53 protein-coding genes and 2 pseudogenes (1 of these 55 only partly in view) are annotated in these 57,671 nt (G+C 41.3%); 49 read left to right on the plus strand and 6 right to left on the minus strand.

The genetic code is table 11. From position 1 onward, the window contains the following. From H8S44_RS02820 to H8S44_RS02980, 33 genes are all read left to right on the plus strand, one after another. On the plus strand, nucleotides 1-1,608 hold the 3' portion of the coding sequence (locus tag H8S44_RS02820) for a hypothetical protein (protein ID WP_186873354.1). 1,974 nt of this gene lie to the left of the window's left edge; 1,608 of the gene's 3,582 nt are visible here — the last part of the coding sequence; its start codon lies beyond the left edge, outside the window; its stop codon occupies nucleotides 1,606-1,608. Between the two features lie 123 nt (nucleotides 1,609-1,731). Continuing rightward, entirely contained in the window at nucleotides 1,732-2,679 is a 948-nt protein-coding gene (locus H8S44_RS02825; protein WP_186873353.1) for an SH3 domain-containing protein, read from the plus strand. Nucleotides 2,680-2,934: 255 nt separating this feature from the next. Further along, nucleotides 2,935-4,809 (plus strand): polysaccharide biosynthesis protein, encoded by a 1,875-nt coding sequence (locus tag H8S44_RS02830; RefSeq protein WP_186873352.1) that lies wholly within the window; start codon nucleotides 2,935-2,937, stop codon nucleotides 4,807-4,809. Nucleotides 4,810-4,820: 11 nt separating this feature from the next. Next, nucleotides 4,821-5,927: a DegT/DnrJ/EryC1/StrS family aminotransferase gene (locus H8S44_RS02835; RefSeq protein WP_186873351.1), complete on the plus strand. Its 1,107-nt coding sequence runs from the start codon at nucleotides 4,821-4,823 to the stop codon at nucleotides 5,925-5,927. Between the two features lie 27 nt (nucleotides 5,928-5,954). Next, nucleotides 5,955-7,166, plus strand: a complete 1,212-nt coding sequence (locus H8S44_RS02840) for an ATP-grasp domain-containing protein (RefSeq protein WP_186873350.1) — start codon at nucleotides 5,955-5,957, stop codon at nucleotides 7,164-7,166. 30 nt (nucleotides 7,167-7,196) lie between these two features. Then, nucleotides 7,197-7,640 carry a GNAT family N-acetyltransferase gene (locus tag H8S44_RS02845; protein WP_186873349.1) on the plus strand — a complete coding sequence of 148 codons (444 nt, stop codon included), beginning with the start codon at nucleotides 7,197-7,199 and terminating at the stop codon, nucleotides 7,638-7,640. 13 nt (nucleotides 7,641-7,653) lie between these two features. After that, nucleotides 7,654-8,256, plus strand: coding sequence for a sugar transferase (locus tag H8S44_RS02850; RefSeq protein ID WP_186873348.1), 603 nt, complete (start codon nucleotides 7,654-7,656; stop codon nucleotides 8,254-8,256). Then, nucleotides 8,253-9,146 (plus strand): NAD-dependent epimerase/dehydratase family protein, encoded by an 894-nt coding sequence (locus H8S44_RS02855; RefSeq protein ID WP_186873347.1) that lies wholly within the window; start codon nucleotides 8,253-8,255, stop codon nucleotides 9,144-9,146. The genes H8S44_RS02850 and H8S44_RS02855 overlap by 4 nt, the downstream gene beginning before the upstream one ends. Then, on the plus strand, nucleotides 9,143-10,378 hold the full coding sequence (locus H8S44_RS02860) for a glycosyltransferase family 4 protein (protein ID WP_186873346.1): 1,236 nt from the start codon (nucleotides 9,143-9,145) through the stop codon (nucleotides 10,376-10,378). The genes H8S44_RS02855 and H8S44_RS02860 overlap by 4 nt, the downstream gene beginning before the upstream one ends. A 38-nt stretch (nucleotides 10,379-10,416) precedes the next feature. After that, the gene (locus H8S44_RS02865; RefSeq protein ID WP_186873345.1) at nucleotides 10,417-11,604 is read left to right on the plus strand and encodes a glycosyltransferase; all 1,188 of its coding nucleotides are present in this window, start codon (nucleotides 10,417-10,419) and stop codon (nucleotides 11,602-11,604) included. Nucleotides 11,605-11,642: 38 nt separating this feature from the next. Then, complete coding sequence (locus H8S44_RS02870; protein ID WP_186873344.1) at nucleotides 11,643-12,578, plus strand: HAD family hydrolase; 936 nt, start codon at nucleotides 11,643-11,645, stop codon at nucleotides 12,576-12,578. Next, nucleotides 12,548-14,101, plus strand: coding sequence for a lipopolysaccharide biosynthesis protein (locus tag H8S44_RS02875; protein ID WP_186873343.1), 1,554 nt, complete (start codon nucleotides 12,548-12,550; stop codon nucleotides 14,099-14,101). The genes H8S44_RS02870 and H8S44_RS02875 overlap by 31 nt, the downstream gene beginning before the upstream one ends. A 48-nt stretch (nucleotides 14,102-14,149) precedes the next feature. Beyond that, nucleotides 14,150-14,974 (plus strand): LicD family protein, encoded by an 825-nt coding sequence (locus H8S44_RS02880; RefSeq protein ID WP_186873342.1) that lies wholly within the window; start codon nucleotides 14,150-14,152, stop codon nucleotides 14,972-14,974. Nucleotides 14,975-14,987: 13 nt separating this feature from the next. Beyond that, nucleotides 14,988-15,872 carry a glycosyltransferase gene (locus H8S44_RS02885; RefSeq protein ID WP_186873341.1) on the plus strand — a complete coding sequence of 295 codons (885 nt, stop codon included), beginning with the start codon at nucleotides 14,988-14,990 and terminating at the stop codon, nucleotides 15,870-15,872. Between the two features lies 1 nt (nucleotide 15,873). Then, entirely contained in the window at nucleotides 15,874-16,932 is a 1,059-nt protein-coding gene (locus H8S44_RS02890; RefSeq protein ID WP_186873340.1) for an acyltransferase family protein, read from the plus strand. 160 nt (nucleotides 16,933-17,092) lie between these two features. After that, complete coding sequence (locus H8S44_RS02895; RefSeq protein WP_186873339.1) at nucleotides 17,093-18,136, plus strand: hypothetical protein; 1,044 nt, start codon at nucleotides 17,093-17,095, stop codon at nucleotides 18,134-18,136. A gap of 65 nt (nucleotides 18,137-18,201) precedes the next feature. After that, complete coding sequence (locus tag H8S44_RS02900) at nucleotides 18,202-19,251, plus strand: polysaccharide biosynthesis protein (RefSeq protein ID WP_186873338.1); 1,050 nt, start codon at nucleotides 18,202-18,204, stop codon at nucleotides 19,249-19,251. A gap of 6 nt (nucleotides 19,252-19,257) precedes the next feature. Continuing rightward, nucleotides 19,258-20,484, plus strand: coding sequence for a polysaccharide biosynthesis C-terminal domain-containing protein (locus tag H8S44_RS02905; RefSeq protein WP_186873337.1), 1,227 nt, complete (start codon nucleotides 19,258-19,260; stop codon nucleotides 20,482-20,484). Further along, complete coding sequence (gene wecB, locus H8S44_RS02910; RefSeq protein ID WP_186873336.1) at nucleotides 20,484-21,665, plus strand: non-hydrolyzing UDP-N-acetylglucosamine 2-epimerase; 1,182 nt, start codon at nucleotides 20,484-20,486, stop codon at nucleotides 21,663-21,665. The genes H8S44_RS02905 and wecB overlap by 1 nt, the downstream gene beginning before the upstream one ends. A 155-nt stretch (nucleotides 21,666-21,820) precedes the next feature. After that, nucleotides 21,821-23,383: an MATE family efflux transporter gene (locus H8S44_RS02915; protein ID WP_186873335.1), complete on the plus strand. Its 1,563-nt coding sequence runs from the start codon at nucleotides 21,821-21,823 to the stop codon at nucleotides 23,381-23,383. Beyond that, nucleotides 23,380-24,588: a hypothetical protein gene (locus H8S44_RS02920; protein WP_186873334.1), complete on the plus strand. Its 1,209-nt coding sequence runs from the start codon at nucleotides 23,380-23,382 to the stop codon at nucleotides 24,586-24,588. The genes H8S44_RS02915 and H8S44_RS02920 overlap by 4 nt, the downstream gene beginning before the upstream one ends. Before the next feature lie 8 nt (nucleotides 24,589-24,596). Then, nucleotides 24,597-25,598 (plus strand): glycosyltransferase family 2 protein, encoded by a 1,002-nt coding sequence (locus tag H8S44_RS02925; protein WP_279288109.1) that lies wholly within the window; start codon nucleotides 24,597-24,599, stop codon nucleotides 25,596-25,598. A gap of 35 nt (nucleotides 25,599-25,633) precedes the next feature. After that, nucleotides 25,634-26,452: an alpha-1,2-fucosyltransferase gene (locus H8S44_RS02930; RefSeq protein ID WP_186997526.1), complete on the plus strand. Its 819-nt coding sequence runs from the start codon at nucleotides 25,634-25,636 to the stop codon at nucleotides 26,450-26,452. After that, complete coding sequence (locus H8S44_RS02935) at nucleotides 26,445-27,515, plus strand: glycosyltransferase family 2 protein (RefSeq protein WP_186873331.1); 1,071 nt, start codon at nucleotides 26,445-26,447, stop codon at nucleotides 27,513-27,515. The genes H8S44_RS02930 and H8S44_RS02935 overlap by 8 nt, the downstream gene beginning before the upstream one ends. Next, complete coding sequence (locus H8S44_RS02940) at nucleotides 27,512-28,366, plus strand: alpha-1,2-fucosyltransferase (protein WP_186873330.1); 855 nt, start codon at nucleotides 27,512-27,514, stop codon at nucleotides 28,364-28,366. The genes H8S44_RS02935 and H8S44_RS02940 overlap by 4 nt, the downstream gene beginning before the upstream one ends. Further along, nucleotides 28,363-29,136: a DUF5672 family protein gene (locus tag H8S44_RS02945; RefSeq protein ID WP_186873329.1), complete on the plus strand. Its 774-nt coding sequence runs from the start codon at nucleotides 28,363-28,365 to the stop codon at nucleotides 29,134-29,136. Before H8S44_RS02940 ends, H8S44_RS02945 begins: the two co-directional genes overlap by 4 nt. A gap of 2 nt (nucleotides 29,137-29,138) precedes the next feature. Continuing rightward, nucleotides 29,139-29,780 (plus strand): DUF1919 domain-containing protein, encoded by a 642-nt coding sequence (locus tag H8S44_RS02950; RefSeq protein ID WP_186873328.1) that lies wholly within the window; start codon nucleotides 29,139-29,141, stop codon nucleotides 29,778-29,780. Between the two features lie 17 nt (nucleotides 29,781-29,797). After that, nucleotides 29,798-30,751, plus strand: coding sequence for a hypothetical protein (locus H8S44_RS02955; protein WP_186873327.1), 954 nt, complete (start codon nucleotides 29,798-29,800; stop codon nucleotides 30,749-30,751). Further along, nucleotides 30,751-31,563 (plus strand): glycosyltransferase family 2 protein, encoded by an 813-nt coding sequence (locus H8S44_RS02960; RefSeq protein WP_186873326.1) that lies wholly within the window; start codon nucleotides 30,751-30,753, stop codon nucleotides 31,561-31,563. The genes H8S44_RS02955 and H8S44_RS02960 overlap by 1 nt, the downstream gene beginning before the upstream one ends. Before the next feature lie 14 nt (nucleotides 31,564-31,577). Beyond that, nucleotides 31,578-32,762 carry a glycosyltransferase family 4 protein gene (locus H8S44_RS02965; protein WP_243167461.1) on the plus strand — a complete coding sequence of 395 codons (1,185 nt, stop codon included), beginning with the start codon at nucleotides 31,578-31,580 and terminating at the stop codon, nucleotides 32,760-32,762. 8 nt (nucleotides 32,763-32,770) lie between these two features. Further along, the gene (locus H8S44_RS02970) at nucleotides 32,771-33,967 is read left to right on the plus strand and encodes a hypothetical protein (protein ID WP_186873325.1); all 1,197 of its coding nucleotides are present in this window, start codon (nucleotides 32,771-32,773) and stop codon (nucleotides 33,965-33,967) included. Continuing rightward, nucleotides 33,964-35,067, plus strand: coding sequence for a glycosyltransferase family 4 protein (locus tag H8S44_RS02975; protein WP_186873324.1), 1,104 nt, complete (start codon nucleotides 33,964-33,966; stop codon nucleotides 35,065-35,067). The genes H8S44_RS02970 and H8S44_RS02975 overlap by 4 nt, the downstream gene beginning before the upstream one ends. Before the next feature lie 17 nt (nucleotides 35,068-35,084). Next, complete coding sequence (locus tag H8S44_RS02980; RefSeq protein WP_186873323.1) at nucleotides 35,085-36,383, plus strand: hypothetical protein; 1,299 nt, start codon at nucleotides 35,085-35,087, stop codon at nucleotides 36,381-36,383. A 133-nt stretch (nucleotides 36,384-36,516) separates the two neighbouring features. Here the strand turns inward: H8S44_RS02980 and H8S44_RS02985 are convergent. The 3 genes and pseudogenes from H8S44_RS02985 to H8S44_RS02995 all read right to left on the minus strand — a co-directional run. After that, nucleotides 36,517-36,699, minus strand: a pseudogene (locus tag H8S44_RS02985) (IS256 family transposase); the annotation flags it as partial. 133 nt (nucleotides 36,700-36,832) lie between these two features. After that, complete coding sequence (locus tag H8S44_RS02990) at nucleotides 36,833-38,029, minus strand: zinc-dependent alcohol dehydrogenase (RefSeq protein ID WP_186873322.1); 1,197 nt, start codon at nucleotides 38,027-38,029, stop codon at nucleotides 36,833-36,835. Between the two features lie 188 nt (nucleotides 38,030-38,217). Beyond that, nucleotides 38,218-39,009, minus strand: a complete 792-nt coding sequence (locus tag H8S44_RS02995; protein WP_186873321.1) for a GntR family transcriptional regulator — start codon at nucleotides 39,007-39,009, stop codon at nucleotides 38,218-38,220. Between the two features lie 284 nt (nucleotides 39,010-39,293). On the opposite strand from H8S44_RS02995, the gene H8S44_RS03000 reads away from it, so the two are divergent. From H8S44_RS03000 to H8S44_RS03080, 16 genes and pseudogenes are all read left to right on the plus strand, one after another. Continuing rightward, on the plus strand, nucleotides 39,294-39,440 hold the full coding sequence (locus H8S44_RS03000; protein WP_186873320.1) for a hypothetical protein: 147 nt from the start codon (nucleotides 39,294-39,296) through the stop codon (nucleotides 39,438-39,440). A 74-nt stretch (nucleotides 39,441-39,514) separates the two neighbouring features. Further along, entirely contained in the window at nucleotides 39,515-40,306 is a 792-nt protein-coding gene (locus H8S44_RS03005; RefSeq protein ID WP_186873319.1) for a sugar phosphate isomerase/epimerase family protein, read from the plus strand. An 18-nt stretch (nucleotides 40,307-40,324) separates the two neighbouring features. After that, a complete protein-coding gene (locus H8S44_RS03010) occupies nucleotides 40,325-41,824 on the plus strand; it encodes a sugar ABC transporter ATP-binding protein (protein ID WP_186873318.1) in 1,500 nt (499 codons plus the stop codon). A 16-nt stretch (nucleotides 41,825-41,840) separates the two neighbouring features. Beyond that, nucleotides 41,841-42,773, plus strand: coding sequence for an ABC transporter permease (locus H8S44_RS03015; RefSeq protein ID WP_186873317.1), 933 nt, complete (start codon nucleotides 41,841-41,843; stop codon nucleotides 42,771-42,773). A gap of 55 nt (nucleotides 42,774-42,828) precedes the next feature. Next, on the plus strand, nucleotides 42,829-43,983 hold the full coding sequence (locus H8S44_RS03020; protein WP_186873316.1) for a sugar ABC transporter substrate-binding protein: 1,155 nt from the start codon (nucleotides 42,829-42,831) through the stop codon (nucleotides 43,981-43,983). A gap of 18 nt (nucleotides 43,984-44,001) precedes the next feature. Beyond that, nucleotides 44,002-44,994 (plus strand): ABC transporter permease, encoded by a 993-nt coding sequence (locus H8S44_RS03025; RefSeq protein WP_186873315.1) that lies wholly within the window; start codon nucleotides 44,002-44,004, stop codon nucleotides 44,992-44,994. Between the two features lie 26 nt (nucleotides 44,995-45,020). Further along, nucleotides 45,021-46,148: a zinc-dependent alcohol dehydrogenase gene (locus H8S44_RS03030; RefSeq protein WP_186873314.1), complete on the plus strand. Its 1,128-nt coding sequence runs from the start codon at nucleotides 45,021-45,023 to the stop codon at nucleotides 46,146-46,148. A 58-nt stretch (nucleotides 46,149-46,206) separates the two neighbouring features. Further along, entirely contained in the window at nucleotides 46,207-47,346 is a 1,140-nt protein-coding gene (locus H8S44_RS03035) for a zinc-dependent alcohol dehydrogenase (RefSeq protein WP_186873313.1), read from the plus strand. A gap of 18 nt (nucleotides 47,347-47,364) precedes the next feature. Continuing rightward, nucleotides 47,365-48,276, plus strand: coding sequence for a sugar phosphate isomerase/epimerase family protein (locus H8S44_RS03040; protein ID WP_186873312.1), 912 nt, complete (start codon nucleotides 47,365-47,367; stop codon nucleotides 48,274-48,276). 16 nt (nucleotides 48,277-48,292) lie between these two features. Then, entirely contained in the window at nucleotides 48,293-49,414 is a 1,122-nt protein-coding gene (locus H8S44_RS03045; protein WP_186873311.1) for a PfkB family carbohydrate kinase, read from the plus strand. 9 nt (nucleotides 49,415-49,423) lie between these two features. Continuing rightward, nucleotides 49,424-50,575 carry a Gfo/Idh/MocA family protein gene (locus tag H8S44_RS03050; protein ID WP_186873310.1) on the plus strand — a complete coding sequence of 384 codons (1,152 nt, stop codon included), beginning with the start codon at nucleotides 49,424-49,426 and terminating at the stop codon, nucleotides 50,573-50,575. A gap of 41 nt (nucleotides 50,576-50,616) precedes the next feature. Beyond that, entirely contained in the window at nucleotides 50,617-51,327 is a 711-nt protein-coding gene (gene deoC / locus H8S44_RS03055; protein ID WP_186873309.1) for a deoxyribose-phosphate aldolase, read from the plus strand. Nucleotides 51,328-51,582: 255 nt separating this feature from the next. Then, nucleotides 51,583-52,374 carry a PTS transporter subunit EIIC gene (locus H8S44_RS03060; RefSeq protein ID WP_186873308.1) on the plus strand — a complete coding sequence of 264 codons (792 nt, stop codon included), beginning with the start codon at nucleotides 51,583-51,585 and terminating at the stop codon, nucleotides 52,372-52,374. Continuing rightward, nucleotides 52,371-53,585: pseudogene (locus H8S44_RS03065) on the plus strand (iron-containing alcohol dehydrogenase). Before H8S44_RS03060 ends, H8S44_RS03065 begins: the two are co-directional and overlap by 4 nt. Next, the gene (locus H8S44_RS03075; protein ID WP_186873305.1) at nucleotides 53,563-55,101 is read left to right on the plus strand and encodes a xylulokinase; all 1,539 of its coding nucleotides are present in this window, start codon (nucleotides 53,563-53,565) and stop codon (nucleotides 55,099-55,101) included. The pseudogene H8S44_RS03065 and the gene H8S44_RS03075 overlap by 23 nt, the downstream one beginning before the upstream one ends. Beyond that, complete coding sequence (locus tag H8S44_RS03080; protein WP_186873304.1) at nucleotides 55,095-55,892, plus strand: YdcF family protein; 798 nt, start codon at nucleotides 55,095-55,097, stop codon at nucleotides 55,890-55,892. Before H8S44_RS03075 ends, H8S44_RS03080 begins: the two co-directional genes overlap by 7 nt. Nucleotides 55,893-55,972: 80 nt before the next feature. Here H8S44_RS03080 and H8S44_RS16285 read toward each other — a convergent pair whose 3' ends face one another. Genes H8S44_RS16285 through H8S44_RS16800 form a run of 3 tightly spaced genes read right to left on the minus strand, consistent with a single transcriptional unit; the run spans nucleotide 55,973 to nucleotide 57,135 of the window. Next, on the minus strand, nucleotides 55,973-56,503 hold the full coding sequence (locus H8S44_RS16285; protein ID WP_243167462.1) for an NAD(P)-dependent oxidoreductase: 531 nt from the start codon (nucleotides 56,501-56,503) through the stop codon (nucleotides 55,973-55,975). A gap of 21 nt (nucleotides 56,504-56,524) precedes the next feature. Beyond that, nucleotides 56,525-56,926: a Rossmann-fold NAD(P)-binding domain-containing protein gene (locus H8S44_RS16290; protein ID WP_243167463.1), complete on the minus strand. Its 402-nt coding sequence runs from the start codon at nucleotides 56,924-56,926 to the stop codon at nucleotides 56,525-56,527. Nucleotides 56,927-56,937: 11 nt separating this feature from the next. Further along, nucleotides 56,938-57,135, minus strand: a complete 198-nt coding sequence (locus H8S44_RS16800; RefSeq protein WP_186873303.1) for a beta/alpha barrel domain-containing protein — start codon at nucleotides 57,133-57,135, stop codon at nucleotides 56,938-56,940. Nucleotides 57,136-57,671 lie beyond the last annotated feature (536 nt).

The following is a 57,671-nucleotide window of genomic DNA, read 5'->3' on the forward strand; positions in this document are numbered from 1 at the left end:
TTGAAAGCGGATACATCAAGGCTTCATATGTTGGTGGCAGCCTGCTATTTGAAGGATGGGAATATATCTAAAGCAAAGTGTGAAAACATAAGAGCTATATTGATGGAAAAAGAAGGGGATGTTTCTGTTTATTGTCAATATATTTCCATTTCAACAAGTGCTCATAATAACGAAACAGTAACTTTAGCTGGAGTGGATGCTGATACAGCAGTGTATTGTAAAAAAGTTGATGGTGGGCATCGGTGGCTATGTATATATAAAGATAGTATTTTACCAAGTTCTCCATATGTGTGGAATAATGATTATCATGTACATATTGACGATGCTGCTAGGTTAGGGTATCTGAGAAAACACAGAGGTAGTCAAATTATAATTGAAAATGAGCTATACGAAATTGTGGAAATAATGACATTAGATTGTTATCTGTTTAGAACATGTATGGCCAAGATGATACAAAATGGTGTTGCAAAGGAGATATCAATACCATTGAAGGACGGAGAGATGGATATTTCTACCCTTACAGAAATGCTTGGTCAAAAAACACCGAATGAAAGAAATGCGTATGATTGGCTTGAACAATATAATAACCTTCAATATGTTCCGCTTCCGTTGTATGCATATAAACAATTTACCCGGTTATCATATTTTCAGTTTGTAGATATGATTCTTGATTCCCCAAATTATTTTGTGCGGGAGAAGATTAGTACATTCAGGCAAACAAAAAAAGGCGTTGTTTCATTTGCTGCTCTAGTTACTTTGTATAAGATCGGGTTTCCGGCAGAAAGTATTCGTGAAGCAGGTGGAGTTATTATGGAGTCGACATTAGTTCAAGCCATTTCTGATTCTGCGGAAATTATCAAAGAATATGATAGAGAAACTGTTGCTTCTTTAGGAATGATAGATGGAAATCTTTTTTTGAATCAAGTGGATGATACTGGAAAAGAGTATTGGTTAAAAGAAGCGGGAAGCTTTAAAAAATATTGTGAGGCAATACCTGTTATTACAAATGATAGTGATCTATTAGAGGAAATTTTTGGCGGACATGATATTAAAGACGTATTCGGGATATGTGATTATGATGCAATATCTTTCGTACATCATAATGAAGGATATTCTCTTATAGCGGTTGAAGCGATATTAAATTCTTTATCAATGGATGAAGAGCTTAAGTTAAATGTTATTACCATTCCAGACTGGCTGGTTATTCAAGAAATAAGTGGTGAAAGGTTACTTGGGTATACAAAAAGTCTATTAGATAAGGGATGTTTAATATCTGTTACTAAGAATGTGATTGATTATTTGTCTTTAGAAATCTCGAAAGCTGATGAAGGGACTAAGAAAAAATTATATTTATTATGGGATAGATTGTTATCGGATGTTGAAAAATATCCAGAGAAGCAAAGGATAGTGTTTATACAGGCAATATCTGAGATTATAGTTTCTTATAAGGATGAGATAAAAAGTGTCGATGTGGGAATTCTTCGGATATTAATGAATAACATACTTTTGCTTCGAAAACAGAAAATAGAGATGATTTTTGACGGGGAACAATTGTCATTTGCGCTTGTAAATGCAGAATCAGAAGAACAAATTCTAGAAATAAAGTAGAAATAATATGGGGAAATGGCTGTAAATTAGATTCAATGTCATGGGGCAAAGAATTGAATGCAGGCACTTTCTTAATCTGTCAGGTTATAATATTGGCCAAGCAAAAGAAAAGAGGCGTTAATATTGAAAAATACTATTAAAGTAGATACATCGTCTGCTACAATAGAAAAGTCAATGACTAAAATGCTAGAGGCATCTAAGAGGTTATCTAACTCGTTAGCAGTAACTGTAAATGAAATAATGAAAAGTAATGCAAAATATTCGCAGGATAGGATGTTTGAATTAACAGAAGTAATGCGAAAAACAATGAATTCATATGTGAAAATAAATACAGCCTATTTAACTAATAGTATGTTTTCTGATTTGATAAAAAATACTATGGAATCACTAGTGGAGTCATTTAAAGAATATGAGAAAATTGATATTTCAAAATCAGCCAGAGCAATGGCGGAATCAATGAACAAAATTTCAAAAAATATTGCAACAGAGCAATTGAGACAGCTACAACAAATAGATTTTTCGACTGTGTTTGCGAATATAATATCTGAATCAACATCTTTTTTGGAAATTATTGGAGCGGCATATGATGTGGTTCGAGGTGAGGATGAAGAGAAAATTGGAAAAAGTGATTTATTTACAGAAGAAGAGATGCGAGAGGCGTTATCTGAACAGGTAACTAACCCGAAAGGGTTTCAAACAAGAGTTTCCGAATGGTCAGAAAAGAAAAAAGTGCAATTTTTTATTGCTTGGCAATTGATATGTTTTATATATGCAAATTTTTTACAACCATATTTCACAGAAAAAATAGGTATGCCAGTAACTACATATGTTGTTAGTAATGTAAAAGAACTTCCGGAAAAGGGAGCAAGGATAGTTGGACAAATTCAAGAAAATATTGAAGCAATAATTGTCGAAAATACAAATTATTATTATAAAATTACTTTTACAGATGAGAACGGCGAGACGAAAGAAGGATATGTGGCGAAGCGGAATTTAAAGATTGTTGAATATAAAAAGGAAGAGAACGTCAATGAAAAATCAGCGCCAGATAATGATACGGAGACGAAATAATTTTATACAATTAATATTTTAGATAATTTTTTATATAAAATAAGGTCAAATAAAATAAATTTTGAACTTGTAAGGATTCTTTACATGTTCAGCATATAGTAGTCGAAGAAATAAGGAAGAATGCGAATAGAGATGAATGAAATGGAATGAATTTACAACGAATAATGTAAGAGATTTACAGTATCTTTACACTCTATTTCATAAGTGTTATAATAAAATTGTATGTGTAATTCTATAACCTGTGAGGATGAAACCATGAGTTTGGAGAGATTTATTGAAAAAAATGCACCAAAGAATCGCATTGCGCTACTGGTGGTGCTTGATATACTAATTATTACAATTTCAGGCTTTTTAGCATTATATGTCCGTTTTGATTTTAGTTTCAGTAAAATGGATATGACGTATGTAGATTATGAACTATATTATCTGCCGACAAATCTGATCTTAACGTTATTGATTTTTGTGGCGTTTAAGTTGTATCGTAGTGTTTGGAGGTTTGCAAGTACTACAGAGCTTTTGAATGTCATTGGAGCTTGTTCGGGTAGTATTCTGGTGCAGATAATTTTGATGGCGATTCTGGGAATGCGGATGCCGGTCAGCTATTATATGATGAAATATGTGCTTCTGATCGCAGGGATTGGATGTTTACGATTCACATATCGAATTCTACGCATGTTCCAGGAAAGGCGGCTGGGATTACAGAGAGACAAGCGGAAGAATACTATGGTAGTCGGTGGTGGAGAAGCGGGCGCTATGATTATCAAGGAGTTTCAGAATAGCCGCTATCTGGATCAGAAAGTCTGCTGTGTGGTGGACGATAATACGTCAAAGGTAGGCAAATATATCCGTGGTGTGAAGATCATGGGAACAAGAGAGGATATTCCCTATCTGGCCCATGAGTTGGATATTGATGAAATCATAGTAGCACTTCCTTCGGTATCCCAAAAGGAAGTGAGTGCAATTCTGCAGATCTGCCAGAAGACAGATTGTCAGTTACGCGTCCTGCCGGGCTTGTATCAGATGATCAATGGGGAAGTCAGCGTTTCACGGCTGCGTAAAGTAGAAATTGAGGATTTGTTGGGACGTGAACCTATCAAGTTACAGGTAGAATCCGTCATGGGATATGTTCAGGGTAAGGTGGTACTGGTTACAGGCGGAGGTGGTTCTATTGGAAGTGAGCTTTGCCGTCAGATAGCTGCACATGATCCGAAGCAGTTGATTATCGTAGATATCTATGAAAATAACGCTTATGACATCCAGCAGGAATTGAAGCGAAAGTATCCGAACCTGGATTTGGTAGTACTGATTGCTTCTGTACGGAACACCCATCGTATTAATACGATATTTGAAACCTATCGTCCGGAAATCGTGTACCATGCGGCCGCGCATAAGCATGTACCCCTCATGGAGGACAGCCCCAATGAGGCTATCAAGAATAATGTATTTGGAACTTACAAGACAGCTCAGGCAGCGGACAAGTATGGTGTAAAGCGTTTCGTGCTGATTTCCACAGATAAGGCAGTAAATCCCACCAATGTCATGGGTGCGTCCAAGCGTATGTGTGAGATGGTAATTCAGATGATGAACAGCCGCTCTAAGACAGACTTTGTGGCGGTTCGCTTCGGAAATGTACTGGGCAGTAATGGAAGTGTCATTCCTCTGTTCAAGAAACAGATTGAACAGGGGGGGCCTGTCACTGTAACGCATCCGGATATTATTCGTTATTTTATGACCATACCGGAAGCGGTTTCTCTGGTGCTTCAGGCAGGAGCTCTGGCAAAAGGCGGAGAAATCTTTGTGTTGGATATGGGGGAGCCTGTAAAGATTCTGGATCTGGCAGTGAACTTGATTAAGCTGTCCGGGTACAAGCCTTATGATGAGATTCCTATCGAATTTACTGGACTGCGTCCGGGTGAGAAACTTTATGAAGAACTTTTGATGAGTGAAGAAGGACTGCAGGAGACGGAGAATAAGCTGATTCATATCGGAAAACCCATTGACTTTGATGAAGAGTGGTTTCGAAAGAAATTAGACGAGATATATGAGCTGGCTAATGAAGATTATATAGATATTCGGGATAAAATACAGGAAATTGTACCGACTTATGTAAGAAAAAAACAGAACAAATAGAGGAGAATGCTATGGATATTCCAGTTACGAGATCGTCAATGCCGAGTTTTGAAGAGTATGTAGAGGAAATTAAAGAATTATGGGAGTCCCATTGGTTAACTAATATGGGAATAAAACATAAAACTTTAGAAGAACAGTTGAAAAAATATTTAGGAGTGAATGGAATATCTTTGTTCTGCAATGGTCATATGGCTCTTGAAATGGCTATTCAAGCAATGAATTTATCTGGCGAAGTAATTACGACACCGTTTACATTTGCATCGACAACACATGCAATTGTAAGGAACGGTTTGACACCGGTTTTTTGTGATATTAACGAAAAAGATTATACAATAGATGTAGATAAAATAGAAACACTTATTACAGATAAAACATCCGCTATTATACCGGTACATGTTTATGGAAATATGTGTGACGTTGAAAGAATAGAAAAATTGGCGCGTAAATATGATTTAAAGGTTATTTATGATGCAGCACACGCATTTGGTGTCAAGTATAAGGGAAAAAGCGCGGCGGTCTATGGAGATGCAGCTATGTTTAGTTTTCACGCTACAAAAGTATACAATACGATTGAAGGTGGAGCAGTTTGTTTTGAGTCAGATGATTATGGATTAGATTTGTACAGAATAAAAAATTTTGGTATAAGGAATGAAGAAGTCGTAGATGCTGTAGGTGCGAATGCTAAGATGAACGAATTTCAGGCAGCAATGGGAATTTGTAATTTACGCCATCTTGATGAAGAAATTGCAAAACGGAAAATAGCACATGATATTTATATAGAGCAATTAAAAGGCATAAAGGGATTATATTTACCGCAACAGCAGGAAAATGTTGAGAGCAATTATGCGTATTTTCCAATTCGGATAAATGAAAATGAATTTGGTATGTCCAGGGATGCATTATATTTATATCTGAAAGAACATGGAGTGTTTTCCAGAAAATATTTCTATCCATTAACAAATTCGTTTGAATGTTATCGAGATAAATTTGATGTAGAAAAAACACCAGTGGCTTTATCGGTATCTAATGAAGTTTTAACATTGCCTTTATATGCGGAGTTATCTGAAGCAGATGTGAAAAAAATATGTAAGATAATAGCACAAAGAGCAAAAGCATGAGATAAAAACAGGATAAGGAGAACGGATATGAAAAAGTTAATGATTTTAGGTGGTTCCAGATATATAATTCCAGTTATCGAAACAGCTCATAAGTTGGGCATATATGTAATAACATGCGACTATTTACCAGATAACATAGCACATAAATATTCAGATGAATATCACAATGTTAGTATTATAGATAAGGAAGCAACGTTACATGTGGCAGAAGAAATAGGAATAGATGGAATAATCTCATTTGCATGTGATCCAGGTGTTGTTACGGCAGCTTATATTGCAGAAAAAATGGGGCTCCCATTTCAATGCTCATACAAAGCAGCTGACATATTACAAGATAAAGGGAAATTCAGAAAATTTTTAGCGGACAACAATTTTAATGTACCAAATGCAAAAAGATATACAGATAAAAAAGCTCCGTATAAAGAACTTGATTTTTTTAAATGGCCTGTGATTGTAAAGCCGGTTGATTCAGCTGGAAGTAAAGGAGTAACAAAAGTAGAGGAACTGTCTAAATTAGAGGAAGCAATAGATATTGCCATAGCAGAGTCACATAATGGAGCATTCATTATAGAAGATTTTTTAACTTTTTATGGATACCATTCTAGTGCTGATCCATTTACCGTTGATGGAGAATTAAAGTTTGTAACATATTCAGACCAATTATTTGATCCGGAAGCGGAAAATCCGTATACACCAGCTCAGATCATATGGCCATCGTCTATGAAAAAAGAGTATCAGAATATATTAACAAATGAAACTCAGCGTCTTATGAAATTGTTAGATGTAAAAACGGGAATTTATAATATAGAGACGTGTGTTGGGAGTGATGGAAAACCCTATTTGATGGAAGTGTCACCAAGAGGTGGTGGATGTAAAATTGCTGAGCTCCAGAAACTGGCGTTTGATGTAGATTTAATAGAGGCAGAGGTACGAAAAGCAGTAGGAATGCCAGTATGTGAAATTACTCAAAAAGAGTGTAACGGATATTGGTGTGAAACGGTTATTCATGCTAGGCCTGGAGAAAGTGGTATGTTAAAGGAAATAAAAATAGACCCAGAAATCAATAGAAAGTATGTAAAAGTAGTTGACATGTCTGTGAAAATTGGAGATGTCGTAAAACCATTTACGGGTGCAAATATGTCATTAGGTGATATGTTTTTGCGCTTTGATAGCAGAGAAGAACTGAATGATGTTATGTCTAAGGTAAAAGAGTGGTTGAGTATAGAACTAGAAAATTGAGATGTAACTAAAAGGGCAATTGGTTGTAAAATGGAGATATTAATAAAGAAAGTAACAATAGCAGCAGAAAAACAATATGTGATAGAACTATGCGATGAAGCATTCAAAGAGGGGATAACTAAAAGAGATAATTATAAAGTGATCTTAAATAAAATTTTAAATAATGCGGATTTTTTTTGCGCATATATAAATACAGAGATAGCGGGATATGCTGCTGTTTATACAAATGATATAGTAACTCGAAGTGCTTATGTTACGATGATAGGAGTTATAGAAAAATATCGGAGATATCATGTAGGTACAGAGCTGCTGATGGCATGTGTGGAGTGTGCAAAGGAACGGAAAATGAGAGTGCTTCGTTTAGAAGTCTTGAATGAGAATGTTAGTGCAATCTCTTTTTATAAATACATGGGATTTAGAATTGAAAAAAGTGCCTCAGAGAAAAGCAAATATATGTTAAAAGAATTGTTTTAAAGTAAAGGAATATATGTATAAGAGATATATAAAAAGAGGAATAGATATATTGTTAGCGCTTGCTGGATTGATTGTATTATCGCCAATATTTTTGGTTTTATGTATAGCGATTAAACTGGATACTCCAGGCCCGATTTTCTTCCGGCAAAAGAGAGTGGGAATTCATAAAACATATTTTCAGATACTGAAATTTCGTACCATGCGAATTGATACACCGAAAGATATGCCGACCCACATGTTAAAGGATCCAGAACAGTGGATTACTAAGACAGGAAAGTTCCTGAGAAAAACGAGCTTAGATGAATTGCCGCAGATTATTAATATCTTTCGCGGAGATATGGCGGTCATTGGTCCGAGACCAGCTCTCTGGAATCAGTATGACTTGATTGCCGAGAGGGATAAATACGGCGCCAATGATGTATTGCCAGGGTTGACCGGATGGGCTCAGATTAATGGAAGAGATGAACTGGAGATTCCAGTAAAGGCAAGATTGGATGGAGAATATGTGAAAAAAATGAGTTTTCTATTTGATCTTCGTTGCTTTGTGGAAACCATTTTTTCTGTGGCAAAGCATGACGGCGTGGTAGAAGGTGGAACAGGGAGCATGAAGAAATGAAACGTGTACTGATTACCGGAGCAAACAGTTATATCGGAACCAGCTTTGAAAAGTGGGTCAGAGAACATGACCGATCCATGGAAATAGAGACAGTGGATATGAAAGGTCAGAGTTGGAAAGAAAAATCCTTCCAGGGTTACGATTCGATCTTCCATGTGGCAGGTATTGCACATGCAGATGTAGGAAAAGTGACGGAAGAACAGAAAAAACTTTATTATCAGGTAAATAGTGAACTGACAATAGAATGTGCAAAAAAGGCGAAGGCGGAAGGCGTTCGCCAATTTGTGTTTATGAGCAGCATCATTGTATACGGGGAAAGTGCTGGGATTGGAAAAAAACGTGTTATTACCAGACAGACTCCATTCAGTCCGGCTAATTTTTATGGAGACAGTAAAGTGAAGGCAGAAGAAGGGCTGCAAAAGCTGTCAGATGAGAAGTTTAAGGTAGTTATTTTGAGGCCGCCTATGATTTACGGAAAAGGTTCTAAGGGAAACTATTCTGTGTTGGCGAAGATGGCAAGAAAACTTCCGGTGTTTCCTGAAGTTAAAAATGAGCGGAGCATGCTTCATATAGAAAATCTATGCGAGTTTGTGCGTTTGATGATACAAAATGAAGAGAGTGGGATCTTTTTTCCACAGAACCAGGACTATGTACAGACCAGCCATATGGTTCAATTGATAGGTTCAGCATACGGAAAGAACATTCATTTGACAAAGATATTCAATCCAGCACTTCGTATACTGGGAAAAACATCCGGTAAAGCCGGCAATATGATTAATAAGGCATTTGGGAATCTGGTATATGAGAAAGAGATGAGTGAATACAAGGAAAACTATCGTATCAATGGGCTGGAAGAGTCTGTGAAAAAGACAGAGAGTATAGAGGCATGAGTAATACAAAGAAAAAATTACTTGTAATTAGTCAATATTTTTATCCGGAACAGTTCCGAATCAATGATTTGTGTGCCGAGTGGGTAAAACGAGGATATGAGGTAACAGTAGTAACCGGAATTCCGAATTATCCGCAGGGAAAGTTCTATCCCGGGTATAGTTGGTTTAGAAAAACGCGAGAAGAACATCAGGGGATACATGTAATACGACTTCCATTGATTCCTCGTAGCCACGGAAGTTTGATGCTGGCATTGAATTACCTGTCGTTTGTCATTTCAGGTGGAATCTGGAGCCTTTTTACGAGAGTAAAAGCGGATAAAGTGTTCATTTTTGAAGTGTCACCGATGACGCAGGCACTTCCGGGAGTGTGGTATGCTAAGAAAAAGAAGATCCCGTGTCTTATCTATGTACAGGATCTTTGGCCTGAAAATGTAGAGGTAGTTACGGGGATTCATAGTAAAAAGATTTTAGGTGCGATCAGTAAAATGACAGATTATATTTATCGAAACTGTCAACATATATTTGCTACGTCTCCCAGTTTTGTTAAGAGAATAGAAGAAAGAAAAAGTGCTTGGTCAGACGGAAAAAGTAAGGTGGTTTACTGGCCACAGTATGCAGAAGAATTTTATCATCCGGTAAAGCCGAAACCTATGGCTGAAATTTTAAATGATGATAGTTTTAAGATCATTTTTACCGGGAACATCGGTTATGCTCAAGGACTTGATATCCTGCCGCAGACGGCTGAACTGCTGAGAAAAAGAAAAGTTAATTGTAGTTTTTATATTGTGGGTGACGGACGTTTTCGACCAGAATTGGAAAAGAAGATAGATGAATGTGGTGTGAGAGGAATGTTTCATCTTTTGGGGAGGAAAAATCCGGAAGAGATACCTCAGTATCTGGCAAACTGCGATGCGGCATTTCTTTCCTTTACAGATAATGAATTGTTTCAGATGACAATTCCGGCAAAATTGCAGTCATATATGGCTTGTGGGATGCCGATTATTGCGGCTGCAGGTGGGGAGACAGCGAGGGTGATTAGTGAGGCTAAATGTGGAGTAGTGAGTAAGCTTAGAAATGCAGAAGCATTGTCGAATCTAACGCAAGAGTTGCGGGGTAAGACTATGGAAGAACGAATGACGATGAAAAAGAATGCTAGAAAATATTATGAAAAATATTTTGGACGACCAGAATTGTTAAATATAATGGATAATTTTTTGAATAGTCAGATATGAAATTAAAGTGTATATGTGTTTGAAAATGGAAAAACGATATGAAAATAGTAGAGATTAATGTAGTATGTGGATACGGAAGTACGGGGCGTATTGTAGTAGATTTGTATCAAGATTTGGAAGAACGGGGACATGAATGTTTGATTGTCTATGGAAGAGGAAATGCAGCTCCAACTCTTAATACAGTAAAAATAGGGTCTAAATGGGAGGTGTATACCCATGTGTTTCTTACACGGTTATTAGATAAACATGGATTTGGCTCAAAAAGAGCTACAGAAAAGTTAATTAAGAAAATGAAAGAATATGATCCAGACTTAATTCATCTTCACAATCTTCATGGGTATTATATAAATATTGAGGTATTGTTTCGATATTTAAAAGAGGAAAATAAGCCTGTAATTTGGACATTACATGATTGCTGGGCCTTCACAGGGCATTGTGCGCATTTTGAAAATATAGGATGTGAAAAATGGAAAGTACAATGCGAAAGATGCAAAGAATTAAATACTTATCCGAAAAGTAAGTTTAGAGATCGTTCTTCAAAAAATTATAAAGAAAAGAAGAGTATATTTACTGGAGTAAATAATTTAACTATTGTAACTCCTTCGAGATGGCTAGCCAACCTAGTTAGCCAATCTTATTTAAAAGAATATCCTGTCGTAATTATTCCTAATGGAATAGATACAACGATATTTAGAAAATATTCGGCCTGCGAAAAAGAAAATGTAAAGAAACAGTTGTTGCAAAAATATAAAATTCCAGATAATAAACCTATAGCAATAGGTGTTGCATCGGTTTGGACAAAGGAAAAGGGGTTGGATGATTTTATAAGTATGGCAAATGAAAATCCAAACCTAAACTATATATTAGTAGGAGTTACTTCGAAAATTCAGAAACAATTGCCGTCTAATATAACGGGAATTCTTAGAACAGAAAATTTAGAGGAACTGGTTCAATTATACAATATCGCTGATGTATTTTTGAATCCAACATATGTAGATACATATCCGACTGTAAATATGGAGGCAAAAAGTTGTGGACTTCCTGTTATTACATATAAAACAGGGGGAAGCGTAGAAATGGCAGATGTAGTAGTTGAAAAGGGAGATTACAGCACAATGCTTCGTGAAGCGATGTGTATAAATCGTCAATGTATAATGCATAAAGAGATAGATAAGTATAGTTGTTATAAAAAATATATAGAACTTATAGAAGAAAAGATGCGGTGAATTTGAAAATAGTGGAGTGCTAATTTGAGGGAAAATTTATGTATAAAGTAATTGTTTTAAGAGGGGCAGGCGATCCTGAAATACAAAATCATGTTTCGAAAGAAATAGTTATAACAGTAAAAGATTTATATGAAAGGAAAATAACAAGAAATATAATAAGAGGAATACGAAGAATTCCTTTAATTTCGCAAGTTTCGTTTGGAAATTGGAAAAAAAGTATAGAAGAATATGATATAGTAATAGTTTTTGCCTCGGATGTTCCAAGCGAAACTTTTAAATATATAAAAAAAATATGTAGTAATAAAAGAGTGATTTATTATTTGTATGGCCGGTTGATGGATCAAAGTTCATTGGCTGAAGCAAATAAGATGTTAAAGAAGATAAAAAAATGTGGAGGGGAAATTTGGAGCTATAATTTAGATGATTGTAATAATTATAAGATAAATTATAATAAGAGCTTTTACTCAGATAAGATGTATAATATCTTAAGAAAAGGTATACAGCAAGAAGAAACTTATGATGTTGTATTTTGTGGACACAATAAAGGAAGAGGTGAAGAAATAACAAGAATAGCGAATTGGCTGCAAAAAAAAGGTTACAAAATTTTCTTTTGGGTTGTTGGTATGGATGAGAATGAGTTTAATAGATGTAAAAATAATGAAACTCTACCGTATAATCAATATTTAGAAATAGTAAAGAAAAGTAAAGCTGTATTAGATCTGGTAACAAAAGAAAATGAAGGGTTAACATTGAGACCTGTAGAAGCATTGATTGCATCAAAAAAATTAATTACTAATTACCAAAAAATAAAAGAATTGGATTTGTACTCAGCGAGCAATGTTTTTGTTTTAAATGAAAATAATCTAGAAATGATAGAAACATTCCTAAAAAAATTATACGAACCTTTATCAGAGAAGATTGTTGAATCTTATAATGAGAAAGAGTGGATAAAGAGATTTGTACAGAACAAATAAAAAGGAAAAATATGAGAAGTAAAAGATCGATAGTTAACATTCTGACAAATTGGTTGGGCCAATTATTAATAATGGCAGTAACATTAGTTTCAAGAAAAATTTTTTTAAAAGTTCTTGGAAGTGAATATTTAGGACTAAATAGTTTATATGCAAATATTTTAGGCTTTTTAATAATGGCGGATATAGGTTTTGGAAATGCTATAAACTATAGTTTGTATAAGCCAATTGCTGAAAATGATGTTTCAACAATTAAATCTTTGATGAATTTATACAAAAAAATATATTGCGCAGTCGGTACAGTTATTTTATTATTGGGAATTATAATAACGCCTGGAATAACTTCTTTGACAAGCGATATAGCAATAGAAGTAAATGTCAGACTTGCTTTTATTATATTTGTTTTTAATACAGGAGTTTCATATTTCTTTTCATATTATTCGGCTTTAATTATTGCAGATCAGAGAAAATATGTATTCAACATAGTTCATTATATAATTCAGTTCATAATGTATATTGGACAGATTGTAGTTTTAGTAAAAACTCATGATTATTATGCGTACCTGATTATTCAGTTATGCGCGACTGTTACAGAAAATTTTGTTATGCGACATATTGTAAGATATCAATATCCCTATTTGAAGAAAAAAGGAAAATTCCCGGTTTCAAAAGAAAATTTAAAGAGTATAAAAGAAAATATAAAAGGATTGGTATTAAATAAAGTAGGAGCTCCATTAATTAACTCGACAGACAATATATTACTTTCTCAAGTCGCCAACATTTCGTTTGTTGGAGTTTATGGAAATTATTCTACAATAATATCAGCGATAGGAAATGTGTTTGGACAGGCCATCGCATCCACGACTGCCAGTGTAGGTAATCAGCTAGTGACAGAAACGAAGGAAAATTGTAGAAATATATTTAAAAGTATTGTGTTAGCAGGAAGTTGGTTATATGGATGGGGGGCTATATGTTTAATATGTCTTTTGTCTAATTTTATAAGCTTATGGTATGGAGATTACATGTTGCCACTTGGCATTATATTAGTATTGTGTGTGAACGTGTATTTGGCAGGGCAAAGAGCTGTGTTAATTGCATATATAGATGCTGGGGGGTTATATAGTCACATAAAATATAAAACGGTAGTTGAAGGAATAGTAAATTTAATAGTTTCCATTGCTTTAGGAAAACTATGTGGAGTAATAGGAATTTTTTTGGGAACTATGATAAGTGCGGGTATATGCGGATGGGGAATTGAAATACATGTGGTGTTGAAAAAAATGTTAGATTTAGATGTAAAAGAATATATATTGGTACAGCTTAAGTATTGTATAGTACTTATTGTGAGTGGAATTTTAACCATATATGTGTGTAATCGAATTCAAGCAGAATCTGTACTTGTCCTTATAATAAAAATGTGTATATGTGCAGTTCTGCCTAATATTATCATGTTGATGTGTAATTATAATACAAAAGAATATAAGATATTAGAAGTGAAGGTAAAAGGAGCTATAAAAAGAACGTAAAATATAATGAGGCAAAAAATGTTATTAAAGGATAGAGGAAAGTAAAAGATGGACAGAGAAAAATTGATAAATGTTCAACTGGAAATTTTGGACGAAATAAAGAGAGTGTGTGAAAAAAATGGCATTCAGTTTTTTTTAGATTATGGGACGTTATTAGGAGCAGTACGGCATAAAGGAATGATTCCCTGGGATGATGACATCGATCTAGGTATGTTGCGGAAGGATTATGATAGATTTTGTGCGGTGGCTCCAAAAGAATTAGGAAAAAATTTTTATTTGCAAACATGGGAAAATGATATAGGGTATGCCTGCCCATTTGTGAAAGTGAGAAGGTTGCATACACATTTTATTGAAAGAGCCACGGAGAACACAGGGCAAGAAGATGGGATTTTTATAGATGTTTTTCCTTATGATACATATCCGGCTACAAAGCTAAAAAGAATTTGTCAAAAGTATGGTATAAAAGTAATAGATAAACTGTTATATGCAAAATGTGGCTATATTTTATGGGAAGATCGAGACACTACTAAAAAGAGATTATATAAGGTACTTGGAAAGATTTCGAATATAATTTCTAAAAAAACATTATGCAAATGTAGGGCGAAGTTGGAACTAATAGGAAATAAAGACAATACTGGATATTATATCGTTCAAAGTGGCGATGGTCAATATGAACGATATAAAGTTCCTAAGAAATGTTTGGAGAAAGGATGCATAGAACTTGAGTTTGAAAATAAAATGTATCCATGTCCAAGCGATTACGATACGTGGCTGACATGCTTTTATGGAGACTATAAAAAGTTACCTCCAGAATCAGAAAGAGTAAGTATGCATAATGTTAAGAATATAGTGATTGAAGGAAAAAGTATATAATAGGAGAAATCAGATGAAGAAAAGAGCTATAGTAACAGGAGGAAGCAAAGACCAGTTTCCCGCGATAGCTGTATTGATTATGCAAATTGCGAATAATTGTCCTGATATGGCAGATGAGATAGTTATATTTCATAACGGGGTCGAAGAAGAAGAACAAATAAGGATAAATAAAATTTTTCCTTGTAGATTTATAGAATATACGTTTCCAATTTCAGATGATGGAAAGTTTGGACGAGCGGTGTGGCATTATTTTACATTTATGCTGTTTTGCAAATACGAGTGTTTTAGGCTGTTGGATGAATATGAGACAATCTTGTGGACAGATTATGATGTATATATTTTAAAAAATATATCTGAATTAATGGAACAAAAAGAATATCCAGCAAAATTTATGACTAATACATTGACAATAAAAAAATTTAATGAGAATATATATTCGCATTTGGATGAACTCAAAGATGTAGATTTGTTATATGGGTTAAGCATAAGTTGTGGAATTTTTGTGTTGAAAGACTCATTTCCAAATTATAAGCATTTTTATGAAGAATGTATCCAGTTAACAATGGAATTGTCAGATAGCCTTTCTTGTGCTGAAGAAGCAGTTATAAGTATATTGCTTCAAAGAAATAAGATTAAAGTAGGGCATATACCTCCAGAAATATATTGTGTGCATCCTAAAAATTATCATGGGGGGGAAGAAATTAAAATTTTGCATGCAGCAGGAAATCCCAAATTTTGGAACGGATTGTATTATGAACCATGGCAGATCCTCATGAAGCAATGGATAAAAATGGGTGGAGAAAAGGTGAAAAACAATAGATTTATGGTGAAGAGGTTAATAAGAGATGTATTACCGTATGGCGTAGTTGATTACCTTATGAAAAGAAGAGAACGATAGAATGAATGAAGAACGTAATTATGGAATAGATTTGTCAAGATTAGTATTTATGTTTATGGTGTGTACTTTACATGTGCTTGGTCAAGGTGGGGTTCTTGATGCTTGTATAATAGGAACACAAAAGTACAAAGTATATTGGCTGATGGAAATAATGTGCTATTGTGCAGTTGATGGATTTGCTCTAATAAGTGGCTATGTTGCAACTAATAAAAAACATAAATATTCTAAAATCGTGAATATGTGGTTACAAGTGTTTTTTTATTCGTTTATTGTAACTATGTTGATTGGGCAAATATGTGGGGCTGATATTGGGGTTAGAATAATTTTAAAAAGTATTTTTCCAGTTATGCTAAATACATATTGGTATTTTACAGCGTATGTTGCGTTATTTTTTGCAATGCCAATATTTGATAAATATATATTTGAAATAAGTGAAAAAGAAGCTATGGCAATGCTGATAATAATGTTTTTTTTGTATTCGCTCCTTGGGACAATAGCAGATCCTTTTATCACAGGTAACGGATATTCAGCATTATGGATAATGATTCTTTATTGTATAGGAGCTATTACAAAAAAAATAAAATTATTTAGCAGAAAAAAATCAAGGGAGTTAGTTATATGGTTAGGGATATGCATCTTTATAACATGGATAGATAAAATCTATGTACGTAATGAAAGAATAACTTTAACGAATTATCTGTCACCAACAATATTAGGAAGTGCGTTAATTTTAGTTATTTTATTTTCAAGAATTAAAGTAAGTAAAAAAGTAAGTAAAAAAATAATTAGCAGATTATCTCCGTTGGCGTTTGGAATTTATTTATTTCAACTCAATATAATTATATGGAATGAAAAATTAAAAAATGCATTTAGCTACATTACATCATTAGATGTTGTTTTAGGGGTATTGCAGGTACTGGGAGGCGCAGTTTTAATTTTTCTTGTGGGTTTAGTTGTAGAGTATGTACGAAGTAATATTTATAAGAAGATAAAAGTAGCCCTCATTAGTGAAAAAATAGTAGACTTGGCCGAAAAAGTGTTTGTGAGACTGATGCGATAGCAGGTTAATAAATATTATATATTCCATGTGGGGACTTAGACAAATTCGTTAATGAAATATTTAAAAGATGTAGTGCAAATAGTTTTTATTTCTCTATGAAATAAGAAAAATAGAAAGGAAATGGAGCATTTTGTGACAAAAGTGCTCCCATAGATAAAATATGGAAAAATGGAGATTAGAGACCCCTATAATGTTAACTTTTTTTACTCGACATGAAACATTAAAAAGAGTATTTGAAATTATTAAAGAAGTTAAACCCAGAATGTTATTTTTAGTTGGAGATGGGCCAAGAAAGACAGTTCCTGGCGACAAAGAACAAATAGAACTATGTAAAAAAATACTAGAGGATATTCCATGGGAATGTGAAGTACACCGGTATTATGCAGAAGAAAACAGAGGTATTTTAATAAACGCCAATGAAGGAATGAAAAGAGCTTTTGAAAAGGTAGATAAATTAATTTTCCTTGAAGATGATATGCTCTGCAGCCAAAGCTTTTTTTGGTTCTGTCAGGAACTATTAAAAAAATATGAAAATGATTTGAGGGTGCAATTAATATGTGGACAAAATATTGAAGAAGTAACAGAAAGAGTAACCGCAGATTATTTTTTTGCACATAAAATATCCAGTGGATGTGTGGGAATATGGAAAAGAACATATGAGGGGTGGAATTATAGATATCCGGTTTTTGAGGATGTATATAATAAGCAATTATTAGAATCTGCTGTGCCCAAGGAACTAAGAAAAGCAAAATATTTAAAAGACGCAGAAAGAGATAGAGACGAATTTTTAAAGAATCCAATGGCAAAGTCTATTGAGACATGTGCGATGGTGAATAGTTACCAGTATAATACGCTTAATATTATTCCTAAATATAATATGTCAGTTAGCATAGGTATGAGCTGCAAAGCTGCACATACTGCTGATAAAATAGAAAAGATGCCTAAAGTTATTCAGAGATTATTTAGTTTAAAAGTATATGATTATCGGTTTCCTTTAAAGTATTCTGAATTTGTAATATGTGATAAAGAGTATGATAAAATGTGCTGGAGAATATTAGGAACCGGACATCCCTTATTAAGATTTAAAAGAAATATGGAAAAAGGGTTACGAATAATGAAATATGGAGGATTGAAAGAACTGGGGAAAAAATTAAATGGCTATATGAAAAAAAAACAAAGCGAGAATTCTGACATAAATGGATAGATAATACGTTTATTCAAGAAAGTTTCTGTTAAAATAATAGAGACATAAGGAAAGAGGAATAGATTATGGCAACGTCAAAATTTTTCAAAGATAAAACCCTTATGATCACCGGCGGAACCGGTTCCTTCGGCTCCACCGTATTAAAGCATTTTCTGGATTCTGATTTGAAGGAGATCCGTATTTTTTCTCGTGACGAGAAAAAACAGGATGATATGCGTCATGAACTGCAGGCAAAGCATCCGGACTTGGCGGGAAAAGTGAAGTTCTATATCGGAGATGTGAGAAATATGCGTTCTGTACAGGACGCGATGCCTGGTGTAGATTATATTTTCCATGCGGCAGCCCTGAAGCAGGTTCCGTCTTGTGAGTTCTTCCCTATGGAAGCGGTCAGAACAAACGTGGAAGGAACAGACAATGTGCTTCATGCAGCCATTGATGCAGGAGTTCAGAGAATTGTTTGCCTTTCCACAGACAAAGCGGCATATCCCATTAACGCCATGGGTATCTCAAAAGCCATGATGGAGAAAGTAATCGGTGCAAATGCCAGAGTGGCAGCGGGGCGGACAACCATTTGTTGTACCAGATATGGAAATGTAATGTGCAGCAGAGGTTCAGTAATTCCGTTGTTTATTGACCAGATCAAAGCAGGAAACCCGCTTACGATCACAGATCCCAATATGACTCGGTTCCTGATGAATCTGGATGAGGCTGTGGCATTAGTAATGTTTGCTTTTGAGCATGGTGAGCCGGGAGATTTGTTTGTGCAGAAGTCGGATGCCAGCACCATCGGAGATCTGGCAAAGGCGGTACAGAAGTTGTTTGGGGATACAGGAACTCATATCATTGGAACTCGTCATGGTGAAAAGCTGTTTGAAACGCTGATGACGAATGAGGAGTGCATGCGCAGTGTTGACATGGGCGATTATTATCGTGTACTTCCGGACGGGCGGGATCTGAATTATGATAAGTTCTTTGTAAAGGGACAGGTGCAGACCATGGCCAGTGAAGCATATACCAGCCATAATACCAGACGACTGGATGTGGACGGAACTGTGGACAAGATCATGACGACGGATTATGTGAAAGAAGCTTTGGCTGACTGGAACAGAAGGTAAAAAACGATGAATATTTTGATAACAGGAGCAGCTGGCTTCGTAGGAAAAAATCTGACAGAGTCTTTGAAGAATATTCAACAGGGAAAAGACAGAACGCGGCCGGAATTGAACATTGATGAAATCTATGAGTATGACGTACATACAGAGCCAGAACTTCTGGATGAATATTGTCAAAAAGCGGATTTTGTATTTAATCTGGCAGGAGTGAACAGGCCGAAGGAGAACACGGAGTTTATGGCTGGAAATTTTGGCTTCGCTTCGACACTATTGGACACTTTAAAAAAATACAAAAATACTTGTCCGGTGATGCTCTCCTCTTCGATTCAGGCGACGCTTTTAGGACGGTTTGAAGGCTCGGATTATGGAAAGTCAAAGCTTGCGGGAGAAGAACTGTTTTTTGAGTATGGAAAAGAAACGGGAGCGAAAGTGTTAGTCTACCGTTTTCCGAACCTGTTTGGAAAATGGTGTCGGCCAAATTATAATTCTGCGGTGGCTACCTTTTGTAATAATATTGCCAATGATTTACTGATTCAGGTGAACGATCCGAAAGTAGAGCTGGAACTTCTTTACATTGACGATCTGATAAAAGAGATGCTGGATGCTCTGGAAGGACAGGAACATCATTGTGAGTTTGATGGTGTAGATGCAGTAGAGAAGAAACAGGGAAGGTATTGTTTTGCACCGATTACGCATAAAGTGACATTAGGCGAAATTGTGGAACTATTGCATAAGTTTCAGAAACAGTCGCAGAGTCTGTTGATGCCGGAGATTCCGCAGAATTCTTTTGCAAAAAAACTGTATTCGACCTATCTTTCCTATCTACCGGAGTCAAAAACAAAGTTTGAGCTGAAGATGAATTGTGACGAAAGAGGTAGCTTTACAGAGCTTTTAAAGACAGAAAGCTGCGGGCAGTTTTCCGTGAATATCAGCAAACCGGGTATCACAAAGGGACAGCACTGGCATCATTCTAAGTGGGAATTTTTCATGGTTGTATCGGGACACGGGCTGATTCAGGAAAGAAAAATCGGGCTGGATGAGAAGGGACAATCTTATCCGGTATGGAATTTTGAAGTATCCGGAGATAAACTAGAGGCAGTACACATGTTGCCTGGATATACCCATAACATTATTAATTTGTCAGAAACAGAGAACTTGGTTACGGTGATGTGGGCGAATGAAGTTTTTGACCCGGGACATCCGGATACGTTTTTTGAACCTGTGGAGGAAAACTAATGAAAATCAGAACAGATTATTCAGATATACATTTTAAAGAGAACGGAAAGCTGAAACTTCTGATTATCGTGGGGACCAGACCGGAGATTATCCGGCTGGCGGCGGTAATCAACAAGTGTCGTAGGTACTTTGATGTGGTGCTGGCACACACAGGGCAGAATTATGATTATAATCTGAATGGTATCTTTTTTGAAAATCTGAAAATCGAGAATCCGGAAGTGTACATGGATGCGGTAGGAGATGATCTGGGAGCAACCGTGGGAAATATCATTAATTGTTCTTATAAACTGATGAATCAGATTAAACCGGATGCACTTCTCATTCTGGGTGATACGAACAGCTGTCTGTCTGCCATTGCAGCCAAACGTCTGCATATTCCGATTTTTCATATGGAAGCGGGAAATCGATGTAAAGATGAATGTCTGCCTGAGGAGACAAATCGCAGAATCGTAGATATTATATCTGATGTGAATCTGGCATATTCAGAGCATGCAAGAAAGTATCTGCATGAATGTGGGCTTCCGAAAGAGCGTGTCTATGTGACAGGTTCGCCCATGGCTGAGGTGCTTCATCAGAATTTGGGGGAGATTGAGAAGTCAGATATTTTGGAAAAGCTGGGTCTGGAGCCACACAAATATATTCTGCTGTCAGCGCACAGAGAAGAAAATATTGATACAGAGAAAAACTTTTTATCTTTATTTTCTGCGATTAATAAGTTGGCCGAAAAATATGATATGCCGATTTTATATTCCTGTCATCCCCGTTCCAGAAAACGGCTGGAGGCCAGTGGGTTTAAGCTCGACCATCGTGTGATTCAGCATGAGCCGCTGGGCTTTCATGATTATAATCATTTGCAGATGAATGCTTTTGCAGTGGTATCCGATAGTGGAACACTTCCGGAGGAGAGCAGCTTTTTCACATCTGTAGGACATCCGTTCCCAGCAGTCTGCATCCGCACCAGTACAGAACGTCCGGAAGCCTTGGACAAGGCATGCTTCATTCTGGCAGGAATTGATGAGAAGAGTCTTCTTCAGGCGGTGGATACGGCGGTAGAAATGAATCTGGAGAATGACCTGGGTATCCCGGTTCCGGATTATGTGGAGGAGAATGTGAGCACGAAGGTGGTAAAGATTATCCAGAGTTACACCGGAGTGGTGGATAAGATGGTGTGGAGAAAGTAGCGATTTCAAATGTAAGTAGGTAAAGAATTGAAAAAAGAAGCATAAAACTCAAGAGAATGGTTAAAGTTGCGACCATTCTCTTTTTATGGTATTATGAGTAAAAAATTAAAAGATAAATAAAGTAGAATGAGTATAGAGGTAGGAGTTAAAATAAAATGCAGCAAAAGGCTTCACGAACGGAAAATGTAGCTAAGAATATAGCATGGGGATACATTGCAAATGTCCTTACCATGGTATTTAGTTTTATATCACGTACAGTATTTATTTATACATTAGGTAGTGAATATCTGGGATTAAACGGATTATTTACAAATGTACTTGGAATATTGTCGTTTACAGAATTGGGAATTGGCAATGTTCTTAATTACAGTTTATACAAACCATTAGCAATGGATGATAAAGAAAAAGTAAAGAGTCTAATGGCAGTATACAAAAAAGCATATAGATGGGTTATGGTAGTAGTACTGGCTATAGGATTAGCCATCTGTCCTTTCCTGCCAAATATGATTAAAGATGCTCAGAGTGTAGAACATGTTTATTTGTATTATGGATTCTTCTTGTTTAATACTGTGACCTCTTATATGGTATCATATAAAAATGGACTGATGAGTGCTGCACAAAAAGAATATGCGGTTACGAATGTTATGGCAGTTCTTAATTTTTTCATGGTTGTAGTACAATGTTGTTCCCTGGTATTGTTTAAAAATTATTTATTATATCTTACGATACAGGCTATATTTCAGTTTTTACAGAGAATTATTGTTTCATTATATGTGGATAGACAATTTCCACTTTTGAAAGAAAAGAATGTTCAAAAATTGCCAGATGAGGAAAAAGCAGTTTTAAAAGAAAACGTCGAAGCTATGGTTTATCACAAAGTAGGGGATGTATGTGTAAGTCAGACGGATAATATTATAGTTTCTACATTTATTAGTTTATCAGCAGTTGGAAAAATATCTAACTATACATTGATTACTTCTTCATTAACAAGAATCATATCTATTATTTTTAACAATTCTGTAGCAAGTATTGGAAACTTTGTAGCAACAGAATCAAAAGAAAGAAGAAAAAGTATATTTAAAGTTTATAATTTTTTGGCATTTTGGATATATGGAATAATTTCAGTGGAATTATTTGTGTTGTTTCAGCCATTTGTAAAGATATGGGCTGGAAAGACGAATTTAATAGATACATTGACGATGGCATTAATGGTATTCAATTTTTATTTAACAGGACTGAAGGTGGCAGTGGCTAACTTTAAAACAGCTTGTGGTATTTTTCAGGCGGACAAATACATTGGGATTGTTCAGGCAGTTGTGAATTTAGTAGTAAGCATTATATTGGCAAAACTTATTGGTCTTCCCGGAGTTTATATAGGAACTTTAGCGCAGGGGTTAGTTGATGTGGTATGGAGACCATGGATTGTATATAAAAGAATTTTCAAAGAACCGGTGAGGGAATATTATATAGTGTGGTTTAAATATATTGGAATTCTTATTGTTTTGACAGCAATAAGTTATACATTTACGTGGAAGCTACTTGCAGAAATATCCTTGATACGGATTTTTATGGCGGCTATTTTGATATTTATAGTAATCAATTTGATTTTATATTTGCTCTTTAGAAAAACTGAAGAAATGAAATATTTGGAAGAAAAATTATACTTAATGTTTCAGAAGATATGGAGAGGAAAAGTGAGAAAGGAAAATTTCAAATGATAAAAAAAGAGATGAATAGATGGGAAAAAATATATTACTATATATGTGTGTTAGGAGTTTTTTTAATCGCGACACATGTAGGAGGATACACGGAAAAGTGGATCATTATAGGAGCAAGTATATATATATTATTAGGTATTATATTGAATCGTGGATTTAATATGGATATATGCTTTTTAGCATTAGCAGGTGCAATGATGATTCATGGTCTCATATTTGCTAAAGTTCACCAAAGTGAATATTGGCAGATTCGATTTCATTTTTGGGCCGCTGTGTGGCCGCCATTATTGATGTATTTGGTTTGCCAGCAGGCCACATGGAAAAAAAGTTATGAACAAATAGAGAGAATCCTGTTGATAATATGCGTGGGAACATTTATATATAGTATTTTAAACTATAGTATCTACATGAGAGAAGGATTTGTTGAAGGTGGACGGATTTGGAATGAGTTTTGGACACATACTTCACGTTATGCTACAGAATTCAGTTATTGGGGAGTTTTTATAGTAGGGATAGTAGGATACGGCACATATTGTATGGCTGAAAAAAAGTGGCTGCGTGGAATCGGGATTTATGTAGCGATTATTATTGAAAATATTATTAATATTATTGTAGATAATAGAATGGTATTGATGGTAACTGCAGTATCAGGAGCAGCGAGTATAGGGTTATATTTGTGGTTTAATAGAAAAGAAAAGAAAAAAATGCTATACTTCCTTTTAGGAGTATTAGGTGGCGCTGCATTGCTTGGTTTGGTTATAGCTTGCAATATAGGAGGAATAAGAAATACGTCTTATTATCATAGCTTTTTCATAAGAGATGGTGGAATTTTAAAGAATGTTCGCTTTCAAATGATGTGGGAAGCTTTTTTGCAAATCCCTTCACACTGGAAGGGCGGAGGAACAATGGTTGCAGCAGGGTTTACTACAATGCATAATTATTGGTTGCAAGTAGCAAACGATACAGGTATTTTCCCATTTGGGTTATGGACGGTATTTAATATTGCTGCATTTGTTTCGGCGATAAAATGTATAATAAATTCTGAAATTGCTATACGAGTAAAGTATATGGTTCTTCCATTACTTTGTTCTGTGTTTTCCTATCTTATGATGGAAATGGGCGGGCACGGATTAAGTGAATATATTATTTTTTATGTTATGATTGTGGCGTTAATCAGGCAGTTGGAGAAGAATGAAAGCGAATAGGTGATAAGTTGAAATACAGTTTTATAATTCCTGTATACAATGTAGAACGATACTTGAAACGATGTCTGGACTCCATAGTAACGCAGACATATAGTGATTATGAAGCGATTCTCATAGATGACGGCTCCACAGACTCCAGTGCACAGCTTGTGGACAAGTATGCTTCTGCGTATCCGGATAAAATGCGAGTTATCCATCAGAAAAATGCAGGTTTGGGCGGAGCCAGGAATACTGGGATAGAAGCGGCAAAAGGTGAATATCTGGTAATGGTAGACAGTGATGATTATATATCAGAAAGAATGCTGGAAACGGTGGACTGGTATCTGACGCAGTACCACAATGACATTCTGATTTTTGACTTTATAATGGAAGAGGAAGACGGAAGTCAGGCGGTACAGCATTTGCATGGAGAGATTCCCTACATGCAGATTACAAGACAGCAGTTTTTGCAGGAGACGCCTGCAGCATGGAATAAGATATATAAGGCATCTTTATTTAAAGACACAGATGTGCGTTATCCGGGAAGAATTTATTATGAGGATATCGCGACGAGTCCCTGTCTTGCTATTTACACATCAAATATAGGAGTGATCAGCGAACCTCTATACTATTATATACAGCGGGAGTCCAGCATTATTCATACAAAGAACACAAAGCGAATGACAGAGATCCGTACGGCAGTGAAAATTACCTTAGAGTATTTTAAAACGAAGGGAAAGTTTGAGGAGTATAAGTCAGAGCTGGAGTGGATGACAGTGCAGCATGTATTGTGCTCCGGTGTGCAGAGAATTCTTTTGGTTCAATATGATAGAGAAAAAGTAAATGACCTGTATCAATTTGTGGAAGGATATTTTCCGGAATACCTGAAGAATGCGTACATTAAGGAGTACCTGGCGGAACCGGGACACAAAAGAGAAACAAGAATTATCAAAAAGCAGAGATGGCTATTATTTGCGGAGAGCGTAGTGAAAAGACCGTTCAGAATAGCGAAAAGAATGGGTAAGAAATGATTATCATAAAAATTATGGGCGGATTGGGAAACCAGATGTTCCAGTATGCCATGTATGAGAAATTAAAGTATCTTGGAAAGGACGTAAAAGCGGATATATCGAGCTTTTACGCACAGGATGATCTGCGAAAATATGAGTTGGGAGTATTCAAAAATCTGCAGCCGGAAAAAGCGGAACAAGATGAAATAGAACATTATTTACATCAGGAATCCCTATGGAAAAAAGCTTTGAGAAAAGCTTTGCATTTGGAAAGAAAAGTATATCATCTGGACGGCATGTTTTATGATGAAACGATATATTCCATTCAGGAAGGATACGTGGAGGGCTTCTGGCAGTCAGAAAAGTATTTTTCTGATATCGAAAAAGTGATACGTCAGAGATTTGAATTTCCGAAGATACAGGATGCGGAAAATGAAAAATTTTTATCTATGATTCACCAGACACATTCTGTAAGTATTCATGTGAGACGTGGAGATTATCTGAGTGAGACGAATCAGAAAATATATGGAGGAATATGCACCTTAGACTATTATAAAAAAGCAATCCGATATTTTGAAGAAAAATATGAGAATGTCACTTTTTTTGTATTCTCCAATGATCTGGAGTGGGCGAAAGAAAACCTGGAGATGAAAAATGCCTGCTTTGTAGACTGTAATACGGAAAAAACGGCGATCTATGATATGTATCTGATGTCAGAATGCAGGCACAATATCATTGCCAACAGTAGCTTCAGCTGGTGGGGAGCATGGCTGAACGGACATAAAGAAAAAGAAGTAATAGCTCCATCAAAGTGGTTGAATACAGTAGATGTAAAAGACATATGGTGTGAAGGATGGATGAAACTGGATGGATAAGAAAGTAAGTATAGTAACACCGGTATATAATTGCAAAAGATATCTTCCATCCTGTATGAAAAGCTTGATATCTCAGACTTATTCAAACCTGGAAATCATTCTGATAGATGACGGTTCTTCTGATGGAAGTTCTGAATTGTGTGACAGATATGGAGAGGAATACGCGCAGATAAAAGTGTTTCATCAGAAAAACGGTGGACCGGGTATTGCGAGAAATACGGGATTAAATGCAGTTACAGGAGAATATCTTACCTATGTGGATGCGGATGACTATGTGGCTGAAAACTATGTGGAAACGTTAGTCAGGATTTTACAGAAGTATTCTGCAGATATAGCAGAAGTAGGATTGGCATGTCTGTATCCGCTGAAAAATGAGTTTGAAAATTCGGATGGCAAAATAATCTGCTTTGAAGGACATGAAACTTTGCTTCGGGATTATTTTTCTGCAAATCCGCAGATTCGGAACTGTACAGCAGGAAGAATGTATGACATGAAAAGGTTTCAGAATATCCGCTTCAGCGAAAAATCTATCGCGGAAGACAGCGAATATTCTTTGAGAATGCTCGCCCAATGCGAAAGACTGGTAAAGTATCATAAGTGCCTGTATGGATGCAGGGCTTATCAGCAGACACTGACCAGACAGTCGATAAATCACAGGGCCTTTGACATAGTGGAAGTATCCTGGAGAGATATTTTGTTTGCGACAGAAGTGGGAATAGAACCGGAGGATTGGGAACATGTATTTAAGAGCTTTTCCAGGGTATGCTATGGTTTGATGGAAAAGACAGCGATAGAGAAAAAGGAGACTGAATTAAAAAAAGAATTCAGCGGTATGTTGGATATCTATCAAAAAATGAAAGTGCTGGCAATTCAGTATAATGTGAAGATGGATACAAAGGTGGAAAAAGATCTTGAAGATATAGAACATTGGTCGGCAGAGTATCGTAAAAGAAATAAAAGAGCTATCATGATAAAGAAAATAAAAGGTTGTATTTCTTCAGTAAGTGGATGGATAAAGACACAAATGCTATACGAATATAACTTCCGGAAGGGAAAGATATGATTACTGTTTGGATAAGAGAAGGATTTGGAAATCAGCTTTTCACCTATGCCTGCGGATATGCTTTGGCAAAAGAGCGGGGAGAGCAGTTAACGCTTGATACGACGACATTGGACTGTGGATCATTCAGAAAGTTAGAATTATTAAAAACAGCAGTTCAATATGACAAAAGAATATCCTATGGCAGAAAGGAAGATTTGTTCAGCAGAGCCATATGGAATAAATTGAGACGCAGAAAGGCTATTGGGTACGGAACGATAATCTGTAAAGAACAGAATCCATGGATATATGATCCGACATGCTTTGTCAAAAATAAAAATATCTATTTGTATGGGTTTTGGCAGTCCTATCATTATTTTGAAAAATGGGAAGATGACTTGAGGAAAATGATTGTTCCGAATTATGATATGCCAAAAAAAATACAAGAACAGATACAAAAGGTGCAGCAGAAAGAAAGTGTGGCGGTGCATATTCGCCGAGGCGACTATGTGAACATCGGATGTACATTGCCATTGAATTATTATGAGCAGGTGTTGAAAAGAATTGACGAAGAGATGCCAAATGCGAAATATTATGTTTTTTCCGATGATCCGGAATTTGCCAGGGATAGTATTGGAAAATATGTGGATGATGCAATATTTTGGGAAGATCAAAGCGAAGAAAGTACGCTGAATGATTTCTTTTTAATGTCAGCGTGCCGACATCAGGTTATCGCAAACAGCACATTTAGCTGGTGGGCTGCATATTTAAATAAAAATTCAGAAAAAAGAATTTATGCACCTGTCTGGGGAAATTGGAAAGAGGAGTTTTATCCGGAAACGTGGTGCAAATGGAATGAGAGAGAGAACGGATGAAAAAAATATGTGTAATCATACCCATCTATAAAGAAAAGTTATCAGAAGAAGAAGCCTATGCAGTAGACAGATCTGTCGAAGTATTGAAAAACCGAAAATTGTATTTTGTCGCTCCGGCGGGAATGAACAGCACATGGTATGAGTCAAAATATCCACAGGTAAAATGGGAGACTTTTGCTACAAAATATTTTAAAAATATATTTATGTATAGCCGGTTACTTCTTTCAGAACATTTTTATAGCCGTTTTTCTGAGTATGAATATATGCTGGTTGTACAACCGGATGTGTGGATTCTGTCAGAAGATGATAAATTGGACTATTTTATGCAGTTTGCATATGATTACATAGGAGCACCATGGAAACAGGAAGAGAAACTATATCCGGTAATATTTAAGGGAATGAATCATTTAGAAAAAGTGGCAAAGAAATGGGGAATACCATTCAATCAGCCGCTTATGGCGCGGGTTGGGAATGGCGGAATGAGTTTGCGGAAGATATCAGCTATGTTAGATATTATCAAAAATCATCCTGTGGCCGTAAAAATATCGAAAATATCAAAACGAAATAATGAGGACGGTTTCCTGTGCTATTATCTGAATGCGAAAGATAAATATAGACTTCCTACATCGGAATTCGCAGAGCAGTTTGCAGCAGAGCAGACGGCAAGACAATTATTAGAGGAAGGGAAGATACCATTTTCTGTGCATGCTTATGAAAAACGGGTGGGAGATCACAATATAATGCGAGAGTATATGGAGCATAGAGAGTAAAAATGCAGCAGATACAAAAGAAAATAGCCGCCAGATTCCTGTATCTTTGGACCTATCTGGAGGGAAAAAGAAAAAAGTTCGATCAGAAAGAGATTTCGCTTCTGTCCAATAATTGTATCGCAGGTGTTATTTACCATAGCTATGGAATGAAATTTCGGTCTCCTACGGTGAATATCCAGATGAGTCCTTCAGACTTTCTGAAATTCGTGAATCATCTGAATAGGTATCGGAGATGTGAACTGGAAGAGGATCAGGAGCCGGATGTGGAGAAGTTCAGAAAGCTGGGTGGAGGAGAGATTCACTTTCCGGTAGGCAGACTGGATGATCTAGTACTCTATTTTCAGCATGCAAAGAGCTTTGAGGAAGCCAGAGAAAAGTGGATAAAGCGGTTTGCAAGGTTGAATAAAAAGAATATTCGTGTGATTTTGGTTGATACGGCATGTACAGAAGAAGAGATTGAGCAGTTTAGTGCGCTGCCCTATCCCAAGGTATTTCTTACCAAAGAACAGGAAAAATGTGCCCTCTGTACCGGAGATACCTTTTTACTGGAGCCGGGAGTGGCATGGTTTGAGTTTTCCAATCGGTCCAGATGGGGAAAGAAGAGCTGCCAGCTCTTTAATTGGAGCGAGTGGCTCCAGAAGTAAAGCAGGAGAATGGGAAAATGATAATTACGGGAATCCGATATTTTATAAAGGGAAGACGGCGAAGAAAAAGCTGTCAGCAGTGTACGGGCAGTGAGTACTTGCAGAGGGAGAAAACGTATGCGGGGAAGCAGGTAAAAAGCTGCGAAGAGATGAACCGGTATATCGGCGGGCAGCTTCTGTCCGGGCAGCCCTTTATGGCGGCCCGTTACGGCTATACGGAAATGTTTGTGATGCGTACCTTTGCCTTTCACATGCGTTGGAATTATGAGAAAGCCATGAAGCAGCTGTGTCTCTGGTCTGGATTTTTTCCGGAAAAGACGGAGCTGGGAAAGAGGTTTCTGGACGTGATGGTGGACGCGGCCAGGGAGGCGGATGCCCTGGGAGTGGAGCTGGAGCCCTTTGAGGATTATTTTATTTCCCGTAAGATGAAGGAGGAGCTTCAGATAGCTTCTCTGGACAGTCTGGAGCCCTGGAAGACACCGGAACAGCCCTGGTCTGCGGCGTTAAAAGGGAAGCGAGTACTGGTGATTCATCCCTTTGCGGATACCATTGCCAGTCAGTATCGGAAGCGGGAACGGATTTTCCCGGGGACGGAGATCCTTCCGGAATTTGAACTGTTGACCCAAAAGGCAGTGCAGACCATAGCGGGAGCCACAGATGAGCGGTTTAGCGACTGGTTTGAGGCATTGTATTATATGTATGAAGAAGCCATGAAGCAGGAATTTGATGTGGCGATTATCGGCTGCGGCGCTTATGGCTTCCCCCTTGCGGCCATGCTGAAAAAGGCGGGAAAGCAGGCGGTTCACCTGGGCGGTGCCACACAGATTCTGTTCGGTATCCGGGGAAAACGCTGGGACGAGCAGGAAGAGTACAGTTATGTGAGAAAATGGTACTCTGACGCCTGGGTATATCCGGGGCAGGAAGAGCGTCCCAAACAGCTGGAAAAAGTAGAAGATGGGTGTTACTGGTAATGAAGAAAAAGGTGCTGGGTATTTTTACCTGCTTTAATCGAAAAGAAAAAACGGTGAATTGTCTGAAAAGCCTGATCGCCGGAAATGAAGAAGTTGAGTTTACCTTTCTGGCGGTGGACGACGGAAGTACAGACGGAACGGAAGAGGCGCTGCGGGATATGCGGCAGGTAGCTGTGCTGACCGGAAATGGAAGTCTGTTTTATTCCGGCGGAATGCGGCTGGGGATTCGGAAAGCAAAAGAGCAGTATCAGGGCTATGATTACTGCCTTCTGTTCAATGATGATGTGGAGTTTTATCCGGGAGTCATAGAACGGATGGCGGCCCAGTGCGGCGATGGGATACTGGTAGGAGCCACCTGCGATACGGAAGGAAACCTGTCTTATGGAGGCGTGCGTAAGGCTTCCGGATTTCGACCGAAGTTTGACATTGTTATGTCGGGAGAAAAGCCGGTATCCTGCGATACCTTCAATGCGAATTGCGTATTGATTCCCTACGATATCTTTCTGAAGCTGCCCAATATAGACGAAGCCTATACCCATTCTCTGGGGGATTTTGACTATGGACTGACAGCCAGCCAGATGGGATATGCGATTTATCCCACGAATTTTTTCGTGGGCTGCTGTAATGACAATCCGGTGGGGAAAACCTGGAGGGATACGTCCCTTTCGCGGAAAGAGCGGTGGAAACGGAAAGAGAGTCCCAAAGGACTGCCCACAGGAGAGTGGTTTCATTTTGTAAGAAAGAATTTCGGCCTGATATCGGCATGTTACAGCAGTATGACGCCGATGTTAAGGATTCTGCTTGGTAAATAGGAACAGAGGAAAAGATGATGGAAAAACAGCGCATCCTGCTGATTCACAACTACTATAAAATCCCCGGCGGCGAGGACACGGTGGTACAGAATGAGAAACGGCTTCTGGAGGAACATGGCCATGAAGTGATTCTGTACAGCCGTTCCAACCGGGAGATGGAGGCGTTTTCGGCGTGGCAGAAGTGTCTGCTTCCGTTCACGTCTCTGTTTTCGTTGCGCAGCTTCCGGGAAGTGAAGCGGCTGATTCGGAAAGAGAAAATCGATATCGTTCATGTACACAATACCCTGAATCTGGTGAGCCCGTCCGTGTATTACGCGGCCTTTGCATGCAGGGTTCCGGTGGTGCAGACCATCCATAACTTCCGGATGCTGTGCCCGGCGGCCACGTTTCTGCGGAACGGGCAGGTGTGCGAGGACTGCGTGGAGCAGGGACTGGGCTGCGCGGTGCGGCACAGCTGCTATCGGGGCTCAAAGGCCCAGACTCTGGCCGGCGCGGCCATTCTGAAGGTTCATCGGATACTGGGAACCTATCGGAAGCTGTCCTATATCTGCCTCACGGATTTTAACAGGGAAAAGCTGTTACTGCTGAACCGAAAAGGAAAACAGATCGTAGATCCGGAAAAGGTCTATGTGAAGCCGAATTTTACGGCGGATACACAGCGGCAGGAAACGGTGCGGACAGGAAGCTATCTGTATGTGGGGCGGCTGGAACCTCTGAAAGGGGTACGGTCGCTGATAGAGGCCTGGCAGGCCTTTCCGGATAAAGAACTGCTTCTTTGCGGAATCGGACCGGAAGAGGACTGGATCCGGAAGTATCTGGAGGAGCATGAAATGGGTCAGGTGAAGCTGCTGGGGCAGATGCCTCATGAAAAGGTCATGGAGCTGCTGGGTCAGGTGAAAGCGCTGATTCTTCCTACCCTGTGTTACGAGGGACAGCCCATGGTCATCATGGAGAGCTACGCGGCCGGAACGCCCGTATTGGCCAGCGATATAGGCAATGCGGGAAATATGGTTCTTCCGGGCGAGACAGGATACCGTTTCCGAACCGGGGATCCGGAAAGCCTGCGGGAAGCGGTGCGAAAGCTGGAGGCGGAGCCGGAACGGGAGTGGAAGCCCCGGGAGGTGTATGAGCAGTATTATACGCCGGAGAAAAATTATGAGAGACTGAGGGAGATTTATTCTTCTGTGCAGGGAGAATAGAGGGAGATATGAAAAAAACGATAGGAAAGATGGCAGGAATTTATCTGGCCCTGATTTTACTTTTTACAGCGGCGCTCTGGCTGGTGTCGGCCATACCGAACAGCCGGATGCAGGGAGCAGTGGACAGTTTTCAGGACAGATGGGAACAGGAATATGTGGAAGGCGGATATCCGGAGCCTTTTTTCGGGAATTCCCAGGCTACCATTGATCTGTATACGGACGGGGCCATGTACGAGCGTCTCACCACAGAGGACGGGATGGGAGCGCTGCAGTCGGCCATGTACGCAAAGGATTATACGAGATACTGGCATGGCTATCTGATAGTGTTAAAGCCGCTGAGTCTGTTCCTGACTTATCCGCAGATTCGCTATCTGAATATGTTTATCATCAATATCCTGTGTTTCCTGTCGGGAATGATGCTGTACCGGAAAACGAAACGCACGGGAGCGGCGTGCGCCTTTATCCTGGGGCTGACGGCCACCTTTCTCATTGTGGCGCCCATCAGCTTCCAGTACATGGCCTCTTACACGGTGATGTTTCTGACGGTGCTTGCGCTGCTGGGTAATCTGGAGAAAAGAAAGCTGGGGATGCCGGAATTGTTCTTTGGCTGCGGTATGTGCATCAGCTTTTTTGATTTTCTGACCTTCCCAGTTATCACACTGGGGATTCCGCTGATCGTGTGGCTGCTGGCGGATGAGACAGGAAGGAGTTTCCGGAACCGGGTAAAAGCCCTGATCGGCTATTCAGTTTCCTGGGCTGCAGGTTATGTGCTCTGCTGGAGTACCAAATGGATTCTGGGAAGCCTGATTCTGGGAAGAAATATTCTGACAGATGCATTGAATCAGGTACTGTTCCGTTCCGTGGGCAGCGCGGAAGAGGTGACGACGCCTGCGGAGGCCCTGAGCAGAAATGTGGGAATGCTGAATTATATGAACTGGCCCGCGGTCTGCCTGGTGATTCCGGGAATCCTTCTGGCGGTGCTGGGCTGGCGGCAGTGGAAGGCAGACAGGGATACAGCGCTTCGGTATCTGTTGATTCTGGGCGTGTGCCTGTACCCGTATCTCTGGTATATTGCATTTTCCAATCACTCCCAGATTCATTACTTCTTTACATACAGAGCCCAGGCGGTGACAGTTTTCGGCGTGCTGGCCGTGCTGTTGGGACTGCTGGGAGACTGGTGTCAGAGCAGGAGAAAAAGTCTATGAAAAGAGTCGTAATCATCACAAACATTCCGGCGCCCTACAGGGTGGAGCTGTTTGATTATCTGCAGAAGCATACGGAAGCATATGAGATTCATATCGTCTATGCCAGCAGAAATGAGGATAACCGCAGCTGGCATATCGATGAAGCAAAGATGCGGAACAGCCATTTTCTGGATTCCTATACCATCAAGATTCCGCGGCGTTATGACACAAAGTATATTCATATCTCCAAAGGGGTGGCGAAGCTGCTGGATGAGCTGAAGCCGGATTTGGTGGTAGGCTCAGAGTATAATCCTACGATTCTGCAGGCGGTTCACTACTGTAGCAGAAAGAAGATTCCCTATGTGAGCTGGACCGACGGAACCCTTCATTCGGAGCGGAATATCGGCAGACTACAGAGGAAGTTCCGCCATTATGTGATCAGCCATGGGGCAGCTTATCTGGCTAGCAGTACCCGTTCCCGGGAGGCGCAGATCGCCTATGGCGCCCGGGCAGAGAAGTGTTTTGTGAGCCTTTTGACGGTGGACGTGGCTCAGTACCGGGTGGAGCCGGAGAACCGGCAGGCGAACCGGCTACTCTGCGTGGGCAGCCTGATTGAGCGAAAGGGCATTGATTTACTGCTGCGGGCTCTGAACGGGATGGAAGAACCCTGGGAGCTGGCATTGGCAGGCGGCGGTTCGGAAGAAGAGGCTCTTCGCAGTCTGGCGCAGGAGCTGGGAATCGGAGAGCGGGTGCATTTCCTGGGCTATCTCTCCAGAGAAGAGCTGAAGCGGGAATACGCGAAAAGCGGCATTTTTGTCCTTCCCACCCGGGAGGACTGCTATGCGCTGGTGATTCTGGAGGCCATGTGCGCGGGACTTCCCATCGTAAGCTCCATTTATGCGGACGGAGCCTATGATATGATTGAAAATGGGGAGAATGGAGTGCTGGTGGATCCCTATCAGGAGGAAGAGTTCCGAACCTGTCTCCGGGAGCTGCTTCAGCAGCCGGAAAAAGCAGAGAAGATGGGACAGAAGTCGCTGGATCTGCTGGATAAGTTCCGGTTTGAGCAGGTGAGTAAAGGGTTCTGGGATGTGTTTGATTATGTGCTGAGACGGCGTTAAAAGAACGGAGGCAGCCCATGCAAAAGAAAAAACTATACGGCACCGTAGTCGGCCAGGAGCATATTTCTTTTGCCCTGGATGGCTTTACCTGTGTGTTTATCAATTCCCACACGGATAGCAGAAGTATGGAAAAGCTGAATCAGAAGCAGGGCTGTATCGTGGGAAAAACCACGGGGAACAAATATGTGTATCTGTACTGTGGGCAGGAGTTTAAGATTCACCGGGAGGCGACCCTGAAGACCTGGCTGTATTTCGTGAGCAGTGATCCGGAACCGGGTGCGTTTCAGAGTCTGATTCTGACGGGAGGCGTCCTGAATAAACTGTACTGGAAGGCTGGGCTGAGAACGGAAGAAGAGGACGGAAGACGGTTTCTTGATTTCCGGAAGGATTCCATGAAATGGGAACTGAAGGGAAAGGCGCTGGAGGGTACGCTGGAAGTGGCCTCCGGGATCCGGGAAGGAGTTTCGGCAGAAAAAGGAGACTATATCGAGGTAACGGATACGACGCTGGAACTGATTCTGGGGCAGTCCCGGGAGTTTTCAGATTTTTCGGAGGTCTACGGCTGTCTGCTGCGGCTCTGTCAGTTTATGGCCTTTCGGCAGAATGTGGGTTTTGACAGAATCCTATTGGGCCGGAAAAGCGAGAATATTCCGGAGCTTTATGAAGAGATGGCGGAGTGCTTTGTCCGTCATGACTGGGAGCAGATAACGGAAAAGAAGATCTTCAGCTGTATCACCTTTCAGGCGCTGGGGGACTGCCTGCCGCCGCTTCTGGCGTCCATAGCCGAGAACCGGCCGAAGAAGCCCAAGTTCAATATCGGATTCATACCGGAGCATGATAAGGATGTCTATTTTATTACCAGCATGAATGTGCGGGAGGTCTGCTCGGCCCTGGAGTCCGAGATGGAGCTTTCCAAAGTCAAAGTGGAGCGCGACGCGGAATTTAAAAAGTTGGTAACGGAAATGAAAGGGCTGGTGAAGGCTCACCGTGATGGCGAACATCCGCTGAAGGAGGCCAATGACTACCAGTTTATCTTCGGCACCCTGGATCACATGAGCGGAGCCCTGGCGGATAAAATAGAAATCTGTTTCCAAAAGTACCAGCCCCTGCTGGGCGAATACATCAGCTGCAGGCATATCGATGAACTGGTGAGCTACCGGAACACCATCACCCACGGCAGCTACATGCAGCTGGATGGCCAGCTGGCGGAGACCACGTTTATTCTGATGAAGCTGGTGTACTGCTGCGTGCTGAAGAGGGTGGGGATGGAAGACGCGAAGGTCCGGGAGCTGATGGAGAGACGGGTGGTGTCGTGAAAGGATTATTTAAAGTAGAATTTTAAAATTTAAAGAAATAAATTCAAGGAAGTAAAAAAGAAACTAAAATGATTTCAGTTCCTTTTTTACTTCCTTGAATTAGATTTCAGTTCTTTTAAGAAACTAAAATAGCATTGGTAGTTTCCAAATCACCTTTTTGGTTCTTTTCATAGCCCAGGGAGGCATCCATTTCTGCAACCAGTACCTCTTGTAAGATGTCTTTGAAACTTTCTTTCAACAAAGAATAAACATCTTGTACATTGGTAAGATCGTTTTGTGTAATAATTTGTCGAATTTGTTCCTTGGCAATCGCCATATAAAAACTCCTTTTTGATAAGATTATTCATATCTTGATTCTTACCAAAAAGGAGCCATTTATTTCCAAAGACACAACCTTTCTTACACTACCCGATTGAATAGAGACTTTCTATTGATACAACAGGAAAGCTTTATTTGAAGATAAACATTGCTTTTCTCATTGTATTGTCATGTAATGCCAGATCAAAGGCCTTTTCCAGATTTTCAGTAGTCATCTCAAACTTGTAATCAATGAAATCGCCCATGGGTACGATGCCGTTCTGAATCAGATCCAGAGCTACATCGAAGCCGTGATTACTGTTTGGCGCATTGTGGGCGTTCACCATACCTGCTCCAACAATACACTTGTTTACAGACAGGCCGCGGAAATGGAAATAAGACCAGTCAATCGGAACTAATTTGCAGCAGGCGCCAATCTGACCGATTCGTCCGCCGAACTTGGTGATATACGGAAGAAGCTGGATACATTCGGGCTCACCGGTAACTTCCAGAACGCTGTCAGCGCCTTGATGCTCGGTTGCATCCCAGATAGCGTCAGCCACGTTATCCACTTTGTTCGGGTTAATGATAACATCTGCACCGTGAGCTTTTGCAAAATCAAGCTTTGCATCATCCAGATCTACTGCGATGATCTGCTTCGCACCCATACCTTTTGCGATGCACATGGAAGCAAAACCAAGGGCACCTACGCCCAGTACCACCACGCGGTCACGGAACTGAACAGTCTGGGTTACGTGAGGGTATACGCACATAACCGGCTCAGCCAGGGTAGCTGTTTCATAGGAAACGCCGTCAGGAATTTTTGCAATTGCGGAGAAGTCGGCAACGACATACTCTGCAAAACCGCCGAAGATCGGGCTTCCGGTCACGCGATCTCCTACTTTGAAAGGATTATTGTTTGCTACCAGGTTGTTTTCCGTTACACGTTTCCTGCCGTCTTCGGTGGTGTATTCTCCGTAAGGATGCTGTCCTAAGAAACCGCCGATCTCTACGATTTCTCCTGCCATTTCATGGCCCATGCGGGACGGGAACGGCTCCCAGTCATATTTCAGATGTTTTTTCGGGTAAACTTCAGCAAGCGGATCCGGATTTTCCGGAGTGTTATGATACAACATCCGCATGTGATGGGGAAGCATACCCCAGCACTGATGATCGTGAGGCGGATGATAGCCACGGACTGTGTTGGAGTCTGTCTGCTTGCAGATAGATCCCGCGTGAATTTTGATAAGTGCCTGTCCGGGGCCTGGTTTGGGAATCGGAACCTCGCGGATTTCCCAATGGCCTTCGCCTACATTATTGAGCCAAGCCTGTTTCATTGTACCTTCCATAAGTAATACCTCCTTGTATGTTTTGAAATATATGGTTACAATGTTGTAAATGTATGATACAATTAAAACATAAAAATACTGAAGTGTCAATATCGTTTTGAAAGTTTCTGAAAAAAATACATAGGAAAGAAAGAGACAGCCGCACGCACTGATTTTCAGTGATACGGCTGTCGTTTTTTATGGATTTGTCAGATGATTTGTCTGTAGGTATTCTGATAAGTTGTGTTTTTCTGATACAAAGTGATTTCATATCGATTGCGATTTCCGGGAGCAATGATAATGGAGTATTCAAAGATATCATTATTTGAGTTCTTGGAAACACGTTTGATACGAAATGCGGGAGTGTTTGGAGGACATTCCAGCAGTTTTGCCTTTTTCTCGGATAAAATGATTGCCTCATAGGTTTCGGTTGCTTCACTGGGGAAGGTTCCTGTGTATTGGGAAATCAGCGCGTATAGCGAATCCCCCAGATCTTCTCTGGACAAATGAGGAAGATAGATGGTGGGAATGTATACTTCTTCCAGAAGCAGAGGCTTGCTATTGCCTTTTCGGAGACGGCGGATCTTATATACGTCCATATCCTCGGAAATATTCAGCTTGCCGGCAACGTATGGCTCCGGCTTGATGGTTTCAAAGCTTAGTACGTCGGAGCTTGGCGTGATTCCAAGATTCAGCATCTCGGAAGAAAAGTTGTAAAGCGTATTCAGGTTACGGCTGAGCTTTGGCTCGCAGACAATGGTTCCCACGCCTCGTTTTCGGACGATGCGTCCTTCCTGCTCCAGCTCATTAAAGGCTTTGCGCAGAGTGGAACGGCTAAGCTCCAGATCCTTACAGAGAACGAGTTCGGCAGGAAGCTGATCACCGACTTTAATGGTACCATTGTTGATTTTTTGATGGAAGATATTTGCGATCTGTTTGTAAAGCGGGGTGATGGAGTTTAAATCCAAATGTTCTTTCAAGATATAGTTTTGTTGCTGCATGCGAACCTCCGTTGGAAAATATTCATACAAGAAATGTTATTTTAAAAATTGAGAGATAACTTGCTCAGGCTATAAATTGGGCATGGTGTAAAACAATAACTGTCATTGAATTCTCGTATGCTGCAAAGAAATTACACATGTTAGCTAAATAACAAGCAGATTAAATGTCCATAAACAGTCTAAAGCCACTGACATTTTAGTATAAGATAAAATTATTGTCAATATCAAATAAGCATTATGCACATAGAAATGTGGAAAAAATTACCGGGGGGGGGGTAAAAAATATGGATAAAATGATGACTCAATTGTTTCATACAAAACAAATAAAAGAAGCAAAAAGAAGAATGGCACTGCAGGAAAATAAAAGGATTTCTATGTGCAAAATAGACAAAAAAACAGAATCAAAAAAAATATTATTGACAAAACAATGATACTAATGTACCATACAATTAACACGTAGAGAACAAATGGAGCAAAACAGACAGATGAAAGGTAAGGAGGAGCGATGGAGAAGACAGTAGGAATACAGCAGTATATGTTCAGAGATTACCTGAACGATGAATGTCAGATATCCGAAACGCTGCAAAAGATAGCGGCGGCCGGATATGACGGAGTGGAAGTCTGTAGCTTTTTGATGCAGGATGCGGCGTTCTGGAAGCAGAAAATGCAGGATGAAGGCTTAAAAGTATTGGCTGTCCATGAGGAATTCGAGAACATATATCGTGATACGGCGCAGAGTATTGTCCGGGCGAAACTGCTTGAGACAGACTATATCGTGTCTGCGGGAGTGATGCAGACGGTATTTGAGGATAGTACTCAGGTAAGGGAACTGGCCCGCCGGTTAAATGAATGTGGCCGGCAGATCAGTGAAAGCGGTCTTACGTTTCTGTTTCACAATCATAATTGTGAGTTTGTTCGTACAGAAAAAGGAACGCTTCCGATGGATATTCTGCTGGAGGAGACAAATCCCGATTATGTGAAGTTTGAAGTGGATACCTACTGGATTTCCATTTCCGGATTTACAGCGATGGAATGGCTGGACAAAATCGGAACCAGAATCGGATTTATGCATATTAACGATTGCCGGGTATGCAGTGACAAAGCCGGAACTCCAATACGCACTGTAACCGGAGCAGAGCTGGGGACAGGAAATCTGAATTTGCCGGCACTGCTGGAGAAGGCGCAGTCCTATGGATGTACCTGTGAAATTTTGGAGACGCATGATGGCTGGGTACATGGCTCTCCTTTTGAATCGATGGAAATCAGCAGGAAGTATCTGAGAAAACATTTCAAATAAAAAGTAGGATGAGATGGTATGCAAAAAGAAAGTGTAATCAAGGTAGAACATATTACGAAAACGTTTGGTCTGACAAAAGCGCTGACGGATGTCTCTCTTGAGATTGGATATGGAGAGATTCGGGGACTGATTGGAGAAAATGGTTCGGGAAAATCCACGCTGGCATCCATGATCGTGGGAACCGGACATCCCGATTCGGGGGAAATGTGGTACAGGGGCGAGAAGCATAATCCGAAAAATATGCTGGAGTCTAAAGAGAAAAAAATCAATATTCTGATTCAGGAAAACGGCACCATCAATGGCCTGACCGTAGCCGAAAACATGTTTTTGGGAAAAGAAAGTACCTTTTCCAAGTCAGGAAATGTGAATAAAAGGCGCTTGATTGAAGAGGGAAGCAAAGCGTTGGCGCGCATTGGCGCAGGACACATCAATGCGGCGGACAGGATTGAAAAGCTTAGTTTTGAGGACAGAAAGCTGGTGGAAGTGGCAGTTGCCATGTATAACGAGCCGGAGGTTTTGTTTGTAGATGAAACGACCACTGCTCTGTCGCAAAAAGGGCGCGAGCTTATTTATAAGCTGATGGATGAGATGAGAGAGGCCGGAAAAACCATTGTGTTCATTTCCCATGATATGGCTGAATTAGAGAGGATGTGCGACAGCATCAGCGTCCTTCGGGACGGACATTTTGTCGGGACCCTGCAGAAAGAAGAAATTACACAGGATACATTGAAGCGCATGATGATTGGACGTGAATTGACGGGTGACTATTATCGCGGCGATTATGAGATGAGCTATCAGGAAGAGGTAGTTCTGGAGGTGGATAACGTAACCTGGGGCGAAACAGTACAGGATATCAGTTTTCAGCTTCATAAAGGCGAAATACTTGGACTGGGAGGCTTGACCGAGTGTGGGATGCACGAGCTGTGTAAAATCATATTTGGCGCAATCAAACCGGATTCGGGAAGCGTACATCTGACGGATGGGACGAAAATCACCAGCCCTAGCTCAGCGATCAAAAGCAAGATCGCATATATGCCAAAAGACAGAGATCTGGAGTCGCTGTTCCTGGCGACAAGCATCAAAGACAATATTGTAATGGCTTCTATGGATAAAATCAAAAAAGGCTTTTTCATTCCACCCAGAGCAGAAAAGGAACTGGCCGATGAACATGCGGGAAAGCTGGAAGTAAAAATGCAGAATACCTCCCAGTACGTCAGGGAACTGAGCGGCGGAAACAAGCAGAAGGTGGTCGTTGCAAAATGGATGGCAAATGGATCCGAGATTCTTCTTATGGATTGTCCTACAAGAGGTATTGATATTGGAGTAAAAGCAGCAATCTATCGGCTGATGGAACAGTTAAAGAAGGAAGGAAAATCCATCATTATGGTTTCGGAGGAAATGCCGGAGCTGCTTGGAATGTCAGACCGTATCATTGTTATGAAGGATGGAAAGCAGACAGGTGAGTTTGAACGCAGTGAAGTATTAAGTGAACATGATCTGATTCATGCAATGCTGTAACGGAGGTGGGAGAAACATGAACGAAGAAAAAGTTATAAATAAAGTAAAAGAATCCATACCACTTCTGATGCTGTTGGGGCTGATTATCTTATTCGCTCTGACAACAGAAGGAAGATTCTTTACAGCGTATAATTTAAAGGTTCTGCTGATTCAGTCCTCCCTTTACATCATAGGAGGAGTTGGAGCCACTTTTGTCATGGCGCATGGAAATATGGATTTCTCCCTGGGAGGAATCGTGGCGATTGCTGCAGGTATTGGCTGTGTGGCAGGAAACGAGGTGACCTGGCTGACTCTGCCGATGTGTATTCTTGCAGGAATCGTATGTAGCATTCTGGTGGGACTGATACATATCTATGCGAAGGTTCCTTGTTTTGTGGTTGGCTTTAGCTTTATGTTTGCAGGCAAAGGTTTTACAGCGGCCTTGACTTCAAAGGTTGCCAGATTTACACCGACGGCTTTGAGTAAATTAGATACCTTCGCTTTTTATCTGGTGATGTCCCTGATAGTGGTTGTGCTCGGAACTTTTCTGCTGAATTATACAAAAATTGGAAAGTTTAACAAAGCCATTGGATCCAATATGAATGCGGCACGTCTAAGCGGTATTGCTGTAAACAAATATAAATTGCTGGCGTTTTTAATTACAGGTATCACAGTGGGAATTACCTCTTTCGTGAATCTAATTCGTTCCGGCGGCTGTACCGCGCAGACCGGACAAAGCTACGAAACACAGGTCCTCCTGGCATTGGCTTTGGGCGGAATTTCCATGGCCGGCGGTTCCAGTGTGAAGATGCGTTCCATTGTTATCGGAGCTATTCTGTATATGATGCTGGATAACGGACTGCTGCTGATGGGAGTAAGCGCGAACTGGATTGATTTGATTCGGGGAGTCATTTTCATTTTAACCGTTTACATATCCTTCGATAAGAAATCTGTGGGATTTATAGCTTAAAAGAATAAGAGCGGCAAGGGCTGTTTTTATAAAAATATAAAAAAGGAGAAGAAAAATGAGAACAAAAAGAGTAATTGCGATGTTGTTGGCAGCGACCATGCTGACTGGCCTTCTGGCAGGGTGCGGCTCAAAGACTGAGACAAGTCAAGCAGAAACAACAGAAGCGGCAGCGGAAACCTCGGAAGATAAGCTGAAAATCGGCGTTATCTTCTACAGCAAGGATGATGCACTGGGACAGAGTGTAGTCAGTGTCGTTGATTATGCAGCAGAAGTATTGGGCAATGTGGAGGTGGAATGGAATATCTGCGGCACAGAGCCGACAGACCAGATTGCAGCAGCAGAGAATCTGATTGCGGCAGGCTGTGACGGCATCATGTCGATTCCGATGTCTGATACGGTTTCCTATAAAACTGCGCAGGCATGTGAAAGCGCAGGCATAAAAGTGGCTTATTGCTTCCGCAACATCAATGACGAAGCAATGAGAGAAGAAGTAGAGGCTATGGAATGCTACGTGGGACAGTGTCAGGAGGATGAGGCTGGTACCGCTAAGGCAATGGTAGAGTATATGGTTGAACAGGGTTACGGCAAGTTTGGTATAGGTTATGTAAATCCCGCACACGCACTGATTCAGCGTAATGTTGGTGTTGATGAAGGTCTTGCGGAAACCGGCGCAGAAAAACTGGCTGAGTACACCATTCCGGATGCACTGGATCCCCAGCAGCATGTAAGTGCGATTAATAACTTTGCATCTGCTTACCCGAATATGGATGCTGTTATTCTTACATCTACTAGCCAGGGCGGCGGCGAAGCTGTATACAATGCAGTTCTTTCTTCTGGCAAAGATATGAAGATTGCAGCATTTGATACCTTCGATGGTATGATGGATGGATTTGAAAAAGACGTTATTAAATGTATCGTAGGTGGAATGTATCCGGACGCACTCTTTACCTTTATGGCGCTTTACAATGCGGTAGATGGCAATCCACTGTCTGACGAGCCGATTCACCTTTCCCAAGGCTATCTGCTGATCAGAAATGCAGAAGAGTGTGAAGTGTATGACACATACGTAGCAGATCCGGATTACCGTATTTACAATGAAGAAGCGATTAAGAGCATGGCAGTACGTTACAACGAAGAACTGACTTTGGAAAGCTTCCAGGCATTACAGGCAGATTTCTCCATGGACTATGTACTTTCCACCATCGAGTAATCAGGAAGACGAGAGGACATGAATATGCAGAGCAGCAAAAGTAAATTAGTAAGAAATGGAATTATCGTGCTATTAATACCTTCAGTAATCTTTCTGGTACTGCTGCTTGCGTATCCGCAAAATATTTCGTTGGCAAATATACCGCTGATTCTTTCACAGGCCATCGCTCCGGCGATCCTGGCCTGGGGGGTCAGCTTCTGCCTGATAAGCGGCAACTGGGACTTTTCTATAGGAGCGGCTCAGTTGATGGCGGCGATTATTGGCGGACGCATAGCGCTTCAGCTGGATATCGGCTTTGCGGGGGTGGCGGTTTTTGCGATTTTAGCAGGCTTCTGTTGTGGTCTGATCACGGCCTTGGTATTTTATGTTTTGCGTATACCGACGATTATCGTTACGGTGGGCATGATGCTGATATATGAAAGCCTGAGCGGTGTGTTTTTTGATGGTTTTGGCGTAAGTATGCCGCCAGGGTATCTTGTTGTTTCAAAATTCCCTAACAACTTTATTGTTTTAGCAATTGTGTTTGCCGTATCTTACTATCTGCACAATTTCAGAAAGATTGGCTATCATGTGCGGGCAGTTGGAAACAACGCAGTTGTAGCGAGCTTAAGCGGAATCGATGTATATAAGATAAAGGCAACGGCGCTTGTTCTGGCAAGTACCTATGCAGGCATTTATGCCATGTATTCGCTGGGGCTTTCCGGTACACAGAAGGCGGCCAGCAACATGCAGACATCCTCTCTTGTGTTCGATTCCATGATGTGCGTATTTCTTGGTATGGCGCTGCAGCGTCTGTGCAATCTGGTGATTGGAATTTATATTGGAAGTGTTACCATGCAGCTCATCAGACTGACGCTTCTGGTATTTGGTTTCCCGAGTCAGTATAACCAGATTATCATCGCAGTATTTGTACTGGTATTTATGGCAATTTCCTATAATGGAGAGGGTGTACGAAGGCTGTTTGAGTGGTTTTCGGCGCTAAAGCAGAATGAAAAAGTGACAGCAGAATAAATTTTATAGACGAAAAGGAAATGCATATGGCTGATACATATAAAAGATTAATCCTGGAAGGAATCGGCGGACCCTGGAGAATGGATGAAGCAGAGATCCCGACGCCAGGTGTGGGACAGATTCTTGTAAAAATGAAAGTATCCTCTATTTGCAATCAGACCGATTTGAATACGATTCGGGGATATCATCCGCCCCATGATTATCAGATTCAGATGATGGTACCTCACGACATGCGTAAATACAGAGGAGCAGTACCGGATGAGCTTTCGGATGTATATCCGTCCAGAGACTATCCCTTTAATCCTTATCCGACCACGATGGGACATGAAGGAATGGGAGAAATCGTTGCAATTGGCCCTATGCCGGAGCCGGTACAGAAATTTGCGCATCCCCATGGACGTTTGATGGATTTGACGCCGACCTTTAAGGTTGGAGACCGGGTTGGATTGACAGGAACCATCGGTGGCTTTGGAGAGTATGTGCTTACGGTTCCGGAAGAATGTGTGCTGATTCCGGATACATTGACAGATGAACAGGCAAGTCTGACAGAGCCGGTCATGGTAGTAAGCGGTGTGATCAAGCAGTGCGTGAGACAGGATGATGATGTGTTAATCCTGGGGCAGGGAGCCCTTGGCCTGATCGCAACACAGCTGGCTAAATTATATGGCGCCAGAAGAATTATTACGACAGAACCAGTGGCGTTTAAACGCGAGTTATCTAAAAAATTTGGAGCAGACATTGTTCTGGATCCGAATGAAACGAATATTGTTCATGCAATCGAAGAAATTACAAACGGAAGAGGCATGCCTGTCATCATTGAGTGTGCAGGTGTACCGGATACCATTCGAATGATTCCCTATCTCGCAGAGTACCAGTGCCGCGTGGGTCAGATTGGGGCATGCTGCGAGCCTGTATTGACAGACTGGAGTTATATTCATTTTAAAGGAATGAGAATCACCTGTCAGATGCAGGGAAATCTGGTGGGAACTACACCGGGACACTCTGGGAAACGGGCAGTGAAGCTCATGGAGAGAATGGATCTGGACAGCCTGATTACGCACCGTTTGGATTTTACAGTAGAAGCAACGGAGCAGATTTTTAAAGAGATTGAAGAAAAAGCAGATGTAATTAAAGCGATTTACACGTTTAAATAAGAACAAATTCCGAAAAGCTTTTTCGGAACAAAAAAGGATTGAGGAAGGAGGCGTCTGAATGGCAGGAACCTTTAAACAGCTGGTGCTTACCGGGAAAGGCGGACCCTGGGAGCTTGTGGAACGTGAGATTCCGACCCCGGGACCGGGCGAAATTCTGGTAGAGATGAAAGCATCAACGATTTGCAATCAGACCGATTTGAATACAATACTGGCAAAGCATCCGCCTCACGACCATCAGATTACGCTGATGTATCCCCACGACTTTCGGATCTGGGATAAAAGGGATCCGGATCCGCTGGCGAAGTATTATCCAAAGCGAAAATATGCGAGAGAACCCTATCCTACTACGATGGGACATGAAGGGATGGGAATTGTCAGGGCCATAGGGCTTATGCCGGAGGAAAGCCCCTACCGGACTTTGATGGACGAAGGACTTCAGCGGAGAGAAGCCATACGGGTCGGCGATCGGGTCGCAATGGCGGCGACGATTGGAGGCTACGGCGAATATGTGATTACGAGGCCGGAGGAATGTCTCAAGGTGCCGGACTCTCTGTCGGATGAAGAGGCCTCCCTCTTCGAACCCTGCGCAGTGGTACACAGTGTTATCAAGCAGATTGTGAAGCCTCTGGACGATGTGCTGATTCTCGGACAGGGTTCACTGGGACTTCTGGCAACTCAGATGGCCAGAATCTATGGAGCAAAACGGATTATTACCACAGAGCCAAGCGCATATAAAAGGGAGCTTTCTAGAAAATTTGGCGCAGACATCGTTCTCAATCCGGATGAAGTCAATATTGTACATGCGATCGAAGAGATCACAGACGGAATGGGAATGCCCGTGATTATCGAGTGCGCCGGGGAACCGGAAACGATTCAGCCGATTCCCTATCTGGCAAGGACCGGCTGCCGGGTGGGCCAGATAGGAGCGTGCTGTGATCCGGTACTGATTGACTGGTCTTACATCCATTTTAAGGCAATGAAAATTACCTGTCCGATGCAGGACAGTATTTTAGGCAAATCCTTAAATGTTGGTTATCAGGCGACGATGGATTTGATGGCATCCGGGAAAATGGATTTGAAGAGCTTGATTACGCACAGGTTATCCCTGACAATAGAAGATACGGATGAGATTTTCCGCAAAATCGAAGCAAGGGAAGATGTAGTCAAAGCAGTATATGTTTTAAACCAGGAGAAATAACGAAAAAGGGGGTATAGTATGAAATTAGGATTCTTAAGTGCAATTATGCCGGAGCTGTCTTTTGAAGAAGTGATCGACTTTGCATCGGAAAATGGATTTGAGTGTGTAGAGTTGGCATGCTGGCCAAAAGGCAAGTCAGAAAGACGCTACGCTGGCGTTACCCACATCGATATGGCGGAGCTGGATGATGAAAAGGCTGCGTACATCAAAAAGTATCTGCATGATAAAAACGTTGAGATAAGCGGTATCGGTTATTATCCCAATCCCCTTGCTGCTGACAAAGAAGCAAGAAAAGTGGCGATTGAGCATATCAAAGAATGTATTCTGGGCGCAAAGAAGCTTGGGGTAGGTGTGGTAAATACTTTTATCGGAAAGAACAGACTGGAAACTGCAGAGAAGAACTGGGAGGAGTTTTTGGAAATATGGCCTGAAATTATAAAATTTGCGGAAGAACAGGGGATTAAAATCGGAATCGAAAACTGCCCGATGTATTTTAAGACCGAATGGCCGCAGGGTGACAACCTGGCCGGAAATCCTCAGTTCTGGAGACAGATGTTCCAGGCAATCGAAAGTAATAATTTCGGATTAAATTACGATCCGTCTCATCTGGTATGGCAGCAGATGGATTATATAAAACCGATTTATGATTTCAAGGATAAGCTGTTCCATTTCCATATCAAGGACGCAAAGTTCTATCCGGATAAATACAACGAGGTTGGTATTTTTGCGCCGCCGCTGGATTACCATACGCCGAAGCTTCCGGGACTCGGCGATATTGAATGGGGCAAGGTGATCAGCGCGCTGAATGATGTCGGTTATACAGGACCGGCAGTCATCGAAATCGAAGACAGGGCATACGAAGGCTCCATGGAAGCCAGAAAAGCGTCGATTCTTCTGTCCAGGGATTTTATGAAGCAGTATATCCGCTGAAAAGGTGGTAAGTAAGATGAGAAAACAGAAGTTGTTTGATGTGGTTCTGCAGAAAATGGAGACAGGTGATCCCAAAAGTGTCCGGGCTGTCATAGGTTTTGACGGGTTTGTCGATGAAGTTGTATATCCGGTGGATAAACGGTATGATGCAGACCGGTTTGACAGAATCAAATATCTGGCGGATTACGGTAAAAAGATTTGTGACAGCGCAGGACTTAGTATGAACGTTGAAATGTTGCCAGTACAGGAAAAGCTGGGCGGAAACGGGCCGATTTTTGCCAACTCACTGGCAAAACATGGGTTTGATGTGACGTATATAGGAGCGCTTGGCAAAGAAAGTGTTCATCCTGTGTTTTATGAGTTCGGTCAAAATGCGCATCTGATTTCTATCAGCGATCCCGGCCATACAGACGCGATTGAATTTTTGGATGGAAAGATTATCAGCTGTAAACTGGAACCGCTCAAAGAGGTGAACTGGAAAAATTTTCAGGAAAAAGTAGGAGCAGAGGTTTTTGCAGAGCTGTTGGATCGTGCAGATTTTATTGGATTTGAAAACTGGACGCTTGTGGTGAATACTACAGAGGTCTGGAAGGGCATCATTCAGTATGTACTGCCGATCTTAAAACATACAGAGCGGAAAAAGCTGTTTATTGATTTGGCAGATCCGGAAAAACGCACGAAAGAAGATATTTTGGAAGCCATCAGGTGTCTGGAGGAATTTGAGAAAAGCTTTGAAGTGATTCTGGGACTGAATGAGAAAGAGTCGTACGAAATAGCGGCCTTATATGGCTATGAAAAGGAGTCCTTTGAAAGTGTTCTGGATGTGGCAAGGCTGCTGAAAGAGAAAATTCAGATTTCTACAATTGTAGTCCATCCTGTAAAAACAGCATGTGCGGCCGGAGCGGATGGAGCATATCAGGTAGAAGGACCTTACTGCCAGGAACCCAGACTGACAACCGGAGCCGGCGACAATTTTAACGCTGGTTTTGTGCTGGGGCAGATGCTGGGCTGTACGCTGGAAGAATCCCTGTTGGTTGGGGTGGCAAATTCCGGATTTTACGTAAGAAACGCCAGAAGTGCCAATTATGAAGAACTGCAGAAATTTATAATGGATTGGAACAAAAATGTTCTGGATTAGGAGAAGTCTATGGAAAAAATTATGGTAGGAGTTATTGGAACAGGTTTTATCGGTCCGGTACATATTGAGGCCATCAGACGCCAGGGCACCGCGGAAGTGCTGGCATTGTCTGAGGTGAATTATGAAACGGCAAAGGCGAAAGCAGAAGCGCTTGGCATTCCGAAGGCTTATGGAGATTATAAGGAATTGCTGGCAGATCCGGAGGTTCAGGTGATTCACATTTGTACACCGAATCATCTGCATTTTGCAATTGCAAAAGAAGCCATCCAGGCAGGCAAGCATGTAGTCTGCGAAAAACCGCTGGCTATGAACGTAGAAGAAGGAAAAGAGCTGGTTCAGCTTGCGCAGGAGAATGATTTGATCTGTGCAATGCATTTGAACTGCCGGGCTTATCCCATGGTACAACAGATAAAAAATATGGTAGAGAACGGAGATTTGGGAACAATTTTTGCAGTAAATGGTTCCTACCAGCAGGACTGGCTGTTTAAAGAGACGGATTACAGTTGGAGACTGGAGAAACAGTTCAGCGGAGAATCCCGTGCAATTGCAGACATCGGTACACACTGGTTTGATACAGTGGAAACGATCACCGGTCTGAAGACAGAAAAAGTATGTGCGGATTTTGCAACTTTCTATAAAACCAGAAAAAAACCGTTAAAGCCGGTAGAAACCTATTCCGGAAAGGTTCTGGAAGCAAAGGATTATGCAGACGTGCCGATCGATACAGAGGATTATGCAACGGTATTAATTAAATTTGATAACGGCGCACATGGCTCCTTTACCGTAAATCAGGTGGCAGCCGGAAGAAAAAACCGTATGTATTTTGAGATTTACGGAAGCAAGTGCGCAGTTGCATTTGACAGTGAGGAACCGAACCAGATCTGGATCGGAAATCGTGATGGAAGCAATCAGATTATGATGAAGGATCCGTCTTTGATGTATGCAGAGGCCAGAGAGTTTAGTAGCTATCCGGGCGGACATACAGAAGGCTTTGCAGACACCTCAAAGCATACTGTTCGTAAGATTTACGAAGCGGTGCGTAATGGAAAAGCGGCCGAGGTGGATTATCCGAAATTTGAGGATGGATACAGAGAGCTTCAGCTTTGCGCAGCAATCGTGAAATCTGCCCAGGAAGAGAAGTGGGTAACCGTAGAGAAATAAATATTTTTACAGAAAATCTTTGGAGGGAAAGAGACCGTATTATGAAAACATTAACCAAAAAAGCAGAAGACATGAGTCTGAAAGAGCTGGCGAAATACATTGATTATTCTGTGTTGAAGCCGGAGTTTACAGAAGAAGAGATTATTGAATTGACAAAAGATGGCGTGAAGCTTGGCTGTGCTACCATCTGCATCAATCCGGGCTATATGGAGCTGTGCGAGCCGTATGTCAAAGGAACGGACACCATGCTTTGTCCAGTAACCGATTTCCCCTTCGGCACAAGCTCTACAGAATCCAGAGTACAGCAGGTAGAAGCAGTTGCGAAATACGATACGGTAAAAGAAGTGGATATCGTTATGAATTTTGGTATGCTGCGTTCAGGAAAAACCGATGAGATTATCAAGGATTTAAAAGCATGTGCAGCGGCTGCGCATAAGTACAACCGGGAAATCAAGGTGATTCTGGAAACAGATGCACTTACGGTAGAGCAGGTAAAGGAAGGTTGCCGCTGCTGTATGGAAGCTGGAGCAGATTTTGTAAAAACCAGTACAGGCTTCCTGACTGGATATGAATCTCATGGAGCAACGCCGGAGATTATTCAGGTGATGATGGATGAAGTCGGCGAGAAGTGTAAAGTAAAAGGAAGCGGCTGTATTCGTACCAGAGAGCATTTCCTGAAATTGATTGATATGGGAATTGATCGTATGGGCGTTGGATACAAATCTGTGCCGGTAGTTCTGAATTTAAAATAATAGAAAACAAGAATAATGATTTTTATGAGGCTCAAAAACAGTCAGAAATTATTTTGGCTGTTTTTGATTTATATCAGGGGTAATTGTTAGGGGAAGGGCAGTGGAAAGCAAAGGGATAAAATACGTGCTGGATTTGTTCATAAAAACGGTATCCGGTGTCGTAGGGAAGGTTATTATGCCCATCATAGGCTCTGGCCTGCTCCTGGGCTTCCAGGTTTTGCTGAAGTAGACCGGCATTGTGGCAGAAGGATCCGAATGGGATATCTTGCTGTCGGCAATGGGAAATGTATCCTTTTATTTTTACCGTTTCTGGTGGGTGTAAGTGCGGCAGAACATTTTGAATGCAATAAATATCTGGCGCTCACCCTGGTTAGGGTTATGATGTATCCGACGTGGGAAACGCTGCTGAATGAAGGCGTAAATACGCTGTATCTGTTTGGAGCCGTCCCCATGAAGGTGGCGTCCTATTCTTCATCCATGGTTTCTGCGCTCCTGTCGGTATATTGCCTGTCGAAATTTGAAAAAGGACTGTATAAGATAGTTCCGAAGTCTTTGCAGATCATTCTTGTACCCATTGCAGTGATTGTGGTCATGGAAGTGTTGGCGTTAGCGGTGATTGGGCCTTTGGGTGCTGCGCTTATCCGTGGGGTAACCGGAGGCTATTTCTGGCTTTATGAACGGACAGCTGCCCTGGCTGTCTGTGTGAAAACCAGAAACCGGAAATTAAAATCGCTGGCAGCTACAGGGGCGCTTGTCACAGGAATTGGCATTACGGAATCTGCGCTTTACGGCGTATGTCTGCCGTTAAAAAGGCCATTGATAATTTCTATGGTGTCCAGTGGAAGCGGCGGGGCATTTATGGGAGTGTTTCGGGTGACAGCGCTGGGAATGGGTATGGGTCCTCTTGGGGCCATTCCGGTCTTCCTGACAGATACGTTCGTTTACTGGGTTATCGGCATTCTTGGAACAGCAGCGCTTTCTTTTATCGGTATGTGCCTGTTTGGATATAAAGCAGGACAGGAACATGGATCGGAGAAATACAAGTGAATAATTTTGGATTTTATAATAGAACCAAAATCATTTATGGAAGAGAAGAACATAAAACGGTGGGAGAAAGGCTGAAGCCTTATGCGAAGAAGGTTCTGCTGCACTATGGAGGAGGAAGTATCAAAAAGAATGGCATATATGATGATATCGTAAAGTCTCTGCAGGAAGCAGGCATTGATTTTTGTGAGTTGGGTAGGGTCAAGCCCAACCCCAACCCGACCCTGGATTTGGTGTATGAAGGCATCGACCTGTGCAGAAAAGAAAACATAGACTGTATTTTGGCAGTGGGCGGCGGCTCTGCAATCGATTCCGGGAAAGCAATTGCCTGTAGGGTGCCGTATGATGGAGATGTGTGGGAATTATTTGGCGGATATTTTGTGAAAACACATCTTCCGATAGTGACCGTTTTGACTTTGCCTGCAAGCGGAACCGAGTCCAGTAACAATGAAGTCATTACGAACGAAAAGACTTTGCAGAAATACTATGTTGGGGCAAAGGATTTTTATCCCATCTTCAGCATTATCAATCCTGAGATCTTTTATACGGTTCCGAAAAAACAGATTTCGGCAGGCGCTATGGATATGATGAGTCATACTATAGAACGGTGTTTTTCCAATACAGAGCATACAGACTATGTGGATCAGTTGTCAGAGACAGCTTTAAAGATAATTATGAAATATGGGGAAATGCTTCTGAAGGATTCGGAAAATTACGATGCCTGGTTTGAATTTGCACTGGCAGGAACCTTTTCACATAACGGGATCATATGTATCGGGAAAGAGGAAGACTGGTCCAATCATCGCATCGAAGACGAACTGGCAGTGACTTGTGATATCACACATGGAGAAGGCTTGTCTGTGATTACACTGGCATGGATGGAGTATGTATATTAGAAGAAGTTTCCACGATTCGTACAATTTGCAGTGAATGTAATGGGAGTTGAACGGGCTGGAAAAACAGAAGAAGCTATTACCCTGGAGGGTATTCAGCGATTTTATGGTTTTTTAAAACGAATGAACCTGCCAACGAGTATGGGGGAAGTGGGTATCGATGACAGTCAGTTTGAGGCTATGGCGAAGCGCGGAACCAGGTTTGGAACCAGTGTGGAGCTGAATGTAGGAAATTTTGTGAAATTGGATTGCCAGGATATTATTAACATCTATCAATTGGTGAATAAGGAGAAAATTTATGAAATACATACTTGCGCATGATTTGGGGACTTCCGGAAATAAGGCAACCCTGTTCAGCGAGGAAGGGCAGCTGATTGCCAGCGAGGTTTTTACATATGACTGTCGTTATTATAATCAAAACTGGGCAGAGCAGAATCCGGAGGACTGGTGGGAAGCTATCTGTGTTACCACTCAAAAACTGCTTCGGAAATCAGGCACGGATGCAGGTGATGTAGCAGTGGTTTCTTTTTCCGGGCAGATGATGGGATGCCTGTGTGTGGATAGAAATGGAGCGCCGCTGCGGCCGTCTGTTATCTGGGCGGATCAGCGCGCACAGGAGCAGTCAGCAGCCATAGAGGAAAAGCTTCCGCTCAGGGATTTTTATCATATTACCGGACACCGCAACAGTGCCTCCTATGGGCTGCAGAAGCTGATGTGGGTTCGCGATCATGAACCGGAGATTTATAAAAAAACATATAAAACCTTAAATGCAAAAGATTTTATCGTCCTGCGTCTTACCGGAAACTGGTATACAGAACCATCGGACGCGACGTCTACAGCATGCATGGAGCTGAAAACGCTGAAATGGTCGGAAAAAATTTTAACGGCTTCCGGAATCAATGGAGAAAAACTGCCGGAAATTGTTCCGTCAACTACAGTGGCCGGAGAGGTCACCAGTTGGGCGGCAGAACAGACAGGCTTAAAAAAGGGTACCCCTGTGGTGATGGGAGGGGGAGACGGCCTTTGCTCCAATGTGGGGGCTGGTTCGGTAAGCCCAGGACGTACGTTTAGCTATGTGGGTTCTTCGGCTTGGGTAGCGACTACCAGTGAAGAACCACTGTTTGACGAAGAAATGCGAACCTTTACTTGGACGCATATTGTTCCAGGACTGTATTCGCCTACGGGAACCATGCAGTCTGGCGGCAGCTCCTATAATTGGCTGAAACAACAGGTCTGCAAATACGAAGCCTATGCGGCAGGAGAAAAGAAATGCAGTCCATATGAGCTGATCAATGAGGAGGCAGCTCAAAGTCCTCCAGGTTCTAACGGTGTGATCTTTTTGCCCTATTTGTTAGGGGAACGTGCGCCGCGCTGGAATCCGGATGCTACCGCTGCCTGGCTGAGGCTTAAGATGGAAAATCAGCGCGCGGATCTGCTTCGAGCTGTACTGGAGGGCGTTGCGATGAATCTGAATGTGATACTGGAATCTTTCCGGAAACGTATTCCCATCGAGGAGATTCTGGTGATTGGAGGCGGTGCAAAAGGAGCGGTTCGGTGTCAGATGATGGCAGATATTTACAATGCCAGGATTCGTGTGCCTGTACTACTTGAGGAGGCTACCTCCATGGGAGCGGCCGTAACCGGCGGAGTGGGAGTCGGGATTTTTAAAGATTTCCATGTGATTGATCAGATGATCGAGATAAAAGAAGAGCTGGCGCCGGTTCCTCTGGCCAAGGATGCTTATCAAACGGTGAAAGAGACGTTTGAAATTTGCTACAATGCGCTGCTACCTGTGTATGAACATATGTCATTGAAAGAAGGAGTGATTTCTTGCTAGAGACGACAGCACAAACTATCAATATTCTGGGAAGGTTCTGTGGAAAAAGGGATGTCGAAGAGTTGACTGCCAAACAGCTGATGCGAGACTATGGTATTATCCAGGCAGATGTAATGGTACTTTTTGGAGGAAGCATTCTGTGCGGCGGGGATATTCTGGCACAGGCTATACGGCAGAAAATTGCAAAAAAATATGTGATTGTGGGCGGAGAAGGACATACAACGGAAACTTTTCGAAAAAGAATGCAGGAGGAGTTTCCGGAGGTTGAGACGGCGGGGCTGTCGGAAGCTCAAATATTTGCAAACTACATCAGGCAGCGGTACGGGCTGAAGGCAGATTATCTGGAATGTACCTCTACAAACTGCGGGAGTAATATTACCTGCCTTCTGAAGCTGCTGGAAGAGAAGATGGTGCCGTTTCAGAGTATGATTCTTTTACATGATGCAACGATGCAGCGGCGCATAGAAGCAGTTTTAAAAAAGTATGTCCGTAAGCCTGTGCAGATTATCAATTATGCTGCTTATAAAGCAAAAACTGTTGTGCGAGACGGTTCCCTGGCTTATGCACAGGAGATTCCGGGTATGTGGGACATGAACCAGTACATTCGTCTGCTGCTGGGAGAAATTGCAAGACTGACTGACGATGAAAATGGATATGGACCGAAAGGGAAAAACTACCTTGTGCATGTAGACATTCCCCCGGAGGTTCAAAAAGCGTTTCTGGAGCTGCGAGCGGTATATCCGGGATTGGTACGGAAAGCAGAACCGCAATATGCCAAGGGACGTATCTGAAAAAGAATGTGCAAAATGAGAGTGCCTCTCAAGTCGTTTTAGACTTTTGGGACACACTCTGTAAAGGAACAGCCGTTGCCTTATTTGCTGATAATATAAGGACACGCGCGGCCGGTTAAGACATCTATCAGATTTTGAACGGCTGCGTTGGTCATGTTTTCTGTGGCTTCTTTTGTATGGGCGCCGGTACGGGGTGTTACAACCACATTGGGGAGTTCAAATAGAGGAGAAGCCGCAGGCAGCTCCACTTCGAAGGTGTCCAGTCCAAGCCCTTCCAATTTCCCACATTTTAATGCCTGGTAAGCGGCAGCTTCGTCGATGATGCCGTCTCTGGAAGCGTTTACAATCAGAGCGTTGTTCTTCATGCTGGCAATTACTTCTGTGTGAATCATATGGCGCGTGTTTTCATTGAGCGGGAGATGCAGGGTTATGACATCTGCGGTTCGAATCAACTTCTCGAAGGATACGGAAGCAATCTGATGCTCCCTGCAATAGGGGGCATTTATGTAAGGAGCGTAAGCGAGGATTTTCATGCCAAAGCCCTTTGCGCAGTTTGCAACTACTTTTCCAATGGCGCCCAGTCCTACAATTCCAAGTGTTTTTCCAGACAATTCGATTCCTGTGGAACGAAACTACTGACCGGAACGCAGCTGACTGTCCAGTGATGGGATTTTGCGGGCAGCGCTGAGGATAAGGCCAAAGGTAAGTTTTCCGACGGCCTGTGCATTGCTGCCAGGTGTGTTGGTAACGGTAATATGGTTTCGTTTGGCTGCTTCTAAATCGACACGGTCATAGCCAGCTCCGTAGCGGGATATGACTTTCAGATTTGGGCAGGCATCCAGTACCTTTGCGGTAATAAAGTCCAGCCCGGCGATGTAACCGTCGCAGTCTTTTAAAAGAGGAATCAGCTGCTCTTCCGAAAGCGGTTTTCCCGTATCATTAAAAACCAGATTCGGACAAAATTCCTGTAAACGCTGCAGAGCCGGCTGTTTTTTGCCGGGCTGCAGAGAGGTTGGTGTAACCAGAATTTTCATAAAGAACTCCTTCATTTCTCTTGGTATCTGACAGGTTGTTGAACCAGATTCACTGCTTTCCGGGTAAGCCGCCGAATTTCTGCAAAATTTCCAGCTTTGATGAAAGCATCTTTTACCATCCAGCTGCCGCCGCAGGCAATGATCCTGTTAAAGGAAAGATATTCCTGAATATTTGCGGCACTGATACTGCCAGTAGGTATGAAGCTCATTCTTGAGCTTTGCGATCAGGGTCTTGATCTCTCTGAGTTCTTCCGGTACAGTATCTGGGGCTTTTTGACGCCGGAACTGATACGGGGGCTTGTGGATCATGGTCATACCCTGGATGATGTGTATGCGGCGATTGAAGCAGGAAACTTTGATATCTCGGAGGATATTGCGAATGCCCTGAATACATACGCCATGATGCCTATGATGATGGCTCTTGGGGATACCCGGATTGCCGGCTTTTCTGGCTCGGTATCTTTTGCCCTGGGGAACATCCCGACTCTTGGCAGCGAATCCTACGGGCCCATGCTGAAAATCCATTTGAGCGGGGAGACTGCTTTTTGCGTATTGTTTGGGTCGGCATGCAGGACCGGCATGGTTTATACCTCCGTACCGCTCTCAGAAATCGGTGTGGCTTGCGGGGAAGAAACCATTATCCGGGGACTTCTGGCGCAGTATGCGGAGGCTCAGGCTACCTACACCGGCCCGGTCAACTATATTATGGCCCGGGCAGGCATCTGGATGGTTCTGAATGGAACCT

The organism is Anaerosacchariphilus hominis, assembly GCF_014290175.1.
GTDB lineage: Bacteria > Bacillota > Clostridia > Lachnospirales > Lachnospiraceae > Laedolimicola > Laedolimicola hominis.

Bases quoted from the DNA above. Each gene is read 5' to 3' on its own strand.
- H8S44_RS02830 (WP_186873352.1), top strand. From the start codon at position 2,935: ATGAGTTTGGAGAGATTTATTGAAAAAAATGCACCAAAGAATCGCATT.
- H8S44_RS02835 (WP_186873351.1), top strand. From the start codon at position 4,821: ATGGATATTCCAGTTACGAGATCGTCAATGCCGAGTTTTGAAGAGTAT.
- H8S44_RS02840 (WP_186873350.1), top strand. From the start codon at position 5,955: ATGAAAAAGTTAATGATTTTAGGTGGTTCCAGATATATAATTCCAGTT.
- H8S44_RS02845 (WP_186873349.1), top strand. From the start codon at position 7,197: ATGGAGATATTAATAAAGAAAGTAACAATAGCAGCAGAAAAACAATAT.
- H8S44_RS02850 (WP_186873348.1), top strand. From the start codon at position 7,654: ATGTATAAGAGATATATAAAAAGAGGAATAGATATATTGTTAGCGCTT.
- H8S44_RS02855 (WP_186873347.1), top strand. From the start codon at position 8,253: ATGAAACGTGTACTGATTACCGGAGCAAACAGTTATATCGGAACCAGC.
- H8S44_RS02860 (WP_186873346.1), top strand. From the start codon at position 9,143: ATGAGTAATACAAAGAAAAAATTACTTGTAATTAGTCAATATTTTTAT.
- H8S44_RS02865 (WP_186873345.1), top strand. From the start codon at position 10,417: ATGAAAATAGTAGAGATTAATGTAGTATGTGGATACGGAAGTACGGGG.
- H8S44_RS02870 (WP_186873344.1), top strand. From the start codon at position 11,643: ATGTATAAAGTAATTGTTTTAAGAGGGGCAGGCGATCCTGAAATACAA.
- H8S44_RS02880 (WP_186873342.1), top strand. From the start codon at position 14,150: ATGGACAGAGAAAAATTGATAAATGTTCAACTGGAAATTTTGGACGAA.
- H8S44_RS02885 (WP_186873341.1), top strand. From the start codon at position 14,988: ATGAAGAAAAGAGCTATAGTAACAGGAGGAAGCAAAGACCAGTTTCCC.
- H8S44_RS02890 (WP_186873340.1), top strand. From the start codon at position 15,874: ATGAATGAAGAACGTAATTATGGAATAGATTTGTCAAGATTAGTATTT.
- H8S44_RS02895 (WP_186873339.1), top strand. From the start codon at position 17,093: ATGGAAAAATGGAGATTAGAGACCCCTATAATGTTAACTTTTTTTACT.
- H8S44_RS02900 (WP_186873338.1), top strand. From the start codon at position 18,202: ATGGCAACGTCAAAATTTTTCAAAGATAAAACCCTTATGATCACCGGC.
- H8S44_RS02905 (WP_186873337.1), top strand. From the start codon at position 19,258: ATGAATATTTTGATAACAGGAGCAGCTGGCTTCGTAGGAAAAAATCTG.
- wecB (WP_186873336.1), top strand. From the start codon at position 20,484: ATGAAAATCAGAACAGATTATTCAGATATACATTTTAAAGAGAACGGA.
- H8S44_RS02915 (WP_186873335.1), top strand. From the start codon at position 21,821: ATGCAGCAAAAGGCTTCACGAACGGAAAATGTAGCTAAGAATATAGCA.
- H8S44_RS02920 (WP_186873334.1), top strand. From the start codon at position 23,380: ATGATAAAAAAAGAGATGAATAGATGGGAAAAAATATATTACTATATA.
- H8S44_RS02930 (WP_186997526.1), top strand. From the start codon at position 25,634: ATGTTCCAGTATGCCATGTATGAGAAATTAAAGTATCTTGGAAAGGAC.
- H8S44_RS02935 (WP_186873331.1), top strand. From the start codon at position 26,445: ATGGATAAGAAAGTAAGTATAGTAACACCGGTATATAATTGCAAAAGA.
- H8S44_RS02940 (WP_186873330.1), top strand. From the start codon at position 27,512: ATGATTACTGTTTGGATAAGAGAAGGATTTGGAAATCAGCTTTTCACC.
- H8S44_RS02945 (WP_186873329.1), top strand. From the start codon at position 28,363: ATGAAAAAAATATGTGTAATCATACCCATCTATAAAGAAAAGTTATCA.
- H8S44_RS02950 (WP_186873328.1), top strand. From the start codon at position 29,139: ATGCAGCAGATACAAAAGAAAATAGCCGCCAGATTCCTGTATCTTTGG.
- H8S44_RS02955 (WP_186873327.1), top strand. From the start codon at position 29,798: ATGATAATTACGGGAATCCGATATTTTATAAAGGGAAGACGGCGAAGA.
- H8S44_RS02960 (WP_186873326.1), top strand. From the start codon at position 30,751: ATGAAGAAAAAGGTGCTGGGTATTTTTACCTGCTTTAATCGAAAAGAA.
- H8S44_RS02965 (WP_243167461.1), top strand. From the start codon at position 31,578: ATGATGGAAAAACAGCGCATCCTGCTGATTCACAACTACTATAAAATC.
- H8S44_RS02970 (WP_186873325.1), top strand. From the start codon at position 32,771: ATGAAAAAAACGATAGGAAAGATGGCAGGAATTTATCTGGCCCTGATT.
- H8S44_RS02975 (WP_186873324.1), top strand. From the start codon at position 33,964: ATGAAAAGAGTCGTAATCATCACAAACATTCCGGCGCCCTACAGGGTG.
- H8S44_RS02980 (WP_186873323.1), top strand. From the start codon at position 35,085: ATGCAAAAGAAAAAACTATACGGCACCGTAGTCGGCCAGGAGCATATT.
- H8S44_RS02990 (WP_186873322.1), bottom strand. From the start codon at position 38,029: ATGGAAGGTACAATGAAACAGGCTTGGCTCAATAATGTAGGCGAAGGC.
- H8S44_RS02995 (WP_186873321.1), bottom strand. From the start codon at position 39,009: ATGCAGCAACAAAACTATATCTTGAAAGAACATTTGGATTTAAACTCC.
- H8S44_RS03000 (WP_186873320.1), top strand. From the start codon at position 39,294: ATGGATAAAATGATGACTCAATTGTTTCATACAAAACAAATAAAAGAA.
- H8S44_RS03005 (WP_186873319.1), top strand. From the start codon at position 39,515: ATGGAGAAGACAGTAGGAATACAGCAGTATATGTTCAGAGATTACCTG.
- H8S44_RS03010 (WP_186873318.1), top strand. From the start codon at position 40,325: ATGCAAAAAGAAAGTGTAATCAAGGTAGAACATATTACGAAAACGTTT.
- H8S44_RS03015 (WP_186873317.1), top strand. From the start codon at position 41,841: ATGAACGAAGAAAAAGTTATAAATAAAGTAAAAGAATCCATACCACTT.
- H8S44_RS03020 (WP_186873316.1), top strand. From the start codon at position 42,829: ATGAGAACAAAAAGAGTAATTGCGATGTTGTTGGCAGCGACCATGCTG.
- H8S44_RS03025 (WP_186873315.1), top strand. From the start codon at position 44,002: ATGAATATGCAGAGCAGCAAAAGTAAATTAGTAAGAAATGGAATTATC.
- H8S44_RS03030 (WP_186873314.1), top strand. From the start codon at position 45,021: ATGGCTGATACATATAAAAGATTAATCCTGGAAGGAATCGGCGGACCC.
- H8S44_RS03035 (WP_186873313.1), top strand. From the start codon at position 46,207: ATGGCAGGAACCTTTAAACAGCTGGTGCTTACCGGGAAAGGCGGACCC.
- H8S44_RS03040 (WP_186873312.1), top strand. From the start codon at position 47,365: ATGAAATTAGGATTCTTAAGTGCAATTATGCCGGAGCTGTCTTTTGAA.
- H8S44_RS03045 (WP_186873311.1), top strand. From the start codon at position 48,293: ATGAGAAAACAGAAGTTGTTTGATGTGGTTCTGCAGAAAATGGAGACA.
- H8S44_RS03050 (WP_186873310.1), top strand. From the start codon at position 49,424: ATGGAAAAAATTATGGTAGGAGTTATTGGAACAGGTTTTATCGGTCCG.
- deoC (WP_186873309.1), top strand. From the start codon at position 50,617: ATGAAAACATTAACCAAAAAAGCAGAAGACATGAGTCTGAAAGAGCTG.
- H8S44_RS03060 (WP_186873308.1), top strand. From the start codon at position 51,583: ATGGGATATCTTGCTGTCGGCAATGGGAAATGTATCCTTTTATTTTTA.
- H8S44_RS03075 (WP_186873305.1), top strand. From the start codon at position 53,563: ATGAAATACATACTTGCGCATGATTTGGGGACTTCCGGAAATAAGGCA.
- H8S44_RS16290 (WP_243167463.1), bottom strand. From the start codon at position 56,926: ATGAAAATTCTGGTTACACCAACCTCTCTGCAGCCCGGCAAAAAACAG.
- H8S44_RS16800 (WP_186873303.1), bottom strand. From the start codon at position 57,135: ATGAGCTTCATACCTACTGGCAGTATCAGTGCCGCAAATATTCAGGAA.